The organism is Burkholderia sp. SRS-W-2-2016 (assembly GCF_001931485.1).
In the GTDB taxonomy this organism is placed as follows: domain Bacteria; phylum Pseudomonadota; class Gammaproteobacteria; order Burkholderiales; family Burkholderiaceae; genus Paraburkholderia.
The window spans coordinates 1-56,144 of the sequence record NZ_MSDV01000016.1; the positions used below are offsets into that span (position 1 = coordinate 1).

A 56,144-nucleotide genomic window follows, 5' to 3' on the forward strand; every position below is an offset into this window, starting at 1 on the left:
TCTTTACGCAGATCGTTTCGTTCGGCCTTCCGTGTAATTACTCAACCCGCCTTAAACACGGAAATCCTGACACCCCCGTCGGTGCCGCCCCGCACAGGGGCAACGCCAATAGACCGACAACAAAACAAGGAAAGGCCAACACCGCCCGAGCACCACCAGCAGCCGAAAGTGAACGACGAAAAAAAGCCCAGCGCGCTCAGCGCAAAACCATCACGACCCGCGTCCCCGCCAACCGGTCATGCAAAAACCGCCGCTGCGAATCAAACCTTCCAACAACGGCCCAAAGCAAAAACCACAAACAAAAAATCAAAAGCGTCTGCGGCACCCGCAACCCCAACACCGGATGCAACGCCAACGGCGGCAAAAACCACAACCACGCGAGCAGATACCGCCCAATCGCGCGGGCAACGGAAATCCCCGCGCCATCGGCGCCAACCAACCGTAACCGCCAGGTCTTCATCGGCAGCGTCTGCCCGCCGTGGGTCCAGAACCACACGAAATACACCCCCACCACGAGCCCAATCCAGCCGGCCAGCAGGTTGTGATGCGTGAGACCGTTGCGCTGCTGCGTGAGCGTGCTGAACAGATAGCCGGCGAGAAACACCACGCCGAACAGAATCACCGCTTCGTAAAGCAACGCGGCGAGCCGCCGCCGCACGGTGGGCACGCTGCCGTCAGGCATAGAGTTGGACAAAGTCGGGGTAGCGAGCGGTTGCGACACGAGGGAGGTGGGATCAGGAACCGTTGAAAATGGCCGGCGCCTCGGCCGGCGACACCGGCACCGGCGTAGCCGGCACGAAACTGCCGGCGGCGGGAATCGCGGGCGGCGACGGCAATGCCGCGGCACCCGGCGCCGACGCAGCCGCCGCGGCGCTGGCCGCCGCTACACCGCTTGCGCCATGCTCGCGTGCGTTGACGATGCGATCGATGCCCTTGATCTCGTTGCGCCCCAACGGCGGCGCGCTGACGACGCTAGGCCGGCGCTTGCGCTCGCTCGCGGCGAGCCGCTCCTTCTGTTCGTCGGTCAGTTGTTGGTACGCCTTCCACGCGTTCTGGCGTGCTTCGCGCGGCAACTCCTTCGAAACCTGATAGTTCTCGCGCGCAACGCGCCGCTGGTCGGGCGTCATGCCGACCCATTCGCTCATCCGCTCATGCAGACGCTTTTGCGCCTCGGGCGACATCTTCGCGTAACGGGACGCGATCTTGATCCATTTGCGTTTGCGCTCGTCGCTGAACGAATCCCACTGGGCTTCGAACGGCGCCAGCGCGACGTGCTCGGCCGCGGACAGCCGCGTCCACGCGAGCGGGCTGTTGCTGCCCGGCAGACCGGGCAATTCGACTGACAGTGCGGGAGCGGCGGCGGGTGCGGCGGGATTGGCGCCGGCCGCATGGCCCGGCGCGGCGGCGGGGCTCGGGTGAAAGCGCGGGTACGTCGCGGCAAACGACACCAGGGCCGCAATCGTGCATCCGAATACAACGGCCAGGCCGCGCTTGTAGCTCACCCGAACAATCTCCCGCTTAGTGGGCGCGTGAAAGATACGCGTTGAAGCCGTGGTCAAGGTAGGCATTGAGCGGCAGGTCGTCGCTAAGCATCGCGGCATCGATATCGGCGAGTTCGGCGGTGCGCTGGTGATCTTCCCAGTACGCAATGCCGATCAGGCTCGCCACCAGCGCGGCCAGCGGCCACGCGAGCGCAAAACGGCGCAGCGGCGAGCGGCGGCGCGGCTCGGCGTCGCCTTGCGGCGCGCTGCCGAAGCCGCCCGGCAGACCGGCGAACGTCGGCACGAACACCGGCGCGCTGACTGGTTCGGGCTTCTTGCGCGCGAGCGCGGCACGGCGCGCCGCGGCGAGCCGGTCGACGGCGGCGGGGGGGAGGTTGGCGGTATTTTCATCGAGCGCGCGGCGCACCTGGCGGGCGAACTCGAGTTCTGTGTTTTCGACGGAGCTCATAGCGTAATTCCTTTCGCCTTGAGCGCGTGCGCCAGCGTGTGGGTGGCCCGCGAGCAGTGCGTTTTCACGCTGCCCTCGGAGCAGCCCATTGCGGCGGCAGTCTCGGCGACATCCATATCCTCCCAATAACGCATCAGAAACGCCTCCCGTTGACGTGCCGGTAATTTCTGGATTTCGTCGTCGATCAACTGCAGCACCTGTTCGCGCTCCAGCTTCCGTTCGTTGCTCTCGGCGCCGGCCGAGCCGGCCTCGGCCTCGAAGGTCTCCAGCGGGTCGAATTCGTCGTCGTCCGAATTGCCCAGCGACGAGAACAGCGTGACCCACGTGTTGCGTACTTTCGCACGACGGAAATAGTCATGCATCGCATTCTGCAGAATACGCTGAAATAGCAGCGGCAATTCCGCGGCCGGCCGGTCGCCGTATTTTTCGGCGAGCTTGATCATCGCGTCCTGCACGATGTCGAGCGACGCGTCGTCGTCCCGTACGGCGTAGACCGTTTGCTTGAACGCGCGCCTTTCGACGCCCGCCAGAAAATCGGCGAGTTCCTTGTCTGATGCCATCCGTTGGGGGTCGGCGCAGCAAGCGTGCGCGTAATCGGTCGAAAAATGTCGTAAAACTCGCGGATGCTAACAAACTTTTGCGCGGCGAGGGGCGAAACCTGTACTGGCTTGCGTTTGCCTGACAACCGCGGCCATTGCGCCCGATTGCGTGTTGCGCTGCGCAAGAACGAGGCAATATTTGCTTGACCGCGCGCGCGTCTCCCGCTATTGTCGCTGGTTCGCAACATAAGTGAGTTGTCTCAATTGAGGTGCGGCCCAAGAAGCCCGCCTGTCAACTGGACGCGCCGCTTGAACCCGAGTCACGAGCCCGGCAGAGAGCACCCGATCAATTTTTTGCCGAAAATTCGAAAGGTCAAACAATGAATATGCCCAGCGCGGAATTCTCCACGTCGGATACGACCCTCCCACACGAAGCAGACTCTATCGGCGCCACCGTGCTCATGAAGGCACTGGCCGACGAAGACGTCGAGTTCATCTGGGGCTATCCCGGCGGCTCGGTACTCTACATTTACGACGAGCTTTACAAGCAGGACAAATTCCAGCACGTGCTGGTGCGCCACGAACAGGCCGCCGTGCATGCTGCTGATGCCTATGCGCGTTCCACCGGCAAGGTCGGCGTGTGTCTCGTCACCTCCGGCCCCGGCGTCACCAATGCGGTGACCGGCATCGCGACCGCGTACATGGATTCGATTCCGATGGTCGTGATCAGCGGCCAGGTGCCGACGGCCGCGATCGGTCAGGACGCCTTCCAGGAATGCGATACGGTCGGCATCACGCGTCCTTGCGTGAAGCACAACTTCCTCGTGAAGGACGTGCGCGATCTCGCCGCCACCGTCAAGAAAGCTTTCTATATTGCCCGTACCGGCCGTCCCGGCCCGGTGCTGATCGACATTCCGAAGGACGTGTCGAAGACGCCTTGCCAGTACGAACCGCTCAAGAGCGTGTCGCTGCGCTCGTACAACCCGGTCACCAAGGGCCACTCCGGTCAGATCCGCAAGGCGGTGTCGCTGCTGTTGTCGGCGAAGCGCCCGTACATCTACACCGGCGGCGGCATCATCCTCGCGGATGCGGCGCGTGAGCTGAACCAGTTCGCCGACCTGCTCGGCTATCCGGTCACCAACACGCTGATGGGTCTGGGCGGCTACCGCGCGAGCGACAAGAAATTCCTCGGCATGCTCGGCATGCACGGTACTTACGAAGCCAACATGGCGATGCAGCACTGCGACGTGCTGATCGCGATCGGTGCGCGCTTCGACGACCGTGTGATCGGCGATCCGAACCATTTCGCGTCGCGCCCGCGCAAGATCATCCATATCGACATCGATCCTTCCTCCATTTCCAAGCGCGTGAAGGTCGACATTCCGATCGTCGGCGACGTGAAGGAAGTGCTGAAGGAACTGATCGAGCAGTTGCAGACGGCCGAGCATGGCCCGGACACCGCGGCGCTCGCCGACTGGTGGAAGGACATCGAAGGCTGGCGCTCGAAAGACTGCCTGAAGTTCGATCGCAAGAGCGACATCATCAAGCCGCAGTACGTGGTGGAAAAGGCGTGGGAGCTGACCGACGGCAACGCGTTCGTCTGCTCCGACGTCGGCCAGCACCAGATGTGGGCCGCGCAGTTCTACCGCTTTAACAAGCCGCGTCGCTGGATCAACTCCGGCGGCCTCGGCACGATGGGCTTCGGCCTGCCGGCGGCGATGGGCGCGAAGATGGCGCACCCGGACGACGACGTGCTGTGCATCACCGGCGAAGGCTCGATCCAGATGTGCATTCAGGAGCTGTCGACCTGCAAGCAGTACGATCTGCCGATCAAGATCCTGTCGCTGAACAACCGCTATCTGGGCATGGTCCGCCAGTGGCAGCAGATCGAATACAGCAAGCGTTATTCGCATTCCTATATGGATGCGCTGCCCGACTTCGTTAAGCTGGCCGAAGCGTACGGTCATGTCGGCATGCGTATCGAGCGCACCGCCGACGTCGAGCCGGCGCTGAAGGAAGCGCTGCGCCTGAAAGATCGCTGCGTGTTTCTCGACTTCCAGACCGATCCGACCGAAAACGTCTGGCCGATGGTCCAGGCCGGCAAGGGCATCACCGAGATGCTGCTGGGTTCGGAAGATCTATAACGACGGCGCGCCGGGGTAACCCCGGCGCCGGCTTCGTCATGCGCGCCTTCACGAAAGGCGGGGGCGGACGAAGCGGCGCCGCGCCGCTCGCAGACATCGACACAACATCTGGAAGAAGCGAAACATGAGACACATCATTTCTGTGCTGCTGGAAAACGAACCGGGCGCGCTCTCGCGCGTGGTGGGTCTGTTTTCGGCACGCGGCTACAACATTGAAACCTTGACGGTGGCTCCGACCGAAGACCGTTCGCTGTCGCGCATGACCATCGTCTCCGTTGGCTCGGACGACGTGATCGAACAGATCACGAAGCATCTGAACCGCCTGATCGAGGTGGTGAAAGTGGTCGACCTTACCGAGGGCGCCCACATCGAACGCGAGCTGATGCTGATCAAGGTGAGGGCGGTCGGCAAGGAACGTGAGGAAATGAAGCGGATGTCGGATATTTTCCGCGGCCGCATCATCGACGTCACCGAAAAGACCTACACGATCGAACTGACGGGGGCGAGCGACAAGCTCGACGCCTTCATCGAGGGGCTCGACTCCACGGCGATTCTCGAAACGGTCCGCACGGGCAGCTCGGGCATCGGTCGCGGCGAGCGTATTCTGAAGGTTTAACGTCACGATCGCACAGCCGGGCGGCACGGCATCAGGCAGCCCGGCCGTAGTACCACATTCGCAGTACCTGAATTTCTCTGAATCATCGAATTTAGCCAAGGAACCGACATGAAAGTTTTCTACGACAAGGACGCCGATCTCTCCCTCATCAAGGGCAAGCAGGTCACCATCATCGGCTATGGCTCGCAAGGCCATGCGCACGCGCTGAACCTGAAGGAAAGCGGCGTGAACATCACGGTCGGTCTGCGCAAGGGCGGCGCATCGTGGAGCAAGGCTGAGAACGCCGGCCTGCAGGTCAAGGAAGTCGCGGAAGCGGTCAAGGGCGCGGACGTCGTCATGATGCTGCTGCCGGACGAGCAGATCGCCGACGTGTACGCGAAGGAAGTGCACGCGAACATCAAGCAGGGCGCAGCCCTCGCGTTCGCGCACGGCTTCAACGTGCACTACGGTCAGGTGATCCCGCGCGCGGATCTGGACGTGATCATGATCGCGCCGAAGGCACCGGGCCACACGGTTCGCGGCACGTACTCGCAAGGTGGCGGCGTGCCGCACCTGATCGCAGTTGCGCAAGACAAGTCGGGCGCGGCGCGTGACATCGCTCTGTCGTACGCAGCGGCAAACGGCGGCGGCCGTGCCGGCATCATCGAAACGAACTTCCGCGAAGAAACCGAAACCGACCTGTTCGGCGAACAGGCTGTTCTGTGCGGCGGTACCGTCGACCTGATCAAGGCTGGTTTCGAAACGCTGGTCGAAGCTGGCTACGCGCCGGAAATGGCGTACTTCGAGTGCCTGCACGAACTGAAGCTGATCGTCGACCTGATCTACGAAGGCGGCATCGCGAACATGAACTACTCGATCTCGAACAACGCCGAGTACGGCGAGTACGTGACGGGTCCGCGCATCGTGACGGCTGAAACGAAGAAGGCGATGAAGGCCGTGCTGACCGACATCCAGACCGGCGAGTACGCAAAGAGCTTCATCCTCGAAAACAAGGCCGGCGCACCGACGCTGCAATCGCGCCGCCGTCTGACGGCCGAGCACCAGATCGAACAGGTCGGTTCGAAGCTGCGCGCGATGATGCCGTGGATCGCGAAGAACAAGCTGGTCGACCAGTCGAAGAACTAAGCGTATTCACGCCACGAAATCCGGCGCCCTGCGTTCGCATGGCGGCCGGATGAGTCAAAAAGCCGTCCAAGGGTGCTGAACCCTGGGCGGCTTTTGCTATCCTACGGTTTTACGTGCGACACGCGTCGCATCGACTGGACGGCGAAAGCCGTCCCATTTGGTGGCACCTTGAGGCCACCCCTGTGTAGCGAAGCGAGACTTGGTGAAGTTGCCTGGAATCGCTGCCGTAGGCGGACGTCGATACTTGTATCTTCGCCCGCATTTGCATTGACCTGATTACCGTCAGGTTCCGCCGAGTTAGCGGCTTCAATACCGCTAACAAAGCGGATTGTTGTATGTAACTCCCGAGCCTCTGGGCAACGGATCGCTGCAAGCACGAGCGCAAGCTCGGTGTGTCATTGTTCGAGCACGTCAGCAGCATGGCGTGTGAATTGAACCTGCTGTACGACCAGCAGTAGCCTACGAAGACATGCGTCACTGGCAACGGTGGGGTGTGAAGCTCTTCTGACAATGTAGCCCCCAGAAGTAGTGGGTGCGTGAATGCCGCGAGGCATTTACTCAGAGACTCCAAGCAGCAAAGGGGTTGAGGCGCTAGGCTGGCTGATACGGTTAATGCAAGTGAACTGCTGATAAACCTCGTAAGTAGGACGGTGCCAAAGCTGCTGACAGGCATCAACCAAACAGGTGTGCGGTCGGATAACCCGCTGTAAATTCGGGTTACGTCGTCATCGGACCGCCGGGGAATAGGCAGAACCTAAGTCAGTCGTGTGACATGCCGGGAACGTGGTAAGCCTGTATGGTTGCCGGTCGCAGTTTGACTGGCAGGCGAACCGTGAGGGACGCTGTTGATTGTGCAGGTATGGGATGACGGAGAAAGCGAAAGCCGGTCTGTAATGGGTCGGATAGGGGTTGGGACATTACCTCACGCGAAAGCGGGCAGACTTCCGTCTGGTCTACCGTCGCAAGATGGCTGACTAACCCTTTAGCTGGAAGATGATTGCTGTCGGGCTTCTGGACCGTCAGCATATGTTTTTAACCCCCTTGCGGGAGCAGATCGCTCCCGCAAGGGGCGATCTGTTCTCCGCTCGGGATTCACTTCTTCGAGTAGGAGAGCAGCATGAGAGTATCTGTCCGAAAGGACGGATCTGCGCTTTCCCACGCGCCGGACAACTGGTACGCCGTAGATTGGCGGCGGGTTGAACGGAACGTGAGAGGGATGCAGATTCGAATTGCGAAGGCGACGCGGGAAGGCAATTGGCGCAGGGGGAGAGCCCTGCAACGGATGTTGACCCGCACGTTGTCCGCAAAGCTGTATGCGGTACGACGTGTTACGCAGAATCAGGGTGCGCGAACGGCTGGAGTCGATCGCGAACTTTGGGACTCGCCTGAGAGCCGATGGCTTGCTGTCGGCAGGTTGAAGCGGCGTGGATACAAGCCTCTGCCTTTACGGAGAGTCTTTATCCCCAAGGCCAATGGAAAGGAGCGCCCTCTGGGAATTCCGACCATGCGGGACAGGGCTATGCAAGCGTTGTATCTGCTGGCCTTGGAGCCGGTGTCGGAATCGACGAGCGACCCGAACTCTTATGGGTTCAGGTTAAACCGCTCGACGGCTGACGCCATGTCACAGATATTCGTCGCCATGTCCCAAAAGGGCTCAGCCCGTTGGGTGCTGGAGGCGGATATCAAGGGATGCTTCGACCATATTAGCCACAACTGGCTGGAAACCCATGTCCTTATGGACAAGGAAATCCTCCGGAAATGGCTGAAAGCTGGCCTGATTTACAAGGGGCAGCTTCAGGCGACAGAGGCCGGTACGCCGCAAGGAGGGATCATTTCTCCGACGCTGGCGAATGTGACGCTGAACGGGCTGGAGCGAGAACTGCTGGCGCACCTTAGTGCGAAGTTTGGGATCGCAAAAGCCAACAAGCTTAAAGTCAATGTAGTGCGGTACGCGGACGACTTCGTGATCACCGGTGACTCGCAAGAGTTGCTGGAGCAGGAAGTCCGACCTTGGGTGGAAGCATTCCTTGCCGTTCGAGGTCTGCAACTGTCTGAGGAGAAAACGCGCATCACACACATCGATTCGGGCTTCGATTTCCTGGGGTGGAATTTCCGTAAGTATTCGGGGACTCTGCTCATCAAGCCGAGCAAGAAAAACGTGCAAACGTTCTATCGCAAGGTGGCGGATACGATCAGCGGTCACAAGACGGTGAAGCAGGAGAATCTGATTCGACTGCTGAACCCGATGCTACGAGGCTGGGCGCAGTATCACAGTCCCGTGGTCGCCAAAGAGGCATACAGCCGCATGGAGTCTTTGATTTTCCGAAGACTTTGGCGGTGGTCGACGAGGCGGCACCTGAACAAGAATGCCGACTGGGTGAAAAAGAAATATTTTCACTCGGAGGGCAATCGAAACTGGGTGTTCGCTGTTCCTGTAGCTCGTGACGACGGTAGTAAGGGGTTGCTTAGCCTGTACCAACTTAGCGGTACGGAAATTAAGCGACACAGAAAGGTCAAAGGAGCATTCAATCCCTTTGATCCTGAGTGGGAGCAGTACGGCGAACAGTTGCGACAGGCGCGCATGGAACACTCAATGCGTTATCGGAAGCAATGGGTTTCGCTGTATATGTCGCAAGACGGGCTTTGCTCGCATTGTGGCTGTGCCCTGACAAAGGAGACCGGCTGGCATGACCATCATCTAGAGTATCGGATGCATGGTGGTACGGACGCTCTCTCGAACAGGGTTCTGCTTCACCCGCACTGCCATCAGCAGGCGCACGCAGGTAAAATTGCGGTAACTAAGCCGGCCCGGTCCTAAGACCGGGCTTTGTTTGTAGATTTGAGCCGTATGCGGGGAAACTCGCACGTACGGTTCTTAGGGGGCCCTCTTTCCGCGAGGAAGGGGGGCTACCCTCCAAAAACACAGAAGCCAATCCATGAATTACCCTCATCCGATCATCGCGCGAGAAGGCTGGCCGTTCATCGCCATCGCGGCCGTTGTTGCCTTGCTGGTTCACGCGTTCGCGGGGTTCGGCATTGCGTGGATTTTCTGGCTGCTGCTGATCTTCGTCGTGCAGTTCTTCCGCGACCCGGCCCGGCCGATTCCGACCCAGGCCAACGCGGTGCTGTGCCCGGCCGACGGTCGCATCGTCGCGGTCGAAACCGCCCACGATCCGTATGCCAATCGCGAAGCGCTGAAGATCAGCGTGTTCATGAACGTGTTCAACGTGCACTCGCAGCGCTCGCCGGTCGACGGCGCGATCTCGAAGGTCCAGTACTTCCCGGGCGCGTATCTGAACGCGGCGGTGGATAAAGCGTCGACCGAAAACGAGCGCAACGCGGTGGTGATCGAGATGGCCGGCGGCCAGACGGTCACGTCGGTGCAGATCGCCGGTCTGATCGCGCGGCGCATTCTTTGCTATGTGCGTGCAGGCGAGCCGCTGACCCGCGGCCAGCGCTATGGCTTCATCCGCTTCGGTTCGCGCGTCGACGTGTATCTGCCGGTCGGCAGCCGTCCGCGTGTGTCGATCGGCGAGAAGGTGTCGGCGTCGTCGACGATCCTCGCCGAGCTGTAAAGCGGCATACAGGAGGTTGTCCGAATGGCCGCATTCAAACCGCGTCGCCCCCGCAGCAGCGGTCCGCTGCCGCGGCCGTTTCGCCGTAACAAGCCGCCGGTGGTGACGGACTCGCCGGTCGCCGAGAGCCGGCGCGCGCAGCGCCAGCAGTTCCTCAGAAAGCGTGGCATCTACCTGCTGCCCAATGCGTTCACCACCGCGGCGCTGTTCTGCGGGTTCTTCGCCGTCGTGCAGGCGATGAACGTGCGCTTCGAGATCGCGGCCATCGCGATCTTCGTCGCGATGGTGCTCGACGGCATGGACGGCCGCGTCGCGCGCATGACCCATACGCAAAGCGCGTTCGGCGAGCAGTTCGACAGCCTGTCGGACATGGTGTCGTTCGGTGTTGCGCCCGCGCTCGTGATGTACGAGTGGATCCTGAAGGACCTCGGGCGCTGGGGCTGGCTCGCGGCGTTCGTCTACTGCTCGGGCGCGGCGCTGCGGCTCGCGCGTTTCAACACCAACATCGGCGTGGTCGACAAGCGTTTCTTCCAGGGGATGCCGAGCCCGGCCGCCGCCGCGCTGATCGCCGGCTTCGTGTGGCTCGCCACCGACAACCGCGTGCCGCTGAAGCTGGTCTGGCTGCCGTGGGTCGCGTTCGTGCTGACCATCTATGCGGGCGTGACGATGGTGTCGAACGCGCCGTTCTATAGCGGCAAGGCGCTCGACGTGCGGCACCGGGTGCCGTTCGGCGTGATCCTGCTGGTGGTGGTTGCGTTCGTGCTGGTGTCGTCCGATCCGCCGCTGATGCTGTTCGGCCTGTTCGTGCTGTACGGCCTGTCCGGCTATGTGTTCTGGGCGTATCAGGCGGTGCGTGGCAAAGCCAATCCGGCGCGTTCGATGTCGCACGACCGGTGACATTTCGGGTCACGGCCTGAGCGGCGCTTCCTCGCCACAACACCAGAAAACGGCAGCCTTCGGGCTGCCGTTTTTCGTTGCCGGCGGGGGGGGGGGCAGGTGTCGCGGATCGGCGTCGTACGGCGTTTTCAGGGCGCCCGGACGCGCATTGCATGGCCACTGGAATCTCGCTATAGTCGTCGGATCAAGTGCGTCCGCGTGGCCGATGAAGCCTGACTGCCGCGGCGTTCGCTGCGGCGCGCCAACATGCATTGTTCCCGCCTTCGCGCTGCTGTCCGCCGGCCGCGCCAATTCTTCGAATACCAACCCCGTCCCCCTATCCGAACGACTCCCGAGGAGCCCGACATGTCCGACAAACTGATCATTTTCGACACCACGTTGCGTGACGGCGAGCAGTCGCCCGGTGCGTCGATGACGAAGGAAGAAAAGATTCGCATCGCGAAGCAGCTCGAGCGGATGAAGGTCGACGTGATCGAGGCCGGTTTCGCCGCGAGCTCGAACGGCGACTTCGACGCGATCCAGACGATCGCGGGCCTCGTCAAGGACAGCAAGATCTGCTCGCTTGCGCGCGCGAACGACAAGGACATCCAGCGCGCCGCCGACGCGCTCAAACCGGCCGACCAGTTCCGCATTCACACGTTCATCGCAACCTCGCCGCTGCATATGGAGAAGAAGCTGCGCATGACGCCGGAGCAGGTGTTCGAGCAGGCGAAGCTCGCGGTGCGATTCGCGCGCAAGTTCACCGACGACGTCGAGTTCTCGCCGGAAGACGGCAGCCGCTCGGACATGGACTTCCTGTGCCGCGTGCTGGAGGCCGTGATCGCCGAGGGCGCGACCACCATCAACATCGCGGACACGGTCGGCTACGGCGTGCCGGAACTGTACGGCCAGCTCGTCAAGACGCTGCGCGAGCGCATTCCGAACTCGCACAAGGCGGTGTTCTCGGTGCACTGCCATAACGACCTCGGCATGGCCGTCGCGAATTCGCTCGCGGGCGTGCAGATCGGCGGCGCGCGCCAGGTCGAGTGCACGATCAACGGACTCGGCGAGCGCGCGGGCAATACCTCGCTCGAAGAAATCGTGATGGCGGTGAAGACCCGCAAGGACTATTTCGGCCTCGACGTCGGTCTCGATACCACGCAGATCGTGCCGGCCTCGAAGCTCGTGTCGCAGATCACTGGCTTCGTCGTGCAGCCGAACAAGGCGGTGGTCGGCGCGAACGCGTTCGCGCACGCGTCCGGCATCCACCAGGACGGCGTGCTGAAGGCGCGCGACACCTACGAAATCATGCGCGCCGAAGACGTGGGCTGGACCGCCAACAAGATCGTGCTCGGCAAGCTGTCGGGCCGCAACGCGTTCAAGCAGCGTCTGCAGGAACTGGGCATCGCGCTCGACAGCGAAGCCGAACTGAACGCCGCGTTCGCGCGCTTCAAGGAACTGGCCGACCGCAAGGCCGAGATTTTCGACGAAGACATCATCGCGATCGTCAACGAGGAATCGGCGGAAGCGCACGAGAAGGAGCACTACAAGTTCCTGTCGATGGCGCAGCACTCGGAGACCGGCGAGCAGCCGCACGCGAAGGTCGTGTTCTCGGTCGAGGGCAAGGAGATCACCGGCGAGGCGCGCGGCAACGGCCCGGTCGACGCGACGCTCAACGCGATCGAAACGGAAGTGGGCAGCGGCTCCGAGCTGCTGCTGTACTCGGTGAACGCGATCACGACCGGCACCCAGGCGCAGGGCGAGGTGACGGTGCGGCTGTCGAGGAGCGGGCGCATCGTCAATGGCGTCGGCACCGATCCGGATATCGTCGCGGCGTCGGCGAAGGCGTATTTCTCGGCGCTCAACAAGCTGTATTCGAATGCGGACAAACTCAATCCGCAGCGTTCGGAGTGATGCCGGTGTAATGCCGGTGCAATGACGCAAGGTGGCGCGCGAGCAGCGCGTCGGCTCGCGTTTCCAGCCCGATAAAAAAAGCCCCGCGCCAGTGCTCTGGCGCGGGGCTTTTTTGTTGCCCGCTACTTGGCGGTGACTATTCCGACGCGGTCCTGCGCAGCCACCAGCCGCGCTCCGCGTTGGCCTGTGCGCGCGGCTGATAGCGCACCTCGACGGCGATCTCGCGGCGCGGCGCCGCGGCGACGAAATCGTCGAGCAGCTCGCGCACGTCGTGATCGACGAAATCGGCGCGGGTCGCATCGACGATCACGGTCGCGCCGTCGGGAATCTGCTGCAGATAGCGCTTGAACGGCACCTTGCCGAGAAACGACACGTCCTTGCGGAACGACAGCAGATAGTGATCGCCGTGCTGCGCGAGCACGATCGGCCCGCGCAGGTTCGCGTACAGCGCGAGCAGCACGCTGCACAGGATACCGAGCGCGATGCCGATCAGCAGATCGGTGGCGAGCACGCCGACCAGCGTGACGATGAACGGGGCGAAGGGCGCGAAACCTTGTCGCGCGATCGCGACGAACAGCGACGGCTTCGCGAGTTTGAAGCCTGTGAAGATCAGGATCCCGGCGAGGCAGGCGAGCGGAATCAGGTTGATGATCCCGGTGAGGGCGAACACGCTGACGAGCAGCAGCACACCGTGGACGATCGCCGACAGCCGGCTCTTGCCGCCCGCATACACGTTGGCGGAACTGCGCACGATCACCGACGTGATCGGCAGGCCGCCGAGCACGCCCGCGATCAGATTGCCGACGCCCTGCGCCTTGAGCTCGCGATCGGGCGGCGCGTGACGCCGCTCGGGGTCGATCTGCTCGACCGCTTCGAGGTTCAGCAGCGTCTCGAGACTCGCGACGATCGCCAGCGTGATCGCGACGCGCCAGATGTCGGGATTGGCGAGTTGCGCGAAGTGCGGGCCGAAGTCGGCGGATTCGATCGAGGACTGTAGCGCCGCCAGCGAGCCGAGCGACGGCAACGCGACGAGACCTTCGGCGGGCAGCGCAAAAGCGGGCGCGACGAACTTCAGCGCGAGGGTCGTGCCGATCCCGAGCAGCACCACCGCGAGCGGCGACGGCAGCAGGCGCACCAGCGCGAAGCGGCGCAGCGCACGGGTTTCCCAGCCGGCCAGAATCGCGAGCGACAGCAGCGCGATCAGGATCGCCATCGGCGAGATCGAGCCGAATGGCGTGGCCACCGCGGCCGCCGAGTGCGCGACCGCGTCTGCGTCGCCGAGACCGAGCGCGGCCGGGAACTGCTTGACGATCAGCAGCACGCCGATCGCCGCCAGCATCCCCTTGATGACGGGCGACGGCACATAGCCGGCGAGCCGGCCGGCCTTCAGCATGCCGAAACCGAACTGCAGCACGCCGGACAACAGCACGGCGAGCAGAAACGCGGAAAAGCTGCCGAGCCGCGCGATGCCGTCGACGACGATCACGACGAGGCCCGCGGCCGGCCCGCTCACGCTCAGACGCGAGCCGCTCAGCGCCGCCACCACCAGCCCGCCGATGATGCCGGACACGAGACCCGCGAACGGATCGACGCCCGACGCGTGGGCGATGCCGAGACATAACGGCAACGCGACGAGAAAAACCACCGTGCCGGCCAGCAGATCGCGCTGGAGCGAGGGGAAAAAGCGTTCAGTGTTCATGGTGTCGAAGTACCGGAGGTAGGGCGGCGGACGACGAACGATCGCGCTGTCGGCGCTCGCCGCGGGTCGAACGGAACAGGAATGGGTGATGCGCGGCGGGCTGCTAGCCCGCGCTATGGGCGGTGGTCGTGCAGGTCATCGCGTCGTCGGCGGCGTAGCCGGAGGTCAGCACCTTCAGACGCCCGTCGTCGAGTTTGAAGACCCAGCCGTGCACGAGCGGCGCGGGATCGGCTTCGCGCACGATCGGATGCGCGCGCAGCTGGCGCACCTGTTCGAGCACGTTCAGCTCGGCCAGCCGGTCGACCCGCTTCGATTCGGTCGGCTCGCCGGCCAGCTCCGCGTGGTGCGCTGTCGCGAGCGCGCACAGCGGCTTGATGCGCCGGTTCACGTGCGGCAGCTCGGGGTTCGGCGGCAGCAGCGCCGCGCGCACGCCGCCGCAGCCGTAGTGGCCGCAGACGATCACGTGGCCGACCTTGAGCACCCGTACGGCGTATTCGAGGACGCTGGCGGAGTTGTCGTCGGCGGGATCGAACAGGTTGGCGATGTTGCGATGGAGGAACAGATCGCCGGGCTCGCAATGGGTGATCGTTTCGGCGGGCACCCGGCTGTCCGAGCAGCCGATCCACAGCACGTGCGGATTCTGCCCACGTTCCAGATCGCTAAAAAAGCCCGGATCGCGCGTCGCGGTTTCATGCGCCCACGCGACGTTGGCAACCAGTAATTGTTTGGGACGGTTCATCGGAGCGACTCCCGTTAGAAAGACACGTCGACGCGGTTTGCGGGCACGACTGTGACCATGCAGCTGGAGGCAAACCGCGGTCGACTAAAAAATTACAATCAGCTTTCTACCAGAAAATAATTGACGAGAGTCATATAAAAATTCGCGTTAATGTTAAAAAAATAAAAAAAGCCACCTGTGAAAGGCGGCTTTGTTAAATTTTTTTCCTGCGCAGAAGAAATGCTAGCGTCACTCAGAACAGACTGCGCCGATCCGGGTCGTGCAGCGGGTCGGGCGTTTTCTGCGTGGTCCGCAGGATCCCCTGGTCGTCGAAGTAGAAGCTGTACAGCATGTACCAGACGTTGTCCTCGAGATAGCGATAGGTCCAGACCTCGCGCTTCATCAGCGGGAAGTACGACGTCTCGACCGGCCGGCCGAAATTGACCAGCACGTCGCTGCGGGTCCATTTGCCGATCTCGGCGCGGTAGAACTCGTTGGGCTGCAGCACTTGGCGCACGGTGACGATCTTGCCGGCCGCGTCGATGTCGGCGGCAGTGGTGGTTTCGCCCATCGGCTGGGTCGGCCACATCAGGCGCTTGCCGCCGTCGGGCAGATCGTAGACTTCGCGCGGTGGACCGAGGCGCGCGACGATCGTCGACGCGTCCGCGCCCTGGCTGTATTGCTGCCAGGGCTGCGCGCAGCCCGCGAGCGCGAGCACGCTCAGGCAGACTAGCGCTGCGCGGCGCAGATGGGCGCCGGCCGGTGTTGCGACAGAGGCCGCCGTGCGGTGAGGGCGGTTCGGCATGGATTCCTCCGATAGGCGTTCGAGTAGCGGTTGTTATTCGTCGAGCCGCAATATTCTGACATGCGTTACGGCAAAAGAACCGCGCGGAGTGCGGGTGCGCGGGGGGCGCGGCCCGCTCGCGGGCGCCCCTCGCAACGGGAACGGCCGCGCCGGCTTGCCTATTCCCTGTGCGGCGTCCTATGATCCGCGCTTCGAAAGATTCAGGCGGGACCCATGATGGCGATGTGGCAACGGACGGCGGCGCTTGCGCTGACCGCGATTTCGATGGCGCTGGCGGCTGGCGCCGCTCAGGTGGCGAGCGCGGCCACGGCCGGGACTACGGCGGCGAACGCGCCGGCCCCCGCGGCGGCTAAACCGGCCGGCGCGCCGATCCGTCTCGCGCTGATCGAAGGGATGTCCGGGCCGTTCGCGAACGCGGGCGCGGCGGTCGAGCGCAATCTGCGCTTTGGCGTCGAGCAGGTCAATGCGCACGGCGGCGTAAAGCTCGCGGACGGCGCGCACCCGCTCGAACTCGTCGTGCTCGACAGCAAGGGCAGCACCGAGGAGGCGCTGACGCAGCTGCGCGCGGCCGCCGACCGCCATATCGGCTACATCCTGCAGGGCAACGGCTCGGCGGTCGCCGCCGCGCTGCTCGGCGCGATCGACAAGCAGAACAGCCGCGAGCCGGATAACCGCGAACTGTTCCTCAACTATTCCGCTGACGATCCCGCGTTGACCAACGCGAGCTGCAGCTTCTGGCACTTCCGTTTCGACGCGCACGCGGGCATGCGGATGGTCGCGCTGGCCGACGTGATCCAGCGTGACAAGGCGGTCAAGAAGGTCTATCTGCTGAACCAGGACTACAGCTTCGGCCACGACGTCAGCAACCTCGCGCGTTCGACGCTTGGCGCGAAGCGCCCGGACATCACCGTGGTCGGCGACGAGTTTCATCCGATCGGCCGGGTGAAGGACTTCGCGCCCTATATCGCGAAGATTCGCGCGAGCGGCGCCGACGCGGTGATCACCGGCAACTGGGGCAACGACCTGACGCTGCTGGTGAAGGCGGCGCGCGAACAGGGCCTCGACATCAAGTTCTACACGTTCTACGGCAACAGCCTCGGCGCGCCCGCCGCGCTCGGCGACGCGGGCGTCGGCCACGTGATTGCGGTCGCCGACTGGCATCCGAACGCCGGCGGCGCGGCCTCCGACGCGTGGTACGCGGCGTTCCGCGCGCGCTTCCCGGCGGCTCAGGACGACTATCCGGTGCTGCGCATGCCGCTGATGATCGAAACGCTGGCCGCCGCGATGAACCGCGCGGGCAGCGCCGATCCGACCGCGGTCGCGAAGGCGCTCGAAGGCATCCGCTTCGACAATGGCTTTCACGCATCGTGGATGCGCGCGGACGACCATCAACTGATCCAGCCCCTCTATGTGATGGAGATGGACAAGGCGGGCACGCCCGGCGTGCGCTTCGACAACGAAGGCTCCGGCTATGGCTTCCGTACGGTGCTCGCGCTGCCGCCCGAGCGTACGGTGCTGCCGACCGTGTGCCGGATGCGGCGGCCGTAATCGACGCGCCGGTCGCGGGTTCGCGGCGCAAAGCGCCTGTGCTACAATACGCGTCCCGTTATCGGGCAAGGTCTCGCATCAGTCGAAAACCCGGCCGGCAACGGGCAGCAACAAAGCAGCAGTAAATTGTGAAAAAGCACGGGTATTCCACGGCACGGCCTTTCTTCCGTGACCGCCTGTTCAGTTATTAAGGAAATCGACATGTCCGCAGTTGACGCCAGCAAGAAATCCGAAGTCGTCGCGCAATTCGCACGCGCAGCCAACGACACCGGCTCCCCCGAAGTTCAGGTCGCGCTGCTCACGACCCGCATCAACGAACTCACCGCTCACTTCAAGGAGCACACGAAGGATCACCACAGCCGCCGCGGTCTGCTGCGCATGGTGAGCCGCCGCCGCAAGCTGCTCGACTACCTGAAGGGCAAGGACGCGGATCGCTACCGCAGCCTGATCGAGAAGCTGGGTCTGCGTAAGTAATCGGCCAGTCGTTCAGCAAGATGCCTGTGTCAGTTATCGCTGATACAGGCATTTTGTTTTTGCGCGGTGCGCTTCATGTGATGCGCGCGGCGCCTGCGATACGCGGTGCAGGCCGGTTTGCCCGGCGTATCCAGACAAGGCAGTACCCGTAGCAGAACACGCAGTACAGCAATGACAGAAACATGGCCGGGCTTCAGGGCGGAGTTTTGTGTCATTCCAGCGGTTCGCGCGCAAGCGGTTCCGGCGCGTGGCTCTCTGGAATGGCATAACACGACTCTTCCCATGTGGCGCCGGTCCCGGCGTTGCCGCGCCGCTTCCGGTCCGCGCGGCATTACGATGAGGAAAAGCAATGACTATGTTCAACAAGATCGTCAAAGAATTTAAGTGGGGACAGCACAACGTCCGCCTCGAAACCGGTGAAGTCGCTCGCCAGGCGAGCGGTGCGGTGATCGTCGACGTCGAAGACACCGTGGTGCTCGCGACCGTGGTCGGCGCGAAGACCGCCAAGCCGGGTCAGGACTTCTTCCCGCTGACCGTCGATTACCTCGAAAAGACCTACGCCGCCGGCAAGATCCCGGGTGGCTTCTTCCGTCGCGAAGGCCGTCCGTCGGAAGGCGAGACGCTGATCTCGCGCCTGATCGACCGTCCGCTGCGCCCGCTGTTCCCGGAAGGCTTCTACAACGAAGTCCAGGTCGTGATCCACGTGCTGTCGCTGAATCCGGAAATTCCGGCCGACATCCCCGCGCTGATCGGCGCGTCGGCGGCGCTCGCGATCTCCGGTCTGCCGTTCAACGGCCCGGTCGGCGCGGCTCGCGTGGCCTACATCAACAACGAATACGTGCTGAACCCGACTCGTCCGCAGATGAAGGAATCGGCGCTCGACCTCGTGGTTGCCGGTACGGAACGCGCGGTGCTGATGGTCGAATCGGAAGCGCAGCAGCTGAGCGAAGAAGTGATGCTCGGCGCGGTCGTGTTCGGTCATGAGCAGATGCAGATTGCGATCGACGCGATCCACGAACTGGTCCGCGAAGGCGGCAAGCCGGAGTGGGACTGGCAGCCGGCAGCGAAGAACGAAGCGCTGATCGCGCGCGTGACGGAACTGGCGCAAGCCGATCTGCTCGCCGCTTACCAGATCCGCGACAAGCAGGCTCGTTCGACCAAACTGAAGGAGGTCTACGCAGCGACCTCGGCGAAGCTCGAGGCAGACGCGGCGGCAGCCGGTACCGCGGCAGCCGACAAGGCGACCGTCGGCAACGTGCTGTTCGACATCGAAGCGAAGATCGTCCGTACCCAGATCCTGAACGGCGAACCGCGTATCGACGGCCGCGACACGCGCACCGTGCGCCCGATCGAAATCCGCACCGGCGTGCTGCCGCGTACCCACGGCTCGGCGCTGTTCACGCGCGGCGAGACGCAGGCCCTGGTGGTCGCGACGCTTGGCACGAAGGGCGACGAACAAAACATCGACGCACTCGAAGGCGAATACCGCGAGCGCTTCATGCTCCACTACAACATGCCCCCGTTCGCGACCGGCGAAACCGGCCGCGTCGGTTCGCCGAAGCGCCGTGAAATCGGTCACGGCCGTCTCGCCAAGCGCGCGCTGGTCGCGTGCCTGCCGAGCGCCGACGAATTCGGCTACTCGATCCGCGTCGTGTCGGAAATCACCGAGTCGAACGGTTCGTCGTCGATGGCTTCGGTGTGCGGCGGCTGCCTCGCGCTGATGGACGCCGGCGTGCCGATGAAGGCGCACGTCGCCGGCATCGCAATGGGCCTGATCCTCGAAGGCAACCGCTTCGCGGTGCTGACCGACATCCTCGGCGACGAAGATCACCTCGGCGACATGGACTTCAAGGTTGCGGGTACCGAGCAGGGCGTGACCGCGCTGCAGATGGACATCAAGATCCAGGGCATCACCAAGGAAATCATGCAGGTCGCGCTCGCGCAGGCGAAGGAAGGCCGCATGCACATCCTCGGCAAGATGACCTCGGCGGTGTCGGGCGCGAACACGGTGCTGTCGGACTACGCGCCGCGCATGATCACCATCAAGATCAACCCGGAAAAGATCCGCGACGTGATCGGCAAGGGCGGTTCGGTGATCCGCGCGCTGACCGAAGAAACCGGCACCACGATCGACATCTCGGACGACGGCGTCGTCACGATCGCCAGCACGAACAGCGAAGGCATGGCCGAAGCGAAGCGTCGCATCGAAGCGATCACGATGGAAGTCGAAGTGGGCCAGGTGTACGAAGGCACCGTGCTCAAGCTGCTCGATTTCGGCGCGATCGTGAACATCCTGCCGGGCAAGGACGGTCTGCTGCACATCTCCGAGATCGCCAACGAGCGCATCAAGGACATCAACGACTACCTGAAGGATGGCCAGCAAGTGAAGGTCAAGGTCATCCAGACGGACGAGAAGGGTCGCGTGCGTCTGTCGGCGAAGGCATTGCTGAACGACGCGCCGCAAGGCGAACCGAACCCGCAGTAATGCGGTAACGGACAAACGGCCGGTTGCGTTATGCGCGCCGGCCGTTTTTCATGCAGGATGGATTGCGTTGCGGATTCGAATGAACGCGCGACGCGGCTGGCGGCTGACGGATATCGGGTAGGCAACGCAATCCACTCTTGGAGTTGACGCAGATGAAAGCGATCGAAATCACCGAATTCGGTGCGCCGGAAGTCCTCAAGCTGGCGGAGCGGCCGATGCCGCAGCCCAAGGCAGGCGAAGTGCTGATCAAGGTGGCGGCGGCCGGCATCAACCGGCCGGACGTGTTCCAGCGCAAGGGTGGCTATGCGCCGCCGCCGGGCGCGTCGGATCTGCCGGGGCTGGAAGTGGCGGGCGAGATCGTCGGCGGAACGATCGACGAGAAGAACAACCCGTTCGGTCTGAAGATCGGCGATCGCGTGTGCGCGCTGCTCGCGGGCGGCGGTTACGCGGAATATGCGAGCGCGCCGCTGTTGCAATGTCTGCCGGTGCCGGCCGGTTTGTCGGACGTCGAGGCGGCTTCGCTGCCGGAGACGTTCTTTACCGTGTGGAGCAACGTGTTCGATCGCGCGCAGCTTGGCCGCGGCGAGGGCGGGGCGAACGAAACGCTGCTCGTGCAGGGCGGCTCGAGTGGCATCGGCGTGACGGCGATCCAGATTGCGCATGCGCTCGGTTTTCGCGTGTTCGCCACCGCCGGCTCGGATGACAAGTGCCGCGCCTGCGAAGCACTCGGCGCCGAACGCGCAATCAACTACAAGACCGAAGACTTCGTCGAAGTGATCAAGTCGCTGACCAACGATCGCGGCGTCGACGTGGTCCTCGACATGGTCGCGGGCAGCTACGTACCGCGTGAACTGTCGGCGCTGGCCGATGGCGGTCGCATCGTGCTGATCGCGTTGCTCGGTGGCGCGAAGGCCGAACTGAATCTGAATGAGGTGCTGCGCCGTCGGCTGACGCTGACGGGTTCGACGCTGCGCCCGCGGCCGATCGAATTCAAGGCGCAAATCGCCGCGCAACTGAAGGAGCGCGTGTGGCCGCATCTCGAAGCGGGTCGTATCAAGCCGGTCGTGCATCGGGTGTTTCCCGCCGCGCAGGCGGCCGAGGCGCATGCGCTGATGGAAAGCAGCACGCACGTCGGCAAGATCGTGCTCACGTGGGGTCAGGACGCTTGACTCCATCGGTTTGACCCGATCCACCCCGCACAGTAAAATGGCGTGTTTTGCGCACGCCGGACACGTCCGACGGGCGGGCTGTTCGCGCAATCAGGCAGAAGCCAGCCAAAAGCCGCGAGCGCAGTCCGCCGGCAGGGCATGCAAGACAGGACAACACGAGACGATGTCGAAACAACAACGAGCCAAACTGGTAGTCGGTAACTGGAAGATGCATGGGCGTCTCGCCGCGAACGCAACGCTGTTGCAGGCGATCGCGCAGGGCGCGGGCGAATTGCCTGCCGCGGTGCGCGTCGGTGTTTGCGTGCCGAGCCTGTATCTCGCGCAGACGCAGTCGTTGCTGGAAGGTAGCCCGGTCGTGTGGGGCGTGCAGGACGTTTCCGCGTTCACGCACGGCGCCTATACCGGTGAAGTGGCTGCGCCGATGGTGAGCGATTTCGGCGCCACGTTTGCAATCGTTGGGCACTCGGAGCGTCGCGCGTATCACCGCGAAAGCGCCGAGCTGGTTGCGGTCAAAACGCAGCGTGCGCTCGAGGCGGGTCTGACGCCGGTTGTCTGTGTCGGTGAGACGCTCGAAGAGCGCGAAGCTGGTTCGACCGAGCAGGTCGTTGGTGCCCAGTTGGACGAAGTGCTCGAGAAGCTGTCGGCTGAGGAAGCGGCGCGTCTCGTCGTCGCTTATGAGCCGGTGTGGGCGATCGGTACCGGCAAGAGTGCGACCTCGGAGCAGGCGCAGGCGGTGCATGCATTCCTGCGTGCGCGTCTCGCTGCGAAGGGTGCCGCTGACGTGCCCCTTCTGTATGGCGGTAGCGTGAAGCCGGACAACGCGGAAGAACTGTTCCGTCAGCCCGATATCGACGGTGGCCTGATCGGCGGCGCGTCGTTGAAAGATCAGGATTTCCTGGCAATCTGCAAGGCGGCCGCAAGCGTCGTCGGTTAAGCAGGGCGCCTTGGCGAAGGTGACTCCATTTCGCGCAACACACCGTGTGCGGCGCGCTTAAATAAAGACTCAGGTGAGTGTAATGCTGTATTTCAAAACATTGATTATCGTCGTTCAGTTGCTGTCGGCGCTTGGGGTCATCGGACTCGTCTTGCTGCAGCACGGCAAAGGCGCCGACATGGGTGCGGCTTTCGGTAGTGGCGCATCGGGCAGTCTGTTCGGTGCGACCGGTTCGGCGAACTTCCTGTCGCGTACCACGGCGGTCCTCGCTGCTGTGTTCTTTATCACGACGTTGGCGCTGACTTACCTCGGTGCGTATCACGCGAAGCCTTCCGCAGGCGTGCTGGGCGTGGCTGCAACAGCGCCGGTCGCCGCATCGCCGGTTTCCGCTCCGGCGGCGGGCTCGGCTCCGGTGGCCGCATCGCCTGCAGCACCGGCTTCGCCCGCATCGGTTCCGGCGACTGGCGTGCCGAAATAAATTTTCGTTCGGCGCGCTCTTGTGCGTTGAACAATCTGTTTAAACAAGTTACAATCTAAGTCTTGAAGCGATTCGCGGGTTTTACAAGTTGTTTTCCCGGATTGCATATAGTGCCGACGTGGTGAAATTGGTAGACACGCTATCTTGAGGGGGTAGTGGCGAAAGCTGTGCGAGTTCGAGTCTCGCCGTCGGCACCAAATGTTATCTAAATGCCAGCCGCTTGCTTCGCTTCGGCTGGCATTTTCACTTCTGCGCGTGGTTTAGTTTGCGTTATGCGTGTTGAGGAAGTGATTTCGCGTCAGGGGTGCTATGCTCCTGACGGCACTCAGAACCAACCGATTGAGGATTGTCTTGAACCTCGCAGCCTATTTCCCCGTTTTGCTGTTCCTTATTGTGGGCACCGGTTTAGGCGTAGCACTGGTCAGTATCGGCAAGATCCTCGGTCCCAATAAGCCCGATACCGAGAAAAACGCACCGTACGAGTGCGGCTTCGAAGCATTCGAAGATGCGCGCATGAAGTTCGACGTGCGCTACTACCTCGTCGCCATTCTCTTCATCATTTTCGACCTTGAAACGGCGTTTCTGTTCCCGTGGGGCGTGGCCCTGCGCGACATCGGCTGGGCTGGTTTCATGGCAATGATGATTTTCCTGCTCGAGTTCCTGCTTGGCTTCGCCTACATCTGGAAGAAGGGCGGCCTCGATTGGGAATGATGAATTAATCGCCGGTTTACGCGGGTGGCCAGGCTTGTCACCCCGTCTGGAGTGGAAAGCAAATGAGTATCGAAGGGGTCTTGAAAGAAGGGTTTGTCACCACGACGGCCGACAAACTGATCAACTGGACGCGTACCGGCTCGCTGTGGCCGATGACGTTCGGTCTTGCGTGCTGCGCTGTCGAGATGATGCATGCGGGTGCCGCCCGTTATGACCTCGACCGCTTCGGCGTGGTGTTTCGTCCGAGTCCGCGTCAGTCGGACGTGATGATCGTCGCCGGCACGCTGTGTAACAAGATGGCGCCCGCTCTGCGCAAGGTCTACGACCAGATGGCGGAGCCGCGCTGGGTGATCTCGATGGGCTCGTGCGCGAACGGCGGCGGCTATTACCACTACTCGTATTCGGTAGTGCGCGGCTGTGACCGGATCGTTCCGGTCGACGTCTATGTGCCCGGTTGTCCGCCCACGGCGGAAGCGCTGGTGTATGGCGTGATCCAGCTGCAGGCCAAGATTCGCCGCACCAATACCATCGCCCGTCAATAAGGCAAACGCCTTCCCCACAATATGGCAAGCAAACTCGAGACCCTGAAAGCGAACCTCGAGGCGGCCTTTGGCGGCCTCCTGTCGAGCGTGACCGAGTCGATCGGTGAATTGACGATCGTCGTCAAGGCAGGCGATTACCTCAACGTGGCAAAGCGTCTGCGCGACGACCGCTCGCTCGGTTTCGAGCAGTGCGTCGATCTGTGCGGCGTCGACTATCAAACCTATGCCGATGGCGCTTACGACGGCCCGCGTTTCGCGGCCGTGCTGCATCTGCTGTCGGTGCAGAACAACTGGCGTCTGCGTCTGCGCGTGTTCGCGCCGGACGACGATATGCCGATCCTGCCGTCCGCCGTCGAAATCTGGAATTCGGTCAACTGGTACGAACGCGAAGCGTTCGACCTGTACGGCATCGTCTTCGAAGGTCACCCGGACCTGCGCCGCATTCTGACCGACTACGGTTTCATCGGTCACCCGTTCCGCAAGGATTTCCCTGTTTCCGGCTACGTCGAAATGCGTTACGACCCGGAAGAGAAGCGCGTCGTCTATCAGCCGGTGACGATCGAGCCGCGGGAAATCACGCCGCGCGTGATCCGCGAGGATCGCTATGGCGGTCTGAAACACTAAGAGAACGTCATGGCAGAGATCAAGAACTACACGCTCAACTTCGGCCCGCAGCACCCGGCAGCGCACGGTGTGCTGCGCCTCGTGCTCGAACTCGACGGCGAAGTGATCCAGCGCGCCGATCCGCACATCGGTCTGCTGCATCGCGCGACTGAAAAGCTCGCCGAAAGCAAGACGTTCATCCAGTCGGTGCCGTACATGGACCGTCTCGACTACGTGTCGATGATGGTCAACGAGCACGGCTATGTGATGGCCATCGAAAAGCTGCTCGGTATCGACGTGCCGGTGCGCGCGCAATACATTCGCGTGCTGTTCGACGAAGTGACGCGCGTGCTGAACCACCTGATGTGGATCGGCGCGCACGCGCTCGACGTCGGCGCAATGGCGGTGTTTCTGTACGCGTTCCGTGAGCGTGAAGATCTGATGGACGTGTACGAAGCGGTGTCCGGCGCACGGATGCACGCGGCTTACTACCGTCCGGGCGGCGTCTATCGCGATCTGCCTGACGCAATGCCGCAATACAAGGCGTCGAAGATCCGCAATGCGAAGGCATTGTCGAAGATGAACGAGAACCGTCAGGGTTCGCTGCTCGACTTCATCGACGACTTCTTCACGCGCTTCCCGAAGTGCGTCGACGAATACGAAACGCTGCTGACCGACAACCGGATCTGGAAACAGCGTCTGGTCGGCATCGGCGTGGTCAGTCCCGAGCGCGCGTTGCAGCTCGGTATGACCGGTGCGATGCTGCGTGGCTCGGGTATCGAGTGGGATCTGCGCAAGAAGCAGCCGTACGAAGTCTATGACAAGCTCGATTTCGACATTCCGGTTGGCGTGAATGGCGACTGCTACGACCGCTATCTGGTGCGTGTCGAAGAAATGCGTCAATCCACGCGCATCGCGAAACAGTGCATTGAGTGGCTGCGTAAGAATCCGGGCCCGGTGATGACGGACAATCACAAGGTTGCGCCGCCGTCGCGTGTCGGCATGAAGTCGAACATGGAAGATCTGATCCATCACTTCAAGCTGTTCACCGAAGGTTTCCACGTACCGGAAGGCGAGGCGTACGCCGCGGTCGAACATCCGAAGGGCGAGTTCGGCATCTATCTGATCTCGGACGGCGCCAACAAGCCGTATCGCCTGAAGATCCGCGCGCCGGGTTACGCGCACCTGTCCGCGCTCGACGAAATGGCTCGCGGTCACATGATCGCCGACGCCGTGACGATCATCGGCACGCAGGACATCGTGTTCGGCGAAGTGGATCGCTAGGACGTATTCAGCGACGTGCGTCCGCGGTCATCGCACCGCCCACGCGCGTCAAGCAAAGGAACGCCGGGTCTGTCGCAGTATGACGTGAGCGACAGGTTTTCGTTCGGTAGGAATTGAAAGAGTCGTGTCTGAAAATGATCTCAGCTGAAGGCCTGAAAGAAATCGATCGTGCGATCGCGAAGTACCCCGCCGATCAGAAACAGTCCGCCGTGATGTCGGCGTTGGCCACCGCTCAGGAAGAGCATGGCTGGCTGTCGCCCGAACTCATGCAGTTCGTCGCGGATTATCTCGGCATGCCGGCCGTCGCCGTGCAGGAAGTAGCGACTTTCTACACGATGTACGAGACCTCGCCGGTCGGCAAATACAAGATCACGCTTTGCACGAACCTGCCGTGCCAGCTCGGCCCGGACGGCGGCTCGGAAAGCGCCGCTGAATACCTGAAGCAGAAGCTCGGCATCGACTTCGGCGAAACCACGCCCGACGGCAAGTTCTCCCTCAAAGAGGGCGAGTGCATGGGTTCGTGCGGCGACGCGCCGGTGATGCTGGTGAACAACCATCGCATGTGCAGCTTCATGAGCCGCGAGAAGATCGACCAGCTGCTCGAGGAACTTTCGAAATGACGGCTTTACACGATCGTCACATCAAACCGCTGATTCTCGCCGGCCTGAACGGCGACAACTGGCATCTCGAAGATTATGTGGCGCGCGGCGGTTACGCCCAGCTGCGCCGCATTCTGGAAGAAAAGATTCCGCCCGAGCAGGTGATCGCCGACGTCAAGGCGTCGGGTCTGCGCGGCCGTGGCGGTGCGGGCTTCCCGACCGGTCTGAAGTGGAGCTTCATGCCGCGTCAGTTCCCGGGCCAGAAATACCTCGTCTGCAATTCGGACGAAGGCGAACCGGGTACGTTCAAGGACCGCGACATCCTGCGTTTCAATCCGCATGCGCTGATCGAAGGCATGGCGATCGGTGCGTACGCGATGGGCATCACGGTCGGCTACAACTATATTCACGGCGAAATCTGGGAAGTCTATAAACGCTTCGAAGAAGCGTTAGAAGAAGCTCGTCGCGCGGGGTTCCTCGGCGACAACATCATGGGCTCGGGCTTCTCGTTCCAGCTGCATGCGCACCACGGTTACGGCGCCTATATCTGCGGCGAAGAAACCGCGCTGCTCGAATCGATCGAAGGCAAGAAGGGCCAGCCGCGCTTCAAGCCGCCGTTCCCGGCGAGCTTCGGCGTGTACGGCAAGCCGACCACGATCAACAACACCGAAACGTTCGCGGCGGTGCCGTTCCTGCTCGCGATCGGTCCGCAGAATTACCTCGAGATCGGCAAGCCGAACAACGGCGGCACGAAGATCTTCTCGGTGTCGGGTGACGTCGAACGTCCGGGCAATTACGAAATTCCGCTCGGCACGCCTTTCGCCACGCTGATGGAACTCGCCGGCGGCATGCGCGGCGGCAAGAAGATCAAGGCCGTGATTCCCGGCGGTTCGTCGGCACCGGTGATTCCGGGTGACATGATGATGCAGACGGACATGGATTACGACTCGATCGCGAAGGCGGGCTCGATGCTCGGCTCCGGCGCGGTGATCGTGATGGACGAGACGCGCTGCATGGTGCGTTCGCTGTTGCGTCTGTCGTACTTCTACTACGAAGAATCGTGCGGTCAGTGCACGCCTTGCCGTGAAGGCACGGGCTGGCTGTATCGCGTCGTGCATCGTATCGAGCACGGGCTCGGCCGCCAGGAAGACCTGGATCTGCTGAACTCGGTCGCCGAAAACATCATGGGCCGTACGATCTGCGCGCTCGGCGATGCGGCGGCCATGCCGGTTCGCGGCATGCTCAAGCACTACTGGGACGAATTCGAATACCACGTCGCGCACAAGCATTGTCTCGTCGGCGGTCATGCCGGCACGGCGGCGGCATCGGAAACCGTGGCGGCCTGAGTCGGGCCGATACGGTTGGCCGGCGGATAACTCCCGGACGAACACCTCAACCGCAGGATTCATCGCCCGAAAGCAGGCGATGAACAGGCGAACGATTGAGCGGTAACAGGTTAAGGAAGATTGACCATCATGGTTGAACTGGAAATAGACGGCAAGAAAGTCGAGGTGCCTGAAGGCAGCATGGTGATCCAGGCTGCGCATAAGGTCGACACCTACATTCCTCACTTCTGCTATCACAAGAAGCTGTCGATTGCGGCCAACTGCCGGATGTGTCTGGTCGATGTCGAGAAGATGCCGAAGGCGGTGCCCGCATGCGCGACGCCGGTGTCGGCCGGCATGATCGTGCGCACCAAGTCGGAAAAGGCGGTGAAGGGCCAGCAAGCCGTGATGGAATTCCTGCTGATCAACCACCCGCTCGATTGCCCGATCTGCGACCAGGGCGGCGAATGTCAGCTGCAGGATCTGGCGGTCGGTTACGGCAAGTCGTCGTCGCGCTATAGCGAAGAAAAGCGCGTGGTGTTCCACAAGAACGTCGGCCCGCTGATCTCGATGGAAGAAATGTCGCGTTGCATCCACTGCACGCGTTGCGTCCGCTTCGGCCAGGAAATCGCCGGCGTGATGGAACTCGGCATGCTGGGCCGTGGCGAGCACTCGGAAATCACGTCGTTCGTCGGCAAGACGGTCGACTCCGAACTGTCGGGCAACATGATCGACCTGTGCCCGGTCGGCGCACTCACCAGCAAGCCGTTCCGCTACAGCGCGCGGACGTGGGAACTGTCGCGCCGCAAGTCGGTGAGCCCGCACGATTCCGTCGGCGCGAACCTCGTCGTGCAGGTGAAGAACAATCGCGTGATGCGGGTTCTGCCGTTCGAAAACGAAGCGATCAACGAGTGCTGGATTTCGGACAAGGACCGCTTCTCGTACGAAGGCCTGAACAGCCCCGAGCGTCTGACCAAGCCGATGCTCAAGCAGGGCGGCCAGTGGGTCGAAACCGACTGGCAGACCGCGCTCGATTACGTGGTCAAGGGTCTGAAGGGTATCAAGGGCGATCACGGCGCGAATGCGCTGGCGGCTCTGTCGAGCGCGCACAGCACGGTCGAAGAACTGTTCCTGCTCAAGCAGATCGCGCAAGCGGTCGGCACACCGAACGTGGACTTCCGTCTGCGCCAGGCCGATTTCTCGGCGCCCGTCAACGGTGCGCCGTGGCTCGGCACGTCGATCGCCGAACTGTCGAATATCGATGCGGCGCTCGTGATCGGTACGGATCTGCGTCGTGACCATCCGCTGTTCGCCGCGCGTCTGCGCCTCGCTGCACGTGGTGGTTCGAAGCTCTCGCTGATCCAGGCAACCAACGACGACGCGATGATCCCACAGGCGCAGCGCCTGGTCGCGGCGCCGTCGGCATGGCTCGACGCGCTCGCGGGCATCGCTGGCGCAGTGGGCGAAGCAAAGGGCGTTGCGCTGCCGGACGCATTCGCCGGTGCGCAGCCGAGCGACGCACACAAGCAGGTCGCGAACTCGCTCGCCACGGGCGCAAATCGCCTCGTGCTGCTCGGCAACGAAGCAGTCCGTCATCCGGATTTCGCAGCGATTCACGCGGCCGCGCAATGGATTGCCGAGGCAACCGGCGCGACGCTGGGCTTGCTCACCGAAGCGGCCAACACGGTCGGCGCGCACCTCGTGAACGCGCTGCCGGGCGAAGGCGGCCTGAACGCACGCGAAGTGTTCGAGCAACCGCGCAAGGGTTATCTGCTGCTGAATCTCGAGCCGGAATTCGACACGGCCAATCCGGCGCAGGCAGTTGCCGCGCTGAAGCAGGCTGAAATGGTCGTCGTGATGTCGCCGTTCCAGACCGGTGCGGAATACGCGGACGTGCTTCTGCCGATCGCACCGTTCACCGAAACGGGCGGTACGTTCGTCAACGCCGAAGGCACGGTGCAGACCTTCAACGGCGTCGTGCGCCCGCTCGGCGACACGCGTCCGGCGTGGAAGGTGCTGCGCGTGCTGGGCAGCCTGCTCGGCGTGCCGGGCTTCGAATACGACACGGTCGAAGAAGTGCGCACGGCTGCGCTGGGCGACGGCGAGCTGAGTTCACGTCTGTCGAACCGCACCAGTGTCGCGGTATCGGGCGGCAAGCTTGCGAAGGCGGCTGAAGGCAAGTTCGAGCGTGTTGCAAACGTGCCGATCTACCATGCCGACGCGCTCGTGCGTCGCGCGGAGTCGCTGCATCTGACCGCGGCGGCCCGTACCGCGAACGCGGTCGGTCTGCCGGCTGCGCTGTTCGACAAACTGGGTTTGAAAGAGGGCGACGCAGTACGCGTTCGTCAGGGCGAGCAAGCGGTGCAGTTGCCGGCCGTGCGCGATGCGAATCTTGCGGAGACGGTCGTCCGCGTATCGGCGGCTACGCCTGCCGGTGCAGCGCTGGGCAGCCTGTTCGGTGAACTGGTGGTGGAGAAGGCGTAAATGAGCTTGTTCGATACGATCAACTCGGGCGGCGCCCAGCTTCTCGGTGTGGCATGGCCCACGGTGTGGGCGCTCGTGCGCATCCTGGTGGTGGCCGTCGTGATCCTGCTGTGCGTCGCTTACCTGATTCTGTGGGAGCGTAAGCTGATCGGCTGGATGCACGTGCGTCTCGGTCCGAACCGCGTCGGCCCCGGCGGTCTGCTGCAGCCGATCGCCGACGTGCTGAAACTGTTGCTGAAGGAAGTGATCCAGCCGGCGCAAGCGAGCCGCTGGGTGTACCTGGTCGCACCGGTGATGGTGGTGGTGCCGGCGTTCGCGGTGTGGGCGGTGATTCCGTTCCAGGCGGGCGCGGTGCTCGGCGACATCAACGCGGGTCTGCTGTACGCGATGGCGATTTCGTCGATCGGCGTGTACGGCGTGATCCTGGCCGGCTGGGCGTCGAACTCGAAGTACGCGTTCCTCGGCGCAATGCGCGCCGCCGCGCAGATGGTCTCGTACGAAATCTCGATGGGCTTCGCGCTCGTCGTGGTGCTGATGACGGCCGGTACGCTGAATCTGTCGGGTATCGTCGGTTCGCAGGAGCAGGGCTTCTTCGCGTCGCACGGCCTGAACTTCCTGTCGTGGAACTGGCTGCCGCTGCTGCCGATGTTCGTCGTCTACTTCATCTCGGGCATCGCCGAAACGAACCGCCACCCGTTCGACGTGGTGGAAGGGGAGTCGGAAATCGTCGCGGGTCACATGATCGATTACTCGGGTATGGCGTTCGCGCTGTTCTTCCTCGCCGAGTACATCAACATGATCGTCATCTCGGCATTGGCAGCAACGCTGTTCCTTGGCGGCTGGAGCGCACCGTTCGGGTTCCTCGAATTCATCCCGGGCATCGTCTGGCTCGTCGCGAAGGTTTTCTTCCTGTTGTCGGTGTTCATCTGGGCACGCGCCACGTTCCCGCGCTACCGCTATGACCAGATCATGCGTCTGGGCTGGAAGGTCTTCATTCCGGTCTGCGTGGTGTGGCTCGTGGTGGTCGGCTTCTGGATCATGTCGCCGTTGAACATCTGGAAATAAAGGGCGGATGAACCTATGACCGCAATCCAAAACTTCTTCAAGACTTTCTTCCTGACGGAACTGCTGAAGGGTCTCGCGCTGACCGGACGTTACACGTTCCAGCGCAAGGTCACCGTGCAGTTCCCCGAAGAAAAGACCCCGATCTCGCCGCGTTTCCGCGGTCTGCACGCGCTGCGCCGTTATGAAAACGGCGAGGAACGCTGCATCGCATGCAAGCTGTGCGAAGCGGTGTGTCCGGCGCTCGCGATCACGATCGAATCGGAAACCCGCGCGGACAACACCCGTCGCACGACGCGCTACGACATCGACCTGACCAAGTGCATCTTCTGCGGTTTCTGCGAAGAGAGCTGCCCGGTCGACTCGATCGTCGAGACGCACATTCTCGAGTACCACGGCGAGAAGCGCGGCGACCTGTACTTCACGAAGGACATGCTGCTGGCCGTCGGCGATCGCTACGAAGCGCAGATCGCCGCCAACAAGGCAGCCGACGCACCGTATCGTTGAAGCGCTGTTCCGTTGATGCTGTATTAGCGGCAGTAAAAGCAGTAACACGGCCTGCTGTCAGGCCGAGCGCCGCGGTCCGGGTGGATCGCGGCACGGCGCACCTGTGTGGCGGTTCTGGCGGTTTGTCCGCTTCTGCTCATCACGCGTGCCAAAGAACAATGCCTGACGATGGCCTAACGATGAACCGGTAATCATGGAATTCACGACCGTACTGTTCTACATCTTCGCGCTGCTCCTGGTTGTCTCGGGGCTGAAGGTGATCACCTCGCGCAACCCGGTATCGTCCGCACTGTTTCTGGTGCTGGCGTTCTTCAACGCAGCGGCGATCTGGATGCTGCTGGAGGCCGAGTTCCTCGCGATCCTGCTGGTGCTGGTCTACGTCGGCGCGGTGATGGTGCTGTTCCTGTTCGTCGTGATGATGCTGGACATCAATCTCGACGTGCTGCGTAAGGACTTCAAACGCTTCGTGCCGATGGCCACCGCGGTAGGCGCGATCATCGTGATCGAAACCGCGCTGATCCTGTGGCACGGCTACGGCGCGACCACCACCGCACTGCACGACACGGCCGCGGCCGCCGCCGGCATGGGCGACTGGTCGAACACGCGCATGATCGGCAAGATCATCTATACGGACTACATCTTCGCGTTCGAAGTCGCCGGCCTGATTCTGCTGGTCGCGATCATCGCCGCGATCGCGCTGACCACCAGCCACAAGAAGGACAGCAAGCGACAGAACGTCAGCGAGCAGGTCAAGGTGCGCGCGCAGGACCGCGTGCGCGTCGTGAAGATGCCGTCAGAAAAAACCGCGGCCACCATCGCGGCGGAAGAAGCCGCGGCTGCGGCGGCAGCAGCGGCAGCAGCAGCGGCAGCCGACTCGGCGCCTGCCAAGAACAGCTGAGCGGACAGGAGATAGAAATCATGTTGAGCCTTGCCCATTACCTTGTCCTCGGCGCGATCCTGTTTGCGATCAGCATCGTTGGCATTTTCCTGAACCGCCGCAACGTCATCATCATCCTGATGGCGATCGAACTGATGCTGCTCGCGGTGAACACCAATTTCGTCGCGTTCTCGCACTACCTGGGCGACGTGCACGGCCAGATTTTCGTCTTCTTCGTGCTGACGGTTGCGGCAGCCGAAGCAGCGATTGGTCTCGCAATTCTGGTGACCCTGTTCCGTAGTCTCGACACGATCAATGTCGAGGATCTCGATCAGCTCAAAGGTTAATTTCAGGAAAAGCGGTTATGTCCACGATACTTAATGAAAACCTGCTGTTGGCAATTCCGCTGGCACCGCTTGCCGGTTCTCTCATCGCAGGCCTGTTCGGTAAGGCGGTAGGGCGAGCGGGTGCGCATTCGGTCACGATCCTCGGCGTCGCTGTTTCGTTCATCCTGTCTGCCATCGTGTTCTTCCAGGTGATGGACGGCGCGAGCTTCAATGCGACCGTTTATCAATGGATGTCGATCGGCAAGACGCAGCTCGAAGTCGGCTTCCTGGTCGACTCGCTGACCGCGATGATGATGTGCGTGGTGACCTTCGTGTCGCTGATGGTGCACATCTACACGATCGGCTACATGGCCGACGACGACGGCTACCAGCGTTTCTTCTCGTATATCTCGCTGTTCACGTTCTCGATGTTGATGCTCGTGATGAGCAACAACTTCCTGCAGCTGTTCTTCGGCTGGGAAGCGGTGGGTCTCGTGTCGTACCTGCTGATCGGCTTCTACTTCAAGCGTGAGAGCGCGATCTACGCGAACATGAAGGCGTTCCTCGTGAACCGCGTCGGTGACTTCGGCTTCCTGCTGGGCATTGGTCTGCTGTTCGCATTCGCCGGTTCGATGAACTACGGCGACGTCTTCGCCAAGCGTACCGAACTCGCGGCGCTGAGCTTTCCGGGTACCGACTGGGGCCTGCTGACGGTCGCCTGCATCTGCCTGTTCATCGGCGCGATGGGTAAGTCGGCACAGTTCCCGCTGCACGTGTGGCTGCCCGATTCGATGGAAGGCCCGACGCCGATCTCCGCACTGATTCACGCGGCAACCATGGTGACGGCCGGTATCTTCATGGTCACGCGTATGTCGCCGCTGTTCGAACTGTCGGATACGGCGTTGTCGTTCGTGATGGTGATCGGCGCGATTACCGCGCTGTTCATGGGCTTCCTCGGCATCGTCCAGAACGACATCAAGCGCGTGGTTGCGTACTCGACGCTGTCGCAGCTCGGTTACATGACGGTCGCGCTCGGCGCGTCGGCTTACTCGGTCGCCGTGTTCCACCTGATGACGCACGCGTTCTTCAAGGCGCTGCTGTTCCTCGGCGCGGGTTCGGTGATCATCGGCATGCACCACGATCAGGACATGCGCAACATGGGCGGCCTGCGCAAGTACATGCCGATCACGTGGATCACGTCGCTGATCGGTTCGCTCGCGCTGATCGGTACGCCGTTCTTCTCGGGCTTCTATTCGAAAGACTCGATCATCGACGCGGTGAAGCTGTCGCATCTGCCGGGTTCGGGTTTCGCATATTTCGCGGTGGTCGCCAGCGTGTTCGTGACCGCGCTCTATTCGTTCCGTATGTACTTCATGGTGTTCCACGGCAAGGAGCGCTTCCGCGGTCCGAAGCATCCGGAATCGCCGATGGGTGCGGAAGCCGCGGCGCATGCGCATGACGCGCACGGTCACGACGCACATGGCCACGGTCATGACGACCACGCGCACGAGCCGCACGAAACGCCGTGGGTCGTGTGGGTGCCGCTGGTTCTGCTGGCGATCCCGTCGATCGTGATCGGCGCGATCGGGGTCGGCCCGATGCTGTTCGGCGACTTCTTCCAGCACGGCGTCGCGTTCGACAAGGTGATCTACATCAGCGAAAACCATCCGGCTCTGCATGAGATGGCGGAAGAGTTCCGCGGCTGGGCGTCGATGGGCCTGCACTCGGTGTCGGGTCTGCCGGTCTGGCTCGCGCTCGCCGGCGTGGTGGTCGCGTGGTTCCTGTATCTGGTCCGTCCGGATCTGCCGGCTGTCATCAAGCGCGCATTCGGCCCGATCTATACGTTGCTCGATAACAAGTACTACATGGACAAGATCAACGAAGTCGTGTTTGCACGGGGCGCGGTGGCGATTGGCCGAGGTCTGTGGAAGGAAGGCGACGTCGTCGTGATCGACGGTATCGTCAACGGTAGCGCACGCTTTATTGGTTGGTTCGCGAGCGTGATCCGCTTCCTGCAATCCGGCTACATCTACCACTACGCGTTCGCCATGATTATTGGCATGCTGGGGCTCCTGACCCTGTTTGTAACGCTCGGCGGCAAATAAGGCGAGGGACACTAATGCACGCTTATCCGATTCTCAGTATCGCGATCTGGTTGCCGATCCTTTTCGGTTTGCTGGTCCTTGCGATCGGCAACGACCAGAACCCGGCGCCCGCGCGCTGGGTCGCGTTGATCGGCTCGGTCCTGAGCTTTATCGTCACGCTGCCGTTGATCACCGGTTTCGATTCGAGCACCGCCGACCTGCAGTTCGTCGAGCAGGCGAGCTGGATCCAGCGCTTCCATATCGCGTACCACCTCGGCGTGGACGGCATCTCGATGTGGTTCGTCGTGCTGACCGCGTTGATCACGGTGATCGTCGTGATCGCCGCGTGGGAAGTGATCACGAAGAACGTCGGCCAGTACCTCGCGGCGTTTCTGATCCTGTCGGGCATCATGGTCGGCGTGTTCAGCGCGGCCGACGGCATGCTGTTCTACGTGTTCTTCGAAGCGACGCTGATTCCGATGTACATCATCATCGGCGTGTGGGGTGGGGCGAACCGCGTGTACGCGGCGTTCAAGTTCTTCCTGTACACGCTGATGGGCTCGCTGCTGATGCTGGTCGCGCTGCTTTACCTGTACAACGAAACGGGTTCGTTCGACCTCGCCACGTGGCAGCACGCGCAGATCGCGATGACGCCGCAGGTACTACTGTTTATCGCATTCTTCATGGCCTTCGCGGTGAAGGTGCCGATGTGGCCGGTGCACACGTGGTTGCCTGACGCGCACGTTGAAGCGCCGACCGGCGGCTCGGTCGTGCTGGCGGCGATCATGCTGAAGCTGGGCGCGTACGGTTTCCTGCGCTTCTCGCTGCCGATCGTGCCGGATGCAAGCCATTTCCTCGCGCCGGTCGTGATTACGCTGTCGCTGATCGCGGTGATCTACATCGGTCTGGTCGCGATGGTGCAGTCGGACATGAAGAAGCTGGTCGCGTATTCGTCGATCGCGCACATGGGTTTCGTGACGCTCGGCTTCTTCATCTTCAACCAGCTGGGCGTGGAAGGCGCGATCGTGCAGATGATCTCGCACGGTTTCGTGTCGGGCGCGATGTTCCTGAGCATCGGCGTGTTGTACGACCGCATGCACTCGCGCCAGATCGCCGATTACGGCGGCGTCGTCAACATGATGCCGAAGTTCGCGGCGTTCGCGATGCTGTTCTCGATGGCCAACTGCGGCTTGCCGGCTACCTCGGGTTTCGTCGGCGAATTCATGGTGATTCTCGCCGCTGTCCAGTACAACTTCTGGATCGCCGGTGGCGCGGCCGTCACGCTGATTCTCGGCGCGGCCTACACGCTGTGGATGTACAAGCGGGTGTACTTCGGCGCGGTCGCGAACGACCATGTGAAGAGCCTCGTCGACATCAACCGCCGCGAATTTTTCATGCTGGCAGTGCTCGCCGCACTGACGCTGTTCATGGGCCTGTATCCGAAGCCCTTTACCGATGTGATGCACGTATCCGTGGAAAACCTCCTCTCTCACGTTGCTCAATCGAAGCTGCCGTTGGCTCAGTAACGACGAGCGGAGGAATTTAAAACCATGCAAAACGCCCCTATGACTGCTCTGTTGCCCGACGCACTGGTGATGTTCGCCGTTGTGATCGCGTGGCTCAACGACACGTTCGTCGGCCAGGCCGGTCGTCGTACTACGTATTTCATCGCATTCTTCTCGACGCTCGTCGCCGGGATCTGGTTCGCGATGAATGCGTTCGACCCGCAAGTGCATTACTTCTTCGATCACATGTACGTGGTCGATCCGTTCGCCAACGTGATGAAGGCGGTGGTGTCGCTCGGCTACGCGGTGTCGATCGTGTATTCGCGCCGCTACCTCGAAGACCGCGGCCTGTTCCGCGGCGACTTCTTCCTGCTCGGCATGTTCTCGCTGCTCGGCCAGATCGTGATGATCTCGGGCAACAACTTCCTGACGCTGTACCTCGGTCTGGAACTGATGTCGCTGTCGCTGTACGCGGTGATCGCGCTGCGCCGTGAAGTGCCGGCGTCGAACGAAGCGGCGATGAAGTACTACGTGCTCGGCGCGCTGGCTTCGGGTTTCCTGCTGTACGGTATCTCGATGCTGTACGGCGCGACCGGCTCGCTCGACCTGAACGAAGTGTTCAAGGCGATCAGCACGAGCCACTACGATCCGACCGTGCTGCTGTTCGGCGTGATCTTCATCGTGGCCGGCGTGGCGTTCAAGATGGGCGCGGTGCCGTTCCATATGTGGGTGCCTGACGTGTACCAGGGCGCACCGACGGCAATGACGCTGATCGTCGGCGGCGGTCCGAAGGTCGCGGCGTTCGCATGGGGCCTGCGTTTCCTCGTGATGGGTCTGCTGCCGCTCGCAGTCGAATGGCAACAGATGCTGGTGATTCTGGCGGCGCTGTCGCTGATCGTCGGCAACATCACCGGTATCGTCCAGCGCAACATCAAGCGGATGCTCGCGTACTCGGCGATCTCGAACATGGGCTTCGTGCTGCTCGGCCTGCTCGCCGGCGTGGTCGACCAGAAGACCACCGGTGCTGCTAGCGCGTACGGTTCGGCAATGTTCTACAGCATCGTCTACCTGATCACGACGCTCGGTACGTTCGGCGTCATCATGCTGCTCGCACGGCGTGATTTCGAAGCCGACACGCTGGAGGACTTCAAGGGTCTCAATCAGCGCAGCCCGGTGTTCGCGTTCGTGATGATGATCATGATGTTCTCGCTCGCGGGCATTCCGCCGGCAGTCGGTTTCTACGCGAAGCTCGCGGTGCTGCAGGCAACGATGAACGCCGGTCTGACCTGGCTCACCGTGCTGGCCGTGATCACGTCGCTGTTCGGTGCGTTCTACTATCTGCGTATCGTCAAGCTGATGTACTTCGACGAGCCGCAGGACAAGTCGCAGATCACCGCCGACACGAGCACGCGCGCGTTGCTCGCATTCAACGGTGTGGCAGTACTGGTGCTCGGTATCGTGCCGGATCCGCTGCTGCGCGCCTGTCTGACCGCGATTCAGCACACGCTGCTGCTCTGATGTCCGCTGCGGGCTGGTTTATCGTGCTGTTGGCGCTGGTTGGCGCCAACGTGCCGTTCCTGAATCAGCGCCTCTTCGCCGCCGTGCCGTTAAAGGCGGCGAAGAAAAGCGCGTGGCTCCGGATCGCCGAGCTGATCGTGCTGTATTTCGTGGTCGGCGCGCTGGGCTTTCTGCTCGAAGCACGCGCAGGCAACCGCTTCGAACAGGGCTGGCAGTTCTACGCGATCACGTTTGCGCTGTTCGTCGTGTTCGCCTTCCCCGGCTTCACCTTCCAATATCTCGTCAAACGCCGCTGACGGCGCCCCGCCGTCGCGCGCGCCACGCTGTTCAGAGGTCCGCATATGGCTGAGCTTCCCAATCACGACGCCGCGCTAACCGAGACTTGCATCGACAGCAAGACGGTCCATCAAGGGCCGTTCATGACGGTCAAGTTCGATACGGTTCGCTTGCCGGACGGCAAGCAGGCGACCCGCGAATATGTTCAGCATCCGGGTGCCGTGATGGTGATTCCGCTGTTCGACGACGGCCGTGTGCTGCTCGAGAGCCAGTATCGCTATCCGATGGGCAAGGTGATGGTCGAGTATCCGGCCGGCAAGCTCGATCCGGACGAAGGGGCGCTCGCCTGCGCGGTGCGCGAATTGCGTGAGGAAACTGGCTATACCGCGAGCGAGTACGTGTACCTGACGCGTATCCACCCGATCATTTCGTATTCGACCGAATTCATCGACATCTATCTCGCGCGCGGCTTGACCGAGGGCGAGCGCAAGCTCGACGACGGCGAGTTTCTTGAACTCTTCACGGCAAGCGTGGAAGAGGTGTCCGAGTGGGTGCGTACCGGCAAGATCACCGACGTGAAGACGATCATCGGTACGTTCTGGCTCGAGAAGGTTCTCGCGGGGACGTGGCCGACCGCGGAGCCGGAGACGGCATAGTTTCGCCGCGGATCGATAGCCGATTCGCACAGATGTACAAGAAGCCCCTGCCGGTCGATGACCGGCAGGGGCTTTGTCATTGAGGACACGCTTTTTGTACGCCTGAAAATAGGACTGTGCCTATGCCGTCTAGCTGTCTCGCCGCATCGCCGGCAGACCGCTAGTATGAGCCTTCCGACCGAGGCGGCTATCGTTGGCTTCATTCTGGAATACGAACGATAGATACCGTAAGCGCGCGATCAATGCCGTCTTGACGATGCGGTGTATTCGTTATGGCAGCGCACCGATTGCTGTTGTAATAGTTCGCCGATAATCGGTAATCAAGACTTTGCCGCTTTAGCCATTCCAGAGAGTTTTCTGGCGCCAAGGTCGATGTTGTTGGCCTTGAGAAAGGCGTTCTTCGTCTGCCACCTTACTTCGCCATCAGGGAGCCCAAAGACGAGATCCCTGTCGTCCGGCGCTCGATCGGCGGCGGATGCAGTTGCGAACCGCTTCGTTCGCCAGGCTATCGCAACAAGCGTCTTCCTTCTAGATGGTGAAACACTGAACACGCGGATCCACGCCGGATGTTCCCCTAACTCCGACGTGTCGACCGCGTCGTCATCGGGGGCCGTCCGTGGCGCCCAGCCGATCGCGATGATTTTGGTCGTTCGACCAGTCCGGTCCAACTCCTCCTGACGTTGGACCTGATCGCCCAGCAGCCGGAAGCGTGAGCGCGGTATATGGGATCCTGCCAGGTAGTATTCCGCAATTACCCAATCTCCCGCCGAGGAGACGATCGGTACATCTCGTCGACGATCGTAGGCATAAACACGAGTGAGGTTGTGGAGTACGGATCGTGGAACCGTAGCGTCCGGAAAGGAATAGCGCGCCGGCTTGAACCCGCCCGCTTCAGCCTTGATCGAGTTTGCCGCGTTCATATCCCGAGGCAACAACGTTGGAGGCAGGGTAACTGAGACCAATGTATTGCCAGCCGTTCTTGCGAACCAGGGAGGACTGGAAGACTCAGTTGTTTCAATAACAGGCTCTTTATGGAGTGCTGCGAACGCACTGTGCCCAATCAGAACTGCGGCAAGAACACTTGCCGCAGTACGAGTCTTAGGTCGAATTTTCATCGCAATCTGGAGTCCTTTGTTGCTTCCTGTACGGGACATTGTCGACCAACGGCCCAAATGGGCTATCGAATCGGCACCGTTTTGACCGAAGCGGGCAAGTACGATGCGACGTTCCACGGCAGCAATTCGTCGACGAGGTTAGCCGGATGATCGGCGATGCGCTGGAGCACGTGGGCGAGATATGCCTCGGGATCGAGGCCGTTCAGGCGCGCTGACCCAATGAGACTGTAGATGGCGGCAGCGCGTTCGCCGCCGGAGTCTACACCCACAAACAGATAGTTGCGGCGACCCAGCGCGACTCCGCGCAGGGCACGCTCCGCGATCGGGTTATCGATCTCTGCGCGCCCATCGCAGCAGTAATACACGAGCGCCGGCCAGCGATTGAGCGCATAGCGAATCGCCTTCATCGTGTCGGACTTCCAGAGAGCGTGATAAGCGTCGCGTCGAACCACCGCTTCATCTCGTCGAGCAGCGGCACGGCGTGCGTCTGGCGCACGCGCCGACGCTCGTCTGGCGCACGCGCCGACGCTCGTCTGGCGGCTTGCCGCGAATCTGCTCCTCGATCTTGTAGAGCGCCCCGATGCGGCGCAGCTTCGCGATGGTCAACTTCAGATGCTCGATCTCGATAGCGCGCGACGAGAGTTGCTCCCGTAGTTCGTCAACCTGCGCTTCACGCTCAATCAGCAATGCCTTCAGGGCATCGATGTTGTCGGGCAGCGTGATCGAGATCGATTCCATAGGGACAGTTTACGAGCGTTCTTCCCCCTCAATGGATTGCACCTGACAATGATTTACAAAGCGGTGCGAGGTCGCGCAGCATCAAGTGGCTGTCGCCAATCGAAACCCTCGAGCAACAGCGAGAGTTGGGCTGTTGTCAGTGCAACGACACCACTGTCGGAGCGTGGCCAGGCAAACCGGCCTTTCTCCAGACGCTTCGCAAACAGACATAGTCCGCCATCGCACCAATAAAACGCCTTCAGTAGATCGCCGCGCTTTCCTCTGAAGAGGAAGATGTTCCCGCCATACGGGTCTTTGTCCAGCACCGTCTGCACCTTCGCCGCCAGAGAATTGAAGCCAGAGCGCATGTCGGCGAGTTCTGCATATCGAGTGTCTGGAGTACGCCGAAGAATCCGGGCAATCACGCCTGGCATTTACGGCGCATCGTCGACAACTGCAGCGCCCGGCGGTAGTGGGCATGGTGTCGCGCATCGCGTGCGGAAACCTGGGTTGAACGAAGGCAGGAGTAGTCCTCCATGGAATATGTATTCACGTTGAAATATCGGCTTGCTGCGGAAGACAGCGATTCCGACGCAGTTGTCGAGCGTCTGGGCGACGCGGGGTGCGACGATGCCACGGTTGGCGTCGGTCAACCGGGGCGGCTCGCGCTGCTTTTTTCCCGCGAAGGCGCTACCGCGTTCGAGGCGGTGACGAGCGCCCTCAAGAACGTGAAGCGCGCCGTGCCGTCGGCACAGCTCGTCGAGGCAGGGCCCGACTTCGTCGGTCTGACCGACGTGGCGGAAGTGGTGGGGGTGTCGCGACAAAACATGCGCAAACTGATGCTGAGCCACGCCACCGAATTCCCGCCGGCGGTTCACGAGGGCAGTGCGTCGGTGTGGCATCTGTCGGACGTGCTCGACTGGCTAACTTCGCGCGGCGGATACGACATCAAGGCGGACGTGGTGGACGTTGCCAGACTGGCCAAGCAGATCAATCTTGCGAAAGAGGCGCGGCAGATCGAGCCGCGGGTGAGCCGCCAGCTTGGCAATCTGCTCGCATAGGCGCGTGATGAACGCTGGCCGCGGCCGCTGAAAGCGCTGTCCCCGATTCGCCCAGCCACACAGATTCGCGTCGTCTCGTCAGTTGTCCGGAAGCAAACGGATGCGACCCGCGTGCCCTCCCGTGTACTCTCTCCCACCTTCGGCAGCCGCTTGCGCAAAGCGTTAAAATCGCGCACCCACGCCATCTTTTCTCTGCTGCAACTGGCGCTGGCGCGTCGATCATAAATTTTACGAACGATCGTTCACAAATTTTCATTTTGCGCTAAACTGGCACGCAAGCCCTGATTCCACATGAAGGTCCTCGATTTACAGTGTCCGCATGACCATCGGTTCGAAGGCTGGTTCGCTTCGACTGACGACTTCGAATCGCAGCAGTCCCGCAAGCTCGTCCAATGTCCGATCTGCGGTGCGAACGAAGTGAGCCGGTTACCGTCGGCGCCGCGCCTGAATCTGTCGGGTGCGGCCGAGCCGAAGGTGCCGGCCGGCGTGCACGAAATGCAGGCGCAGATGATGCGCACGCTGCGCGAGGTACTGGAAAAGACCGAGAACGTGGGCGACCGCTTCGCCGAGGAAGCGCGGCGCATTCACTACAACGAAGCGCCCGCACGCAATATTCGCGGTGTCACGACACCGGAAGATGCGCGTGCCTTGGTCGAGGAAGGCATCGAAGTGATGCCGCTGCCGGTCCCGGCTGCCCTGAAGGAACCGCTGCAATAACGTAGTGGGTCCGTGGCGCCGGTTGGTGGCGGCCAGGAGACACTACGTATGAATCTGGATTATTCCCCCGCCGAAGACGCGTTCCGCGCCGACATCCGCGCCTGGCTCGAAGCGAATCTGCCTCGCGAGCTGAGCGACAAGGTCCTCAATCACAAACGTCTTTCCCGCGAAGATTTCGCTAGCTGGCACAAGCTGCTCGGCACGCGAGGCTGGTCCGCGGTCGCGTGGCCGCGCGAGTATGGCGGCCCGGGCTGGGATGCGACGCAGCGGCATATCTGGGAAGAGGAGTGCGCGCGCATCGGCGCGCCGTCCGTGTTGCCGTTCGGTGTGTCGATGGTCGCGCCGGTGTTGATGAAATACGGCAACGACGCGCAGAAGCGTCACTACCTGCCGCGTATTCTCGACGGCACCGACTGGTGGTGCCAGGGCTATTCGGAGCCGGGTTCGGGTTCCGACCTCGCGTCGCTGCGCACGCGCGCCGAGCGCGTCGGCGATCATTACGTGGTCAACGGCCAGAAGACATGGACGACGCTCGGCCAGTATGCCGACATGATGTTCTGTCTTGTGCGCACGGATAGCGGCGCCAAAAAGCAGGAGGGCATCTCGTTCCTGCTGATCGACATGAAAACCCCCGGCATCACAGTGCGGCCCATCATCACGCTCGACGAAGACCATGAGGTCAACGAAGTGTTTTTCGAGGACGTGAAGGTACCGGTCGAGAATCTGGTCGGCGAGGAAAATCGCGGCTGGACTTACGCGAAGTACCTGCTCGGGCATGAACGCACGGGGATTGCGCGCGTCGGCGCGTCCAAGCGTGAACTGGCGTTCCTGAAGCGCGTCGCACTGAACCAGAAAAAGAACGGCAAGCCGCTGCTGCAGGATCCGGTGTTTGCCGCGAAGGTCGCGAATCTCGAAATCGAGCTGATGGCGCTCGAAGTCACCGTGCAGCGCGTGGTCGCCAACGAGGCGGGCGGGCGCGGACCTGGGCCGGAAGCATCGATGCTCAAGATCAAAGGTACCGAGGTGCAGCAAGGGCTGACCGAACTGATGTTCGAAGCGGTCGGCCCGCTGGCCGCGCCGTTCGACGTACCGTTCCTCGAAGGTGAGCACGAACACAGCCTCGCCGGCGACGACGATGCCGCGCCGCTGGCCGCGTACTACTTCAACTTCCGCAAGACGTCGATTTACGGCGGCTCGAACGAAATTCAAAAGAACATCATCGCGCAGATGATTCTCGGACTTTGAGGAGCGGCGCATGGACTTCACTTTCAACGACGAACAACAGCAATTTGCCGACGCGCTGCGCCGCTATCTCGAGAAGAATTACGGCTTTGAGGCACGTCAGGCGATCGTGAGCTCGGACGCGGGCGTGTCGGCTACGCACTGGGCCGCGTTCACCGAACTGGGTCTGACCGCGCTGCCGGTGCCGGAGGCGCACGGTGGTTTTAACGGCGGGCCGATCGACATGCTGGTGGTGATGCAGGAGCTTGGTCGTGCGCTGGTCGTCGAGCCGTATTGGGCGACCGCGGTTGGCATCGAAGCGCTCCGGGTTGCCGGCACAGGCGATGGCGCCGATGCCGCTTTGCTCGAACGCGCGGCGCAGGGCGAGTGCAGGCTCGCGGTCGCGTTTCACGAGCCGCACGCACGCTACGATCTGTTCGATGTGGCGACCAGCGCGAGCGGCTCGCAGGACGGCGAGGCGACGCTGAGCGGGACCAAGTCGGTCGTGCTGCATGGCGCGCAGGCGGACTATTGGATCGTGCCGGCGCGCCTGAACGGCGAGATCGCGCTGTATGTCGTCGCGCGCGATGCGGCCGGCGCCAAGGTGACCGAGTACCGGACGATCGACGGTCAGCGCGCCGCAACGCTCGAGTTCAGCGGCACGCCGGCGCGCCGGCTTGGTGGCCAGCACGCGGGCGCGGCGGCGCTCGAACAGATCGCCGACTACGGCACGCTGTTGCTGTGCGCGGAGGCGATCGGCGCGCTCGACGCGCTGAACCACGCAACCGTCGACTACACGAAGACCCGCCAGCAATTCGGCCAGCCGATTGCGCGTTTCCAGGCGTTGCAGCATCGGATGGTCGAAATGCTGATCCACGCGGAGCAGGCGCGTTCGGTCACGTATCTGGCCGCAATGCGCTACGCGAGCGACAACCCCGACGAGCGTCGTCGCGCGATTTCCGCGGCGAAAGTGCGAGTTGGGCAGGCCGCGCGTTTCGTCGGCCAGCAGGCGGTGCAGTTGCACGGCGGCATGGGTGTCACGAACGAGGTCGCGGCCGCGCATCTGTTCAAGCGCCTTGCGATCATCGAAACCACGCTCGGCGACGTCGATCATCATCTCGCACGCTTCGCGTCGCTGCCCGGCTTCGCCAGCATCGAAGGCTGAGTGGAGTGTTCAACCGCATAAAGGAGCTGGACGATGGGAATCAGTTTCGAGGACCTGGAAGTCGGTGCGAGCCGCGAAGTCGGCAAACACACGTTCATGCGCGACGAGATCGTCGAGTTCGCGCAGAAGTTCGACCCGCAGCCGTTTCACCTGGACGAAGCGGCGGCGGCCGAATCGCCGTTCCGCGGTCTGGTCGCGAGCGGCTGGCACACCTGTTCGGTGATGATGGGCATGCTGGTGCGCAACGTGCTCGCCGGGTCGACGTCGATGGGCTCACCCGGCATCGACGAAATCCGTTGGCTCAAGCCGGTGCGCGTCGGCGACACGATCACGATGATGACGGTCACGGTCGACAAGCGCGTGTCGGAGAGCAAGCCCGATCGCGGGATCGTGTCGACCCGTTGGGAGGGCATTAATCAGCATGGCGAACTTGTGATCACCGTGCGCACGAAAGGCATGTTCGGGCTGCGCAAGCCGGGAGTCGCGGCATGACGGCGAGCGCGGCGCAAGCCGCGAGGTTCGGCGATGCGGATGCTCTGCGCGCACTGATCGGCGCGGGGCCGCTCACCAGCGAATGGCTGACGGTCGATCAGGATCAGGTCAACCGTTTCGCCGATGCCACCGGCGATCATCAATGGATTCACATCGACCCGGAGCGGGCGCGGCGTGAGTCGCCATTCGGCGGTCCGGTCGCGCATGGTTTTCTGACGCTGTCGCTGATTCCGGCGTTGCTCGGCAAGACGGTGTCGCTGCAGCAGCGGATGGGCGTCAACTACGGGCTGAATCGCGTGCGGTTTATGTCGCCGGTGCTGGTCGGTTCGTTGCTGCGCGCGAAATTTGCGGTCGAATCGGTGACCGATGTGGACAACGGCGGCGTACAGGTCGTATGGAACGTGACCGTCGAGCGGCAGGGCGGGGAGCGGCCGGTGTGCGTCGCGGAGTTCGTTACGCGGCACTATTTCTAGCGCGCCGAGTGCGCTGATCACGCCGATTGCATCGGGCGCGCGGGCAACAAAAAAGCGCGAGCGGGCATACATGCCGCTCGCGCCTTGTTTTGAAACGTCTCGCTCTAGCCCATACCAGCGCGAGTGCTCAGGATCAGTGTTTCGCGTACTGCGTCGCGCCAAATAGCATCTCTTTCGCTTTGTCGTCCATCAGCGGCACGCGCGCCGACGCGAGCACATCGACACCGCGCACCACGGCCGGCCGCGCGGCGATCTCTTCATGCCAGCGCTTCACGTTCGGCAGCGAATCGAGTTCGATGCCCTGGTTCTGCCACGAGCGGGTCCACGGAAACGCGGCAATGTCCGCGATCGTATAGTCGTCGCCGGCGAGATAGCGCGTCTTGCCGAGTTGCGTATCCATCACGCCATATAGCCGCCGCGCTTCGTTGGTATAGCGGTTGACCGCGTATTCGATCTGCTCCGGCGCATAGACGCGGAAGTGATGCGTTTGCCCGAGCATCGGACCGAGGCCGCCCATCTGGAACATCAGCCACTGCAATACCGCATAGCGCGCGGCCGGGTCAGTCGGCAGGAACTTGCCGGTTTTCTCGGCGAGATAAATCAGGATCGCGCCCGATTCGAACAACGCGAACGGCTGGCCGTCGGCGCCTTTCGGACCGTCTGAATCGGCGATCGCGGGGATCTTGTTGTTCGGACTGATGGCGAGAAATTCGGGCTTGAACTGGTCGCCGGCGCCGATATTCACGCCGTGCACGGTGTAGGGCAGGCCCGTTTCCTCGAGCATGATGTGAACCTTGTGCCCGTTCGGGGTCGCCCAGCTATAGACGTCGATCATCCTGGCTCCTTTCGTGAAAGCGGCGCCGCAAGGAGGGCGCCGCTATTGACGAAAATTAGAGCATAGATCGCGCGATGCTGCTGAGCGCACCAGCGGGGCAGAGCGCGCGCAGAACGCGCGCTCTGAAACGCAAATCAACCACGTGTGACCGGCATTTCCACCCGAGCCGCGGCGCCCGCATCCATATGACGCGCGAGTTCGAGCTTCGCGATCGCATTGCGATGCACTTCATCCGGACCGTCGGCGAAACGCAGCGTGCGTGCCGACGCGTACGCATACGCGAGCGGGAAGTCGTCACTGACGCCGCCACCGCCGTGCGCCTGGATCGCCCAGTCGATCACCTGGCAGGCCATATTCGGCGCGACCACCTTGATCATCGCGATCTCGCCGCGCGCGCCCTTGTTGCCGACGGTGTCCATCATGTACGCGGTCTTCAGCGTCAGCAGGCGCGCCTGCTCGATCATGCAGCGCGCTTCCGCGAGACGCTCCTGTGTGACGCCATGCGATGCGACCGGTTTGCCGAACGCGACCCGTTGCAGCGAGCGCTTCGCCATCAGTTCGAGTGCGCGCTCGGCGAGCCCGATCAGCCGCATGCAATGGTGAATACGCCCCGGACCGAGGCGGCCCTGCGCGATCTCGAAGCCGCGGCCTTCGCCGAGCAGCATGTTGCTGGCTGGCACGCGCACGTTGTCGAGCGTGATCTCCATATGGCCGTGCGGCGCGTCGTCGTAACCGAACACCGTGAGCGGGCGATGCACGGTGATGCCGGCCGCGTCGGCGGGCACGAGGATCATCGATTGCTGTTGATGGCGCGGCGCGTCCGGATCGGTCTTGCCCATCACGATATAGACCTTGCAGCGCGGATCGCCGGCGCCCGAGGACCACCACTTGTGGCCGTTGATCACGTAATGATCGCCATCGCGCACGATACGCGTCTGGATATTGGTCGCATCCGACGACGCCACCTCCGGCTCCGTCATCAGGAATGCAGAGCGAATCTGCCCTTGCAGCAGCGGCTCCAGCCATTCGCGTTTGTTCTCTTCGCTGCCGTAACGCTCGATCGTTTCCATGTTGCCGGTGTCGGGCGCGTTGCAGTTGAACACTTCGGGCGCCCAGGGCACGCGGCCCATGATCTCGCACAGCGGCGCGTATTCGAGGTTCGTCAGGCCGGCGCCGCGCTCCGATTGCGGCAGGAACAGATTCCACAGGCCGGCGTCGCGCGCTTTCTGTTTGAGTTGCTCGATCAGCTCGGTCGGCAGCCAGGCATTGCCGTTTTGCCGGTTGCGCGCGATCTCGGCATAGAACGCCTGCTCGTTCGGATAGATGTGCGCGTCGAAGAAGGCGAGCAGTTTTTCGCGCAACGCCTGAACCTTCGGGGTGTAATCGAAATTCATCTGGGTCCTCGCGGATAACGGGTGTTTAGCGAACTTTCTGTGCGTAGCGCCAGGCCAGTTCGGCCATCGGCTTCGCGCGCCGGCCGGCGTCGAGTGCCTGCGCGCTCGATGCGGTGCCGTCGACGACGCGCTTCATGATGCCCTGCAAAATCGCGGAGATACGGAACATGTTGTACGCGAGATAGAAGTTCCAGTCGCCGTGAATCTCGAAGCCGGTGCGCTTGCAGTAGCGCTCGACATACTGCGCTTCATCAGGAATGCCAAGCGCTGCCCAGTCGAGCCCGGCGATGCCGCGGAACTGCGCCGGGTCGACGTGCCATGCCATGCAGTGATATGCGAAATCGGCGCGCGGATCGCCGAGTGTCGACAGTTCCCAGTCGAGCACCGCGAGCACCCGCGGTTCGTCGCGCGCGAAGATCAGATTGTCGAGCCGGTAGTCGCCATGTACGACCGACGCACGTTCGCCGGTTTCCACCGGCATATGCTGCGGCAGCCAGTCGATCAGCCGATGCATCGCGTCGATCGGCTCGGTCTCGGACGCGAGATATTGCTTGCTCCAGCGACCGATCTGCCGCGCGAAGTAGTTGCCCGGCTTGCCGTAGTCGGCGAGGCCGGCTGCCTGCACGTCGACGCTATGCAGCGCCGCAATCACGCGATTCATCTCGTCGTAGATCGCCGCCCGTTCGTCCGGGGTCATGCCGGGCAGCGACTGATCCCACAGCACGCGCCCCTCGACGAACTCCATCACGTAGAACGCGCGGCCGATCACGCTTTCGTCGTCGCACAGCGCGAGCATCCGCGCGACCGGCACGTCGGTGCCGGCGAGCGCGTCCATCACGCGGTATTCGCGCTCGATCGCATGCGCGGACGGTAGCAGCTTCGCGGCGGGCCCGGGCTTCGCGCGCATCACGTAGGAGCGCGACGGCGTGATCAGCTTGAAAGTGGGATTCGATTGTCCGCCCGCGAATTGCTCGAGCGTGAGCGGCCCGGCGAAACCGTCGACGTGCCGGGTCAGCCATGCGGCGAGTGCGTCGTGGTCGAAGCGTTGCCGCTCGTTGACCGGACGGGTGCCCTCGAACGCCGAGTAATCCGGTCGACGGCTCGGTTCGCCGGTCTGCGTGGCCTGCGCCATGTGTCTCCTCCAGTTCGGTGTCAACTACGCTGGTATCGAATAAATTGTGCGTAGAGCATTTCCATCGTGGTGTTGCGAACGTCGCGATGCAGCGGCGACGGCGGTGAATGGTTGAGCATGCGCAGCACCCAGTCGCGCGGCGCGGCGCCGACATCGAGCGCATTGATGCAGCCGGTCGCCTGCGACAGGTGGCCGAAGAACGTGCGGCCGCCGGCCGTCAGCGCGTGCGACAGGATCGCGCGATTGACGCCGCCGTGCAGCACCAGCAGCACGGTGTCCCACGACGTATCCTCGCGCAGCGCCGCGACCGCCGGCAGCACGCGATCGAACAGCTCGCCGATCGTTTCGCCGTCGAGAAAGCGGGTGCTTTCCGGCACGATGCCGTCGAACACCCCGAGAAACGCCGCCTCGATATCGCTCGGCGCAATGCTGCCGAGCCGGCCGCCGTGAATTTCCTGCAACGCCGGTTCGATCTCGACCTCGATCTGCTGGCCGGTTTCGGCGAGCACGCGGCGCGCGGTTTCGACCGTGCGCGGCAGGCCGCTGACGATCACGCGATCGAAGCGCACGCGCTGCTCGGCGAACACGCGGCCCGCGGCGCTGGCCTGGTCGCGGCCGTTCGCGTTCAGCGGCACGGTTTCCGGATCGATCGCGCGGCCGGAGTCGTCGAAGTAGGTGACGTCGCCGTGGCGCATCAGGAAGATGCGGCGACGTTTCGGCAGTTGGTAGTCGGGCATGTCGGGCGGCTCGCTCCTCGCTTATTTGTAGATCGGCGCGCGTTTCTCGAGAAACGCGCTGATGCCTTCGAGACCGTCGCGGTGATGCAGCGACGCGACGAAGTTATCGCGCTCCGCGACCAGATGATCGGCGAGCGGCTGGGTGCCGGCCGCGGCGATCAGGCCTTTGATGCGGGCCACCGAGTTCGGCGAAATCGCGCCGAGTTCGTCGGCCCACGCGAGCGCGCCGTCGAGGGCGGTGCCGGCTTTCGCGAGCCGGTTGATCACGCCGAGTTCGTGCAGACGCGCGGCGCCGATCGGTTTGCCTTCGATCAGCACTTCGGTGGCCAGCTGCCGCGGCAGCGCCTGGGCGAGGAACCACGAGCCGCCGCCGTCGGGCGTCAAACCGACCCGCGCGTATGACATCGCGAACTTCGCGGTATCGGCGGCGACGATCAGATCGCAGGCGAGCGCGAGCGAGAAGCCGGCGCCTGCCGCCGCGCCTTCGACCGCGGCGATCACCGGCTTCGACGACAGCCGCAGCGCCGAGATCCACTCGCCGAGCATGTCGATGCTGTCCGCTTGCACGGACGGATCTTTCGCGCGGTTTTCGAGCAGCCGGTTCAGATTGCCGCCCGCGCAAAAGAAGTTGTCGGCGCCGGTGATCACGACCGCGCGGATCGACGGATCGCGCTCGACGGTGTCGAACGCTTCGATGCCGGCCGCGTACATGTCCGGATGCAGCGCGTTGCGCGCGCCGGGGTTAGAGAGCGTCAGGACCAGCGTGGATTCGCTGCCGACGGGACGCGAGGCGAGCAGTTCGGCGCTCATTGCTGATTCTCCGGTTGCGTGTCCGCCGCGTCGCGCTGCTTCAGCGACAGACCGAGTTGCGCGCGCCGCGCGAGCCACGGCGACGGACGATAGCGCGGCTCGCCGAGCACGCTGCACATATTGCGCAGGATGGTCAGGATCGTGCCGGCGCCGAGCGCATCGCCGAGTGCGAGCGGCCCGCGCGGGTAGCCGAGCCCGAGCGTGACCGCGAGGTCGATGTCGTCCGGCGTGGCGATCTGCTTTTGCGCGATATCGCAGCCGATGTTGACGATCGTCGCGACCACGCGTTGCGCGACGAAGCCGGTCGAGTCGCGGATCACGGTGACCGGAACGCCGTCGGCGGCGAACAGCGCATGCCCTTGATCGCGCGCGGCGCGGGTGGTGGCGGGGGTGGTCATCAGCGTGCGGCGCTGTGCGCCGACCAGCGGGAACAGCGTATCGACGGCGACCACGCGGCTCGCGTCGAGTGCTTCGTCGACCGCGGCGGTGGTCGCGTCATGGCCGAACGGCGTGACGACGATCAACGAATCAGCCGCGGGCGTCGCACCTTCGTCGAGCTTCACGCCGGCTTTGCCGACCAGTTGCACGACCGCGTCATACGCCTGCGGATAGCGCTTGCTGACCCACACGCTAGCCGGCAAGGCGCTCGGCGCCGGCGCTTCGGCGGGCACCTGCTGTTTGCCGTCCACGTAACGATAAAAACCTTCGCCGCTCTTGCGGCCGAGCAGACCGCCCATCAGCCGCGTGCCGGTGATCGGCGACGGCGTATAGCGCGGCTCTTCGTAGAACTGATGATAAATCGACTCCATCACCGGATGCGACACGTCGAGCGCGGTCAGATCCAGCAGCTCGAACGGCCCGAGCCGGAAGCCGGCCTGCTCGCGCATGATGCGGTCGATGTCCGCAAAGCTCGCGACACCTTCGCCCGCAACCCGCAGACCCTCGGTATTCATCCCGCGGCCCGCGTGATTGACGATGAAGCCCGGCATGTCCTTCGCGCGCACCGGCGTGTGGCCCATGCGGCGCGCGAGATCCATCAGCGCGTCGCCGGCCGCGGGATCGCTGCGCAGCCCGTCGATCACTTCGACGACCTTCATCAGCGGTACCGGATTGAAGAAGTGATAACCGACCACGCGTGACGGATCGGTGCAGCCCGCGGCAATGGCGGTAATCGACAGCGACGACGTATTCGACGCGAGAATGCAGCGGCCGCTAACGACGGTTTCGAGTTCGCGAAAGAGCGCCTGCTTGACGTCGAGCCTTTCGACGATCGCCTCGACGATCAGGTCGCAGCCGACCAGCTCGCTGACGTTCTGCGCGCCGCTGACATTGGCGAGCGCGGCAAGCGAGCGAGACTGCTCGAGCTTGCCTTTGGCGGTCAATTTGGCGAAAGTCTCCGCGAGGTAGTCGCGCGCGGCGCCGACGGCGCTGGGGTTGGTGTCGTACAGCCGCACGCGCAGGCCCGCGAGCGCCGCGATCTGCGCGATGCCGCGGCCCATTGCGCCGGTGCCGACAATGCCGATGGTCTCGATGCTGAAATTGCGAGAGTTCATTGTGATGCTCGACTCCATGGTTTTTTTAGAATAGCACGATCGTGCAATTTACTGGATGATTTGCTCGAATGCCGCCGAGTCGACTTCGACGCGCGGTCTCGAACAACGTGAAAAGGAGACACCGGATGATCAAGCTGTGCGGTTTCGCGCTCTCGAACTATTACAACAAGGTCAAGCTCGTGCTGCTCGAGCACGGCATCCCGTTCGAAGAAGTGCTGGTGATACCGAGTCAGGAGCAGGCGCTGCTCGAGCATTCGCCGCTCGGCAAGGTGCCGTATCTGCAGACCGAGCACGGCGATCTGTGCGAATCGCAATGCATCGTCGAATATCTGGCCGCGCGCTTTCCCGACAAGCAGATTTTCTCCGCCGATCCGTGGCTCGCCGCGAAAGAGCGCGAAATGATTTTCTTCGTCGATGTGCATCTCGAACTGACCGCGCGCAATCTGTACAAGGAAGCGTTTTTCGGCGGCACCGTCAGCGACGCGACGAAGGGGCGGGTGGAGAAGCTGCTGATGCATCACATCGCCGGCTTCAGGCGGATCGCGAAGTTCGCGCCGTATCTGTGCGGCGAGCAGTTCGGCGTGGCGGACGCGGCGGGTTTCGTGAGCCTGCCGCTGGTGGGAATGGCGACGCAGGCCATTTACGGCCGCGATTTTCTGCTCGAGGCGGGGATCGACTGGAAGAGCTATGTGAAGACGGTCAATGCACGGCCCGCCGCGCAGCGTGTGACCGACGACCGCAAGGCCTATATCGCGGCGTCGGCACGGGCGTCGTGATGCGGTGAAGCAGGCCCGGTGCCGCTCGCCCCGGCAGGCGGCGCGCACCGGTGCCGCAACGCGCGATGGCAAGGAACGGTGCTTCGTTCGTGACATCGCGCGGGGCCTCTTACAGTCGCCCGAGTCGTTCGAGCGCGGTGGCCAGCGTGCTTTCCTGTTTCGCGAAACAGAAGCGCACCACGCCGGATTCGTGCGCCTCGTGATAGAACGCCGAGACCGGAATCGCCGCGACGCCGATCTCGCCGGTCAGCCACTGCGCGAACTCGGCTTCCGGCAGATCGCTGATCGCCGAATAGTCGACGCACTGAAAATACGTGCCCGTGCACGGCAGCAGTTTGAAGCGCGAATTTGCGAGACCCGCGCGGAAGAAATCGCGCTTCTTCTGATAGAACGCCGGCAGGTCCAGATACGGCGCCGGGTCTTTCATATAGTCGGCCAGACCGATCTGCATCGGCGTGTTGACCGTGAAGACGTTGAACTGATGGACCTTGCGGAATTCGGCGGTGAGCGCGGCCGGCGCGGCCACGTAGCCGACTTTCCAACCCGTTACGTGATAGGTCTTGCCGAAGCTCGACACCACGAAGCTGCGCTGCGCGAGCTCCGGATAACGCGCGACGCTTTCATGCGGCGCGCCGTCGTAGACCATGTGCTCGTACACCTCGTCGGACAGGATCAGCACGTTGGTGCCGCGCACGATCTCCTCGAGCTTGCGCATGTCTTCGGCGCGCCAGACCGTGCCGGTCGGATTGTGCGGCGTGTTGATCATGATCAGCCGCGTTTTCGGCGTGATCGCGGCGGCGAGGCGGTCGAACGGAATCGCGTAATCGGGCGCTTCCAGCGTGACGAACACTGGCTTGCCGCCGGCCAGTTCGATCGACGGCAGATAGCTGTCGTAGGTCGGCTCGATCACGATCACTTCGTCGCCCGGATGCACGGTGCACAGAATCGCGGTCAGCAGCGCCTGGGTCGCGCCGGCCGTCACCGTGATTTCGCTATTGGCGTCGTAGCGGCGGCCGTACAGATTCGCGATCTTGTCCGAGATCGCCTGGCGCAGCGGCAGCACGCCGGCCATCGGCGGATACTGGTTGTGGCCGTCGCGCATCGCGTTCGCGACCGCGTCGACGATCTTCGGATCGCACGCGAAGTCGGGAAAGCCCTGGCCGAGGTTGACCGCGCCTTTTTCCGCGGCGAGCGCGCTCATCACGGTGAAAATCGTCGTGCCGACGTTCGGCAGGCGAGATGGAAACGTGGGGCTCGTGGGCGTGTCGTGCGGTGCGTTCATGGCGTGGTTCGTAGCAGGGCGATGAGTGGCCGGTTGGTCGGAAGCGAAGCGCGTTCGTGGCGTAGCGCGAAGCCTGATTGTAGGGAATCGCGATGCGCTGTGCGCGCCGCGGGTTTTACGGCGGTTGGCCGCTCGCCGCATTTACTACCCGGTGACGGTTTCGCTGCCGGCGTTCTGCGCGATGCCGGCTGCCGCGACGAACGGCGCCGGCTGCGCGATCTGGAAGCCGAAATCGCGCGCGATCCGCTTCGCGAGCTTCAGCACCGCGCGATCCTTCGAAACCAGCCAGTCGGCCTTCGCCGTATGCGCGAGTTCGAGAAATTTCTGATCGTCGCGATCCTTGCATTGGGGCAACGGCCGCGCGTGCGCGCTGTCGTCGGCGGGCGGCGGCGCCTCGACCATCTGCGCGAGTCGCGCGACCACCGCGAGTGCGGCAGCCTTGTCGACGTTGCGATGCGCGAACTGCGGATAGTCGAGCACGTACGTGAGTTCGGCGAGGCAGCGCGCGTCGATCAGCGCGCTGAGCGCGCCGCTTTCGAGCGCGCTCGCGATCGGCCGCGTGTGCGGGTCGTCGAATACGAGAATATCGATCCACACATTGGAATCGAGCACGACGCGCAACGCGCCGCTTGAGACGTGGGAACCGGGCATTCGTTACAATCGGGCTTTCAGTCTTTGACCACCAGGCACGGCGTGCCTGCATGCAAGCCTCTATGATAATCGTTCTGTCGCCGGCCAAATCGCTCGACTACGAAACCCCGCCGCACGTCAAAAAACACACAATCCCCGATTTCGTCGACGACGCCGCCGAGCTGATCAGCGATCTGCGCCGGCTGTCGCCGCAACAGATTGCGTCGCTGATGGGCATCTCCGATCAGCTTGCTCACCTCAATTTCCAGCGCTACGCGGAATGGTCGCCGCAATTCGGCACGCACAACGCCAAGCAGGCGGTGCTCGCGTTCAATGGCGATGTGTACGAGGGCTTCGACGCGAAGACGTTGTCGTCGGCCGATCTCGACTATGCGCAGAACCACGTGCGCGTGCTGTCGGGTCTGTATGGTCTGCTGCGTCCGCTCGATCTGCTGCAGCCGTACCGGCTCGAAATGGGGACGCGTTTCGCCAATCCGCGCGGCAAGGATCTGTACGCGTTCTGGGGCGAGCGCATTACCCAGGCGTTGAACGCGCAATTGCAGAAGAATACGGCGGGCGAGCGCGTGCTCGTCAATTGCGCGTCGGGCGAGTACTTCAAGTCGGTC

General features: G+C 62.7%; 57 protein-coding genes, 1 tRNA gene and 1 pseudogene (1 of these 59 running past the window's edge). 38 read left to right on the forward strand and 21 right to left on the reverse strand.

Annotated elements, in window-relative coordinates:
- Positions 1-196: 196 nt before the first annotated feature.
- The 4 genes from BTH42_RS05075 to BTH42_RS05090 are packed head-to-tail and all read right to left on the reverse strand — an operon-like array spanning position 197 to position 2,510.
- Positions 197-721, reverse strand: coding sequence for an RDD family protein (locus tag BTH42_RS05075; protein WP_075296438.1), 525 nt, complete (start codon positions 719-721; stop codon positions 197-199).
- Positions 722-734: 13 nt separating this feature from the next.
- Positions 735-1,502, reverse strand: a complete 768-nt coding sequence (locus BTH42_RS05080) for a DUF3106 domain-containing protein (protein ID WP_075296440.1) — start codon at positions 1,500-1,502, stop codon at positions 735-737.
- A 16-nt stretch (positions 1,503-1,518) separates the two neighbouring features.
- A complete protein-coding gene (locus BTH42_RS05085) occupies positions 1,519-1,950 on the reverse strand; it encodes a DUF3619 family protein (protein ID WP_075296442.1) in 432 nt (143 codons plus the stop codon).
- A complete protein-coding gene (locus BTH42_RS05090; protein ID WP_075296444.1) occupies positions 1,947-2,510 on the reverse strand; it encodes an RNA polymerase sigma factor in 564 nt (187 codons plus the stop codon). Before BTH42_RS05090 ends, BTH42_RS05085 begins: the two co-directional genes overlap by 4 nt.
- 359 nt (positions 2,511-2,869) lie before the next feature.
- Between BTH42_RS05090 and BTH42_RS05095 the strand changes: the two genes are divergently transcribed.
- From BTH42_RS05095 to BTH42_RS05125, 7 genes are all read left to right on the forward strand, one after another.
- On the forward strand, positions 2,870-4,633 hold the full coding sequence (locus BTH42_RS05095) for an acetolactate synthase 3 catalytic subunit (RefSeq protein ID WP_075296446.1): 1,764 nt from the start codon (positions 2,870-2,872) through the stop codon (positions 4,631-4,633).
- 124 nt (positions 4,634-4,757) lie between these two features.
- Entirely contained in the window at positions 4,758-5,249 is a 492-nt protein-coding gene (gene ilvN / locus BTH42_RS05100) for an acetolactate synthase small subunit (protein ID WP_008920618.1), read from the forward strand.
- A 108-nt stretch (positions 5,250-5,357) separates the two neighbouring features.
- The gene (ilvC, locus tag BTH42_RS05105) at positions 5,358-6,374 is read left to right on the forward strand and encodes a ketol-acid reductoisomerase (RefSeq protein WP_075296448.1); all 1,017 of its coding nucleotides are present in this window, start codon (positions 5,358-5,360) and stop codon (positions 6,372-6,374) included.
- Between the two features lie 1,117 nt (positions 6,375-7,491).
- Positions 7,492-9,192 carry a group II intron reverse transcriptase/maturase gene (gene ltrA, locus BTH42_RS05110; protein ID WP_075296450.1) on the forward strand — a complete coding sequence of 567 codons (1,701 nt, stop codon included), beginning with the start codon at positions 7,492-7,494 and terminating at the stop codon, positions 9,190-9,192.
- Positions 9,193-9,310: 118 nt separating this feature from the next.
- Positions 9,311-9,949, forward strand: coding sequence for a phosphatidylserine decarboxylase (locus BTH42_RS05115; RefSeq protein ID WP_075296452.1), 639 nt, complete (start codon positions 9,311-9,313; stop codon positions 9,947-9,949).
- Between the two features lie 24 nt (positions 9,950-9,973).
- On the forward strand, positions 9,974-10,846 hold the full coding sequence (pssA, locus tag BTH42_RS05120; protein WP_075296454.1) for a CDP-diacylglycerol--serine O-phosphatidyltransferase: 873 nt from the start codon (positions 9,974-9,976) through the stop codon (positions 10,844-10,846).
- Between the two features lie 345 nt (positions 10,847-11,191).
- Positions 11,192-12,739, forward strand: coding sequence for a 2-isopropylmalate synthase (locus BTH42_RS05125; protein ID WP_075296456.1), 1,548 nt, complete (start codon positions 11,192-11,194; stop codon positions 12,737-12,739).
- A 136-nt stretch (positions 12,740-12,875) separates the two neighbouring features.
- Here the strand turns inward: BTH42_RS05125 and BTH42_RS05130 are convergent, their stop codons facing one another.
- From BTH42_RS05130 to BTH42_RS05140, 3 genes are all read right to left on the reverse strand, one after another.
- Complete coding sequence (locus BTH42_RS05130) at positions 12,876-14,438, reverse strand: SulP family inorganic anion transporter (RefSeq protein ID WP_075296458.1); 1,563 nt, start codon at positions 14,436-14,438, stop codon at positions 12,876-12,878.
- A 103-nt stretch (positions 14,439-14,541) separates the two neighbouring features.
- Positions 14,542-15,177, reverse strand: coding sequence for a carbonic anhydrase (locus tag BTH42_RS05135; RefSeq protein ID WP_075296460.1), 636 nt, complete (start codon positions 15,175-15,177; stop codon positions 14,542-14,544).
- 232 nt (positions 15,178-15,409) lie between these two features.
- Complete coding sequence (locus BTH42_RS05140) at positions 15,410-15,961, reverse strand: hypothetical protein (RefSeq protein WP_075296462.1); 552 nt, start codon at positions 15,959-15,961, stop codon at positions 15,410-15,412.
- 213 nt (positions 15,962-16,174) lie between these two features.
- Between BTH42_RS05140 and BTH42_RS05145 the strand changes: the two genes are divergently transcribed.
- Together BTH42_RS05145 and rpsO are read left to right on the forward strand one after the other, a co-directional pair.
- Entirely contained in the window at positions 16,175-17,509 is a 1,335-nt protein-coding gene (locus tag BTH42_RS05145) for a branched-chain amino acid ABC transporter substrate-binding protein (protein ID WP_143751975.1), read from the forward strand.
- A 201-nt stretch (positions 17,510-17,710) separates the two neighbouring features.
- Positions 17,711-17,983, forward strand: a complete 273-nt coding sequence (gene rpsO / locus BTH42_RS05150) for a 30S ribosomal protein S15 (RefSeq protein WP_075296464.1) — start codon at positions 17,711-17,713, stop codon at positions 17,981-17,983.
- A 29-nt stretch (positions 17,984-18,012) separates the two neighbouring features.
- On the opposite strand, the gene BTH42_RS34680 is transcribed toward rpsO, so the two are convergent.
- Positions 18,013-18,198 (reverse strand): hypothetical protein, encoded by a 186-nt coding sequence (locus tag BTH42_RS34680; RefSeq protein ID WP_143751976.1) that lies wholly within the window; start codon positions 18,196-18,198, stop codon positions 18,013-18,015.
- Positions 18,199-18,332: 134 nt separating this feature from the next.
- On the opposite strand from BTH42_RS34680, the gene pnp reads away from it, so the two are divergent.
- The 21 genes from pnp (at position 18,333) to BTH42_RS05255 (ending at position 39,408) form a co-directional block, all read left to right on the forward strand.
- Entirely contained in the window at positions 18,333-20,468 is a 2,136-nt protein-coding gene (pnp, locus tag BTH42_RS05155; protein ID WP_178392120.1) for a polyribonucleotide nucleotidyltransferase, read from the forward strand.
- 152 nt (positions 20,469-20,620) lie between these two features.
- Positions 20,621-21,637 carry an NAD(P)H-quinone oxidoreductase gene (locus BTH42_RS05160; RefSeq protein WP_075296567.1) on the forward strand — a complete coding sequence of 339 codons (1,017 nt, stop codon included), beginning with the start codon at positions 20,621-20,623 and terminating at the stop codon, positions 21,635-21,637.
- A 163-nt stretch (positions 21,638-21,800) separates the two neighbouring features.
- Positions 21,801-22,571 (forward strand): triose-phosphate isomerase, encoded by a 771-nt coding sequence (tpiA, locus tag BTH42_RS05165; RefSeq protein WP_075296466.1) that lies wholly within the window; start codon positions 21,801-21,803, stop codon positions 22,569-22,571.
- A gap of 82 nt (positions 22,572-22,653) precedes the next feature.
- The gene (gene secG, locus BTH42_RS05170) at positions 22,654-23,049 is read left to right on the forward strand and encodes a preprotein translocase subunit SecG (protein ID WP_075296475.1); all 396 of its coding nucleotides are present in this window, start codon (positions 22,654-22,656) and stop codon (positions 23,047-23,049) included.
- Between the two features lie 112 nt (positions 23,050-23,161).
- Positions 23,162-23,246, forward strand: a tRNA-Leu gene (locus tag BTH42_RS05175).
- 154 nt (positions 23,247-23,400) lie between these two features.
- Entirely contained in the window at positions 23,401-23,760 is a 360-nt protein-coding gene (locus tag BTH42_RS05180; RefSeq protein ID WP_075296569.1) for an NADH-quinone oxidoreductase subunit A, read from the forward strand.
- A 62-nt stretch (positions 23,761-23,822) separates the two neighbouring features.
- Complete coding sequence (locus tag BTH42_RS05185) at positions 23,823-24,302, forward strand: NADH-quinone oxidoreductase subunit B family protein (protein ID WP_006052903.1); 480 nt, start codon at positions 23,823-23,825, stop codon at positions 24,300-24,302.
- Positions 24,303-24,323: 21 nt separating this feature from the next.
- Entirely contained in the window at positions 24,324-24,926 is a 603-nt protein-coding gene (locus BTH42_RS05190; protein WP_075296477.1) for an NADH-quinone oxidoreductase subunit C, read from the forward strand.
- A gap of 9 nt (positions 24,927-24,935) precedes the next feature.
- On the forward strand, positions 24,936-26,189 hold the full coding sequence (locus tag BTH42_RS05195; RefSeq protein WP_075296479.1) for an NADH-quinone oxidoreductase subunit D: 1,254 nt from the start codon (positions 24,936-24,938) through the stop codon (positions 26,187-26,189).
- A gap of 134 nt (positions 26,190-26,323) precedes the next feature.
- Entirely contained in the window at positions 26,324-26,809 is a 486-nt protein-coding gene (nuoE, locus tag BTH42_RS05200) for an NADH-quinone oxidoreductase subunit NuoE (protein WP_075296483.1), read from the forward strand.
- Complete coding sequence (nuoF, locus tag BTH42_RS05205; protein ID WP_075296487.1) at positions 26,806-28,134, forward strand: NADH-quinone oxidoreductase subunit NuoF; 1,329 nt, start codon at positions 26,806-26,808, stop codon at positions 28,132-28,134. Before nuoE ends, nuoF begins: the two co-directional genes overlap by 4 nt.
- 129 nt (positions 28,135-28,263) lie before the next feature.
- Positions 28,264-30,597: an NADH-quinone oxidoreductase subunit NuoG gene (gene nuoG / locus BTH42_RS05210; RefSeq protein WP_075296489.1), complete on the forward strand. Its 2,334-nt coding sequence runs from the start codon at positions 28,264-28,266 to the stop codon at positions 30,595-30,597.
- On the forward strand, positions 30,598-31,662 hold the full coding sequence (gene nuoH, locus BTH42_RS05215; protein ID WP_075296491.1) for an NADH-quinone oxidoreductase subunit NuoH: 1,065 nt from the start codon (positions 30,598-30,600) through the stop codon (positions 31,660-31,662).
- Between the two features lie 15 nt (positions 31,663-31,677).
- Positions 31,678-32,166, forward strand: coding sequence for an NADH-quinone oxidoreductase subunit NuoI (gene nuoI, locus BTH42_RS05220; protein WP_075296493.1), 489 nt, complete (start codon positions 31,678-31,680; stop codon positions 32,164-32,166).
- 193 nt (positions 32,167-32,359) lie between these two features.
- Positions 32,360-33,064, forward strand: a complete 705-nt coding sequence (locus BTH42_RS05225; RefSeq protein ID WP_075296495.1) for an NADH-quinone oxidoreductase subunit J — start codon at positions 32,360-32,362, stop codon at positions 33,062-33,064.
- A 20-nt stretch (positions 33,065-33,084) separates the two neighbouring features.
- Complete coding sequence (gene nuoK, locus BTH42_RS05230; RefSeq protein WP_007588140.1) at positions 33,085-33,390, forward strand: NADH-quinone oxidoreductase subunit NuoK; 306 nt, start codon at positions 33,085-33,087, stop codon at positions 33,388-33,390.
- Positions 33,391-33,407: 17 nt separating this feature from the next.
- Positions 33,408-35,474: an NADH-quinone oxidoreductase subunit L gene (gene nuoL, locus BTH42_RS05235; protein WP_075296497.1), complete on the forward strand. Its 2,067-nt coding sequence runs from the start codon at positions 33,408-33,410 to the stop codon at positions 35,472-35,474.
- Positions 35,475-35,488: 14 nt separating this feature from the next.
- On the forward strand, positions 35,489-36,979 hold the full coding sequence (locus BTH42_RS05240) for an NADH-quinone oxidoreductase subunit M (RefSeq protein ID WP_075296499.1): 1,491 nt from the start codon (positions 35,489-35,491) through the stop codon (positions 36,977-36,979).
- A gap of 24 nt (positions 36,980-37,003) precedes the next feature.
- A complete protein-coding gene (gene nuoN, locus BTH42_RS05245; RefSeq protein ID WP_075296501.1) occupies positions 37,004-38,476 on the forward strand; it encodes an NADH-quinone oxidoreductase subunit NuoN in 1,473 nt (490 codons plus the stop codon).
- Positions 38,476-38,772 (forward strand): DUF2818 family protein, encoded by a 297-nt coding sequence (locus BTH42_RS05250; RefSeq protein ID WP_075296503.1) that lies wholly within the window; start codon positions 38,476-38,478, stop codon positions 38,770-38,772. Before nuoN ends, BTH42_RS05250 begins: the two co-directional genes overlap by 1 nt.
- Before the next feature lie 45 nt (positions 38,773-38,817).
- A complete protein-coding gene (locus tag BTH42_RS05255) occupies positions 38,818-39,408 on the forward strand; it encodes an NUDIX domain-containing protein (RefSeq protein WP_075296505.1) in 591 nt (196 codons plus the stop codon).
- A gap of 320 nt (positions 39,409-39,728) precedes the next feature.
- On the opposite strand, the gene BTH42_RS05260 is transcribed toward BTH42_RS05255, so the two are convergent.
- The 5 genes and pseudogenes from BTH42_RS05260 to tnpB form a co-directional block, all read right to left on the reverse strand.
- Positions 39,729-40,523, reverse strand: coding sequence for a hypothetical protein (locus BTH42_RS05260; RefSeq protein ID WP_143751977.1), 795 nt, complete (start codon positions 40,521-40,523; stop codon positions 39,729-39,731).
- 62 nt (positions 40,524-40,585) lie between these two features.
- Positions 40,586-40,792 (reverse strand): transposase domain-containing protein, encoded by a 207-nt coding sequence (locus BTH42_RS36410; protein ID WP_372237241.1) that lies wholly within the window; start codon positions 40,790-40,792, stop codon positions 40,586-40,588.
- Positions 40,793-40,828: 36 nt separating this feature from the next.
- Positions 40,829-40,978, reverse strand: a pseudogene (locus BTH42_RS36415) (transposase); the annotation flags it as partial.
- 1 nt (position 40,979) lies between these two features.
- On the reverse strand, positions 40,980-41,261 hold the full coding sequence (locus tag BTH42_RS36420; protein ID WP_372237240.1) for a hypothetical protein: 282 nt from the start codon (positions 41,259-41,261) through the stop codon (positions 40,980-40,982).
- A gap of 53 nt (positions 41,262-41,314) precedes the next feature.
- Positions 41,315-41,608 carry an IS66 family insertion sequence element accessory protein TnpB gene (gene tnpB, locus BTH42_RS05270; protein ID WP_372237242.1) on the reverse strand — a complete coding sequence of 98 codons (294 nt, stop codon included), beginning with the start codon at positions 41,606-41,608 and terminating at the stop codon, positions 41,315-41,317.
- A 168-nt stretch (positions 41,609-41,776) separates the two neighbouring features.
- On the opposite strand from tnpB, the gene BTH42_RS05275 reads away from it, so the two are divergent.
- The 6 genes from BTH42_RS05275 to BTH42_RS05300 all read left to right on the forward strand — a co-directional run bounded on the left by BTH42_RS05275 (position 41,777) and on the right by BTH42_RS05300 (position 46,369).
- A complete protein-coding gene (locus tag BTH42_RS05275) occupies positions 41,777-42,301 on the forward strand; it encodes an AlpA family transcriptional regulator (protein WP_075296511.1) in 525 nt (174 codons plus the stop codon).
- Positions 42,302-42,592: 291 nt separating this feature from the next.
- Positions 42,593-43,018: a DUF1178 family protein gene (locus BTH42_RS05280; RefSeq protein ID WP_075296512.1), complete on the forward strand. Its 426-nt coding sequence runs from the start codon at positions 42,593-42,595 to the stop codon at positions 43,016-43,018.
- A 48-nt stretch (positions 43,019-43,066) separates the two neighbouring features.
- Positions 43,067-44,263: an acyl-CoA dehydrogenase family protein gene (locus tag BTH42_RS05285; RefSeq protein ID WP_075296514.1), complete on the forward strand. Its 1,197-nt coding sequence runs from the start codon at positions 43,067-43,069 to the stop codon at positions 44,261-44,263.
- A gap of 10 nt (positions 44,264-44,273) precedes the next feature.
- Complete coding sequence (locus tag BTH42_RS05290) at positions 44,274-45,404, forward strand: acyl-CoA dehydrogenase family protein (protein WP_075296516.1); 1,131 nt, start codon at positions 44,274-44,276, stop codon at positions 45,402-45,404.
- A gap of 33 nt (positions 45,405-45,437) precedes the next feature.
- Positions 45,438-45,896: a MaoC family dehydratase gene (locus tag BTH42_RS05295; protein WP_075296518.1), complete on the forward strand. Its 459-nt coding sequence runs from the start codon at positions 45,438-45,440 to the stop codon at positions 45,894-45,896.
- Positions 45,893-46,369 (forward strand): MaoC family dehydratase, encoded by a 477-nt coding sequence (locus BTH42_RS05300; RefSeq protein ID WP_075296520.1) that lies wholly within the window; start codon positions 45,893-45,895, stop codon positions 46,367-46,369. The genes BTH42_RS05295 and BTH42_RS05300 overlap by 4 nt, the downstream gene beginning before the upstream one ends.
- A gap of 133 nt (positions 46,370-46,502) precedes the next feature.
- On the opposite strand, the gene BTH42_RS05305 is transcribed toward BTH42_RS05300, so the two are convergent.
- The 6 genes from BTH42_RS05305 to BTH42_RS05330 form a co-directional block, all read right to left on the reverse strand.
- Positions 46,503-47,204, reverse strand: a complete 702-nt coding sequence (locus BTH42_RS05305) for a glutathione binding-like protein (RefSeq protein ID WP_075296522.1) — start codon at positions 47,202-47,204, stop codon at positions 46,503-46,505.
- A gap of 134 nt (positions 47,205-47,338) precedes the next feature.
- Positions 47,339-48,598: an acyl-CoA dehydrogenase family protein gene (locus tag BTH42_RS05310; RefSeq protein WP_075296524.1), complete on the reverse strand. Its 1,260-nt coding sequence runs from the start codon at positions 48,596-48,598 to the stop codon at positions 47,339-47,341.
- 25 nt (positions 48,599-48,623) lie between these two features.
- Positions 48,624-49,730 carry a phosphotransferase gene (locus BTH42_RS05315; protein WP_075296532.1) on the reverse strand — a complete coding sequence of 369 codons (1,107 nt, stop codon included), beginning with the start codon at positions 49,728-49,730 and terminating at the stop codon, positions 48,624-48,626.
- Between the two features lie 20 nt (positions 49,731-49,750).
- The gene (locus BTH42_RS05320) at positions 49,751-50,467 is read right to left on the reverse strand and encodes a histidine phosphatase family protein (protein ID WP_075296534.1); all 717 of its coding nucleotides are present in this window, start codon (positions 50,465-50,467) and stop codon (positions 49,751-49,753) included.
- Between the two features lie 21 nt (positions 50,468-50,488).
- On the reverse strand, positions 50,489-51,277 hold the full coding sequence (locus BTH42_RS05325; RefSeq protein WP_075296536.1) for an oxepin-CoA hydrolase, alternative type: 789 nt from the start codon (positions 51,275-51,277) through the stop codon (positions 50,489-50,491).
- Complete coding sequence (locus BTH42_RS05330; protein WP_075296538.1) at positions 51,274-52,830, reverse strand: 3-hydroxyacyl-CoA dehydrogenase; 1,557 nt, start codon at positions 52,828-52,830, stop codon at positions 51,274-51,276. The genes BTH42_RS05325 and BTH42_RS05330 overlap by 4 nt, the downstream gene beginning before the upstream one ends.
- A gap of 125 nt (positions 52,831-52,955) precedes the next feature.
- Between BTH42_RS05330 and BTH42_RS05335 the strand changes: the two genes are divergently transcribed.
- Complete coding sequence (locus BTH42_RS05335; RefSeq protein ID WP_075296540.1) at positions 52,956-53,606, forward strand: glutathione S-transferase; 651 nt, start codon at positions 52,956-52,958, stop codon at positions 53,604-53,606.
- Between the two features lie 109 nt (positions 53,607-53,715).
- Here BTH42_RS05335 and BTH42_RS05340 read toward each other — a convergent pair whose 3' ends face one another.
- Positions 53,716-54,888: a pyridoxal phosphate-dependent aminotransferase gene (locus tag BTH42_RS05340; RefSeq protein WP_075296546.1), complete on the reverse strand. Its 1,173-nt coding sequence runs from the start codon at positions 54,886-54,888 to the stop codon at positions 53,716-53,718.
- A 144-nt stretch (positions 54,889-55,032) separates the two neighbouring features.
- Positions 55,033-55,539, reverse strand: coding sequence for a putative toxin-antitoxin system toxin component, PIN family (locus BTH42_RS05345; RefSeq protein ID WP_075296547.1), 507 nt, complete (start codon positions 55,537-55,539; stop codon positions 55,033-55,035).
- 62 nt (positions 55,540-55,601) lie between these two features.
- On the opposite strand from BTH42_RS05345, the gene yaaA reads away from it, so the two are divergent.
- Positions 55,602-56,144 carry the 5' portion of a peroxide stress protein YaaA gene (gene yaaA / locus BTH42_RS05350; RefSeq protein ID WP_075296548.1) on the forward strand. Its footprint extends 240 nt past the window's final position, so the window shows 543 of its 783 coding nt (coding positions 1-543); its start codon is at positions 55,602-55,604; its stop codon lies off the right edge, out of view.

Coding starts and splice junctions, on each gene's coding strand:
- BTH42_RS05300 (WP_075296520.1), top strand. CDS start 45,893: ATGACGGCGAGCGCGGCGCAAGCCGCGAGGTTCGGCGATGCGGATGCT.
- BTH42_RS05285 (WP_075296514.1), top strand. CDS start 43,067: ATGAATCTGGATTATTCCCCCGCCGAAGACGCGTTCCGCGCCGACATC.
- tpiA (WP_075296466.1), top strand. CDS start 21,801: ATGTCGAAACAACAACGAGCCAAACTGGTAGTCGGTAACTGGAAGATG.
- BTH42_RS34680 (WP_143751976.1), bottom strand. CDS start 18,198: ATGACACAAAACTCCGCCCTGAAGCCCGGCCATGTTTCTGTCATTGCT.
- nuoE (WP_075296483.1), top strand. CDS start 26,324: ATGATCTCAGCTGAAGGCCTGAAAGAAATCGATCGTGCGATCGCGAAG.
- pnp (WP_178392120.1), top strand. CDS start 18,333: ATGACTATGTTCAACAAGATCGTCAAAGAATTTAAGTGGGGACAGCAC.
- tnpB (WP_372237242.1), bottom strand. CDS start 41,608: ATGCGCTCTGGCTTCAATTCTCTGGCGGCGAAGGTGCAGACGGTGCTG.
- BTH42_RS05115 (WP_075296452.1), top strand. CDS start 9,311: ATGAATTACCCTCATCCGATCATCGCGCGAGAAGGCTGGCCGTTCATC.
- BTH42_RS05290 (WP_075296516.1), top strand. CDS start 44,274: ATGGACTTCACTTTCAACGACGAACAACAGCAATTTGCCGACGCGCTG.
- BTH42_RS05345 (WP_075296547.1), bottom strand. CDS start 55,539: ATGCCCGGTTCCCACGTCTCAAGCGGCGCGTTGCGCGTCGTGCTCGAT.
- ltrA (WP_075296450.1), top strand. CDS start 7,492: ATGAGAGTATCTGTCCGAAAGGACGGATCTGCGCTTTCCCACGCGCCG.
- nuoK (WP_007588140.1), top strand. CDS start 33,085: ATGTTGAGCCTTGCCCATTACCTTGTCCTCGGCGCGATCCTGTTTGCG.
- BTH42_RS05320 (WP_075296534.1), bottom strand. CDS start 50,467: ATGCCCGACTACCAACTGCCGAAACGTCGCCGCATCTTCCTGATGCGC.
- BTH42_RS05250 (WP_075296503.1), top strand. CDS start 38,476: ATGTCCGCTGCGGGCTGGTTTATCGTGCTGTTGGCGCTGGTTGGCGCC.
- nuoN (WP_075296501.1), top strand. CDS start 37,004: ATGCAAAACGCCCCTATGACTGCTCTGTTGCCCGACGCACTGGTGATG.
- rpsO (WP_075296464.1), top strand. CDS start 17,711: ATGTCCGCAGTTGACGCCAGCAAGAAATCCGAAGTCGTCGCGCAATTC.
- BTH42_RS05275 (WP_075296511.1), top strand. CDS start 41,777: ATGGAATATGTATTCACGTTGAAATATCGGCTTGCTGCGGAAGACAGC.
- nuoI (WP_075296493.1), top strand. CDS start 31,678: ATGACCGCAATCCAAAACTTCTTCAAGACTTTCTTCCTGACGGAACTG.
- BTH42_RS05340 (WP_075296546.1), bottom strand. CDS start 54,888: ATGAACGCACCGCACGACACGCCCACGAGCCCCACGTTTCCATCTCGC.
- nuoH (WP_075296491.1), top strand. CDS start 30,598: ATGAGCTTGTTCGATACGATCAACTCGGGCGGCGCCCAGCTTCTCGGT.
- BTH42_RS36420 (WP_372237240.1), bottom strand. CDS start 41,261: ATGGAATCGATCTCGATCACGCTGCCCGACAACATCGATGCCCTGAAG.
- BTH42_RS05090 (WP_075296444.1), bottom strand. CDS start 2,510: ATGGCATCAGACAAGGAACTCGCCGATTTTCTGGCGGGCGTCGAAAGG.
- secG (WP_075296475.1), top strand. CDS start 22,654: ATGCTGTATTTCAAAACATTGATTATCGTCGTTCAGTTGCTGTCGGCG.
- BTH42_RS05260 (WP_143751977.1), bottom strand. CDS start 40,523: ATGAAAATTCGACCTAAGACTCGTACTGCGGCAAGTGTTCTTGCCGCA.
- BTH42_RS05295 (WP_075296518.1), top strand. CDS start 45,438: ATGGGAATCAGTTTCGAGGACCTGGAAGTCGGTGCGAGCCGCGAAGTC.
- BTH42_RS05195 (WP_075296479.1), top strand. CDS start 24,936: ATGGCAGAGATCAAGAACTACACGCTCAACTTCGGCCCGCAGCACCCG.
- BTH42_RS05310 (WP_075296524.1), bottom strand. CDS start 48,598: ATGAATTTCGATTACACCCCGAAGGTTCAGGCGTTGCGCGAAAAACTG.
- BTH42_RS05135 (WP_075296460.1), bottom strand. CDS start 15,177: ATGAACCGTCCCAAACAATTACTGGTTGCCAACGTCGCGTGGGCGCAT.
- BTH42_RS05145 (WP_143751975.1), top strand. CDS start 16,175: ATGATGGCGATGTGGCAACGGACGGCGGCGCTTGCGCTGACCGCGATT.
- BTH42_RS05315 (WP_075296532.1), bottom strand. CDS start 49,730: ATGGCGCAGGCCACGCAGACCGGCGAACCGAGCCGTCGACCGGATTAC.
- BTH42_RS05325 (WP_075296536.1), bottom strand. CDS start 51,277: ATGAGCGCCGAACTGCTCGCCTCGCGTCCCGTCGGCAGCGAATCCACG.
- BTH42_RS05225 (WP_075296495.1), top strand. CDS start 32,360: ATGGAATTCACGACCGTACTGTTCTACATCTTCGCGCTGCTCCTGGTT.
- BTH42_RS05330 (WP_075296538.1), bottom strand. CDS start 52,830: ATGAACTCTCGCAATTTCAGCATCGAGACCATCGGCATTGTCGGCACC.
- BTH42_RS05130 (WP_075296458.1), bottom strand. CDS start 14,438: ATGAACACTGAACGCTTTTTCCCCTCGCTCCAGCGCGATCTGCTGGCC.
- BTH42_RS05240 (WP_075296499.1), top strand. CDS start 35,489: ATGCACGCTTATCCGATTCTCAGTATCGCGATCTGGTTGCCGATCCTT.
- BTH42_RS05125 (WP_075296456.1), top strand. CDS start 11,192: ATGTCCGACAAACTGATCATTTTCGACACCACGTTGCGTGACGGCGAG.
- BTH42_RS05085 (WP_075296442.1), bottom strand. CDS start 1,950: ATGAGCTCCGTCGAAAACACAGAACTCGAGTTCGCCCGCCAGGTGCGC.
- nuoG (WP_075296489.1), top strand. CDS start 28,264: ATGGTTGAACTGGAAATAGACGGCAAGAAAGTCGAGGTGCCTGAAGGC.
- nuoF (WP_075296487.1), top strand. CDS start 26,806: ATGACGGCTTTACACGATCGTCACATCAAACCGCTGATTCTCGCCGGC.
- ilvC (WP_075296448.1), top strand. CDS start 5,358: ATGAAAGTTTTCTACGACAAGGACGCCGATCTCTCCCTCATCAAGGGC.
- BTH42_RS05335 (WP_075296540.1), top strand. CDS start 52,956: ATGATCAAGCTGTGCGGTTTCGCGCTCTCGAACTATTACAACAAGGTC.
- ilvN (WP_008920618.1), top strand. CDS start 4,758: ATGAGACACATCATTTCTGTGCTGCTGGAAAACGAACCGGGCGCGCTC.
- BTH42_RS05140 (WP_075296462.1), bottom strand. CDS start 15,961: ATGCCGAACCGCCCTCACCGCACGGCGGCCTCTGTCGCAACACCGGCC.
- BTH42_RS05190 (WP_075296477.1), top strand. CDS start 24,324: ATGGCAAGCAAACTCGAGACCCTGAAAGCGAACCTCGAGGCGGCCTTT.
- BTH42_RS05255 (WP_075296505.1), top strand. CDS start 38,818: ATGGCTGAGCTTCCCAATCACGACGCCGCGCTAACCGAGACTTGCATC.
- BTH42_RS05160 (WP_075296567.1), top strand. CDS start 20,621: ATGAAAGCGATCGAAATCACCGAATTCGGTGCGCCGGAAGTCCTCAAG.
- BTH42_RS05185 (WP_006052903.1), top strand. CDS start 23,823: ATGAGTATCGAAGGGGTCTTGAAAGAAGGGTTTGTCACCACGACGGCC.
- nuoL (WP_075296497.1), top strand. CDS start 33,408: ATGTCCACGATACTTAATGAAAACCTGCTGTTGGCAATTCCGCTGGCA.
- BTH42_RS05305 (WP_075296522.1), bottom strand. CDS start 47,204: ATGATCGACGTCTATAGCTGGGCGACCCCGAACGGGCACAAGGTTCAC.
- BTH42_RS05280 (WP_075296512.1), top strand. CDS start 42,593: ATGAAGGTCCTCGATTTACAGTGTCCGCATGACCATCGGTTCGAAGGC.
- pssA (WP_075296454.1), top strand. CDS start 9,974: ATGGCCGCATTCAAACCGCGTCGCCCCCGCAGCAGCGGTCCGCTGCCG.
- BTH42_RS05095 (WP_075296446.1), top strand. CDS start 2,870: ATGAATATGCCCAGCGCGGAATTCTCCACGTCGGATACGACCCTCCCA.